General features: G+C 65.7%; 45 protein-coding genes (1 of these 45 running past the window's edge). 28 read left to right on the top strand and 17 right to left on the bottom strand.

Features of this window, described 5'->3' with window-relative positions; all coding sequences use genetic code 11:
* A protein-coding gene (locus tag U1H99_RS21510; RefSeq protein ID WP_323143766.1) for an aldose epimerase family protein crosses the window boundary here: on the bottom strand, positions 1-37 show its start. The gene continues 1031 nt to the left of window position 1, outside the view; 37 of the gene's 1068 nt are visible here — the first part of the coding sequence; the start codon lies at positions 35-37; the stop codon falls past the left edge of the window.
* A gap of 190 nt (positions 38-227) precedes the next feature.
* Between U1H99_RS21510 and U1H99_RS21505 the strand changes: the two genes are divergently transcribed.
* Together U1H99_RS21505 and U1H99_RS21500 are read left to right on the top strand one after the other, a co-directional pair.
* Complete coding sequence (locus U1H99_RS21505; protein ID WP_323143765.1) at positions 228-1016, top strand: hypothetical protein; 789 nt, start codon at positions 228-230, stop codon at positions 1014-1016.
* A 146-nt stretch (positions 1017-1162) separates the two neighbouring features.
* Entirely contained in the window at positions 1163-3217 is a 2055-nt protein-coding gene (locus U1H99_RS21500; RefSeq protein WP_323143764.1) for a putative bifunctional diguanylate cyclase/phosphodiesterase, read from the top strand.
* A gap of 215 nt (positions 3218-3432) precedes the next feature.
* Here U1H99_RS21500 and U1H99_RS21495 read toward each other — a convergent pair whose 3' ends face one another.
* Together U1H99_RS21495 and U1H99_RS21490 are read right to left on the bottom strand one after the other, a co-directional pair.
* On the bottom strand, positions 3433-3882 hold the full coding sequence (locus U1H99_RS21495; protein ID WP_323143763.1) for a MarR family winged helix-turn-helix transcriptional regulator: 450 nt from the start codon (positions 3880-3882) through the stop codon (positions 3433-3435).
* 87 nt (positions 3883-3969) lie between these two features.
* Complete coding sequence (locus tag U1H99_RS21490) at positions 3970-5550, bottom strand: diguanylate cyclase (protein ID WP_323143762.1); 1581 nt, start codon at positions 5548-5550, stop codon at positions 3970-3972.
* Between the two features lie 365 nt (positions 5551-5915).
* On the opposite strand from U1H99_RS21490, the gene U1H99_RS21485 reads away from it, so the two are divergent.
* The 8 genes from U1H99_RS21485 to U1H99_RS21450 all read left to right on the top strand — a co-directional run bounded on the left by U1H99_RS21485 (position 5916) and on the right by U1H99_RS21450 (position 16631).
* A complete protein-coding gene (locus U1H99_RS21485; RefSeq protein WP_323143761.1) occupies positions 5916-6005 on the top strand; it encodes a potassium-transporting ATPase subunit F in 90 nt (29 codons plus the stop codon).
* Positions 6006-7814, top strand: a complete 1809-nt coding sequence (gene kdpA / locus U1H99_RS21480; RefSeq protein WP_323143760.1) for a potassium-transporting ATPase subunit KdpA — start codon at positions 6006-6008, stop codon at positions 7812-7814.
* A 15-nt stretch (positions 7815-7829) separates the two neighbouring features.
* Positions 7830-9911, top strand: a complete 2082-nt coding sequence (gene kdpB / locus U1H99_RS21475) for a potassium-transporting ATPase subunit KdpB (RefSeq protein WP_323143759.1) — start codon at positions 7830-7832, stop codon at positions 9909-9911.
* Between the two features lie 14 nt (positions 9912-9925).
* The gene (gene kdpC, locus U1H99_RS21470; RefSeq protein ID WP_323143758.1) at positions 9926-10507 is read left to right on the top strand and encodes a potassium-transporting ATPase subunit KdpC; all 582 of its coding nucleotides are present in this window, start codon (positions 9926-9928) and stop codon (positions 10505-10507) included.
* Between the two features lie 23 nt (positions 10508-10530).
* The gene (locus U1H99_RS21465) at positions 10531-13317 is read left to right on the top strand and encodes a DUF4118 domain-containing protein (protein ID WP_323143757.1); all 2787 of its coding nucleotides are present in this window, start codon (positions 10531-10533) and stop codon (positions 13315-13317) included.
* Entirely contained in the window at positions 13310-14017 is a 708-nt protein-coding gene (locus tag U1H99_RS21460; protein ID WP_323143756.1) for a response regulator, read from the top strand. The genes U1H99_RS21465 and U1H99_RS21460 overlap by 8 nt, the downstream gene beginning before the upstream one ends.
* Positions 14018-14092: 75 nt before the next feature.
* Positions 14093-14887 carry a TorF family putative porin gene (locus U1H99_RS21455; protein ID WP_323143755.1) on the top strand — a complete coding sequence of 265 codons (795 nt, stop codon included), beginning with the start codon at positions 14093-14095 and terminating at the stop codon, positions 14885-14887.
* 154 nt (positions 14888-15041) lie between these two features.
* Entirely contained in the window at positions 15042-16631 is a 1590-nt protein-coding gene (locus U1H99_RS21450) for a CocE/NonD family hydrolase (protein ID WP_323143754.1), read from the top strand.
* Between the two features lie 18 nt (positions 16632-16649).
* Here U1H99_RS21450 and U1H99_RS21445 read toward each other — a convergent pair whose 3' ends face one another.
* Positions 16650-18548 carry a diguanylate cyclase domain-containing protein gene (locus U1H99_RS21445; RefSeq protein ID WP_323143753.1) on the bottom strand — a complete coding sequence of 633 codons (1899 nt, stop codon included), beginning with the start codon at positions 18546-18548 and terminating at the stop codon, positions 16650-16652.
* Positions 18549-18976: 428 nt separating this feature from the next.
* On the opposite strand from U1H99_RS21445, the gene U1H99_RS21440 reads away from it, so the two are divergent.
* The 8 genes from U1H99_RS21440 to U1H99_RS21405 all read left to right on the top strand — a co-directional run bounded on the left by U1H99_RS21440 (position 18977) and on the right by U1H99_RS21405 (position 27436).
* Positions 18977-19513 (top strand): (2Fe-2S)-binding protein, encoded by a 537-nt coding sequence (locus U1H99_RS21440; RefSeq protein ID WP_323143752.1) that lies wholly within the window; start codon positions 18977-18979, stop codon positions 19511-19513.
* Complete coding sequence (locus U1H99_RS21435; protein ID WP_323143751.1) at positions 19510-20529, top strand: FAD binding domain-containing protein; 1020 nt, start codon at positions 19510-19512, stop codon at positions 20527-20529. The genes U1H99_RS21440 and U1H99_RS21435 overlap by 4 nt, the downstream gene beginning before the upstream one ends.
* Positions 20526-22838 (top strand): xanthine dehydrogenase family protein molybdopterin-binding subunit, encoded by a 2313-nt coding sequence (locus U1H99_RS21430; protein ID WP_323143750.1) that lies wholly within the window; start codon positions 20526-20528, stop codon positions 22836-22838. Before U1H99_RS21435 ends, U1H99_RS21430 begins: the two co-directional genes overlap by 4 nt.
* A 204-nt stretch (positions 22839-23042) precedes the next feature.
* On the top strand, positions 23043-23978 hold the full coding sequence (locus U1H99_RS21425; RefSeq protein ID WP_323143749.1) for a hypothetical protein: 936 nt from the start codon (positions 23043-23045) through the stop codon (positions 23976-23978).
* Between the two features lie 60 nt (positions 23979-24038).
* A complete protein-coding gene (locus U1H99_RS21420) occupies positions 24039-24863 on the top strand; it encodes an alpha/beta hydrolase (protein WP_323143748.1) in 825 nt (274 codons plus the stop codon).
* 111 nt (positions 24864-24974) lie between these two features.
* Positions 24975-26474 carry a PhoX family protein gene (locus U1H99_RS21415; protein ID WP_323143747.1) on the top strand — a complete coding sequence of 500 codons (1500 nt, stop codon included), beginning with the start codon at positions 24975-24977 and terminating at the stop codon, positions 26472-26474.
* An 18-nt stretch (positions 26475-26492) separates the two neighbouring features.
* Entirely contained in the window at positions 26493-27083 is a 591-nt protein-coding gene (locus tag U1H99_RS21410; protein ID WP_323143746.1) for a PEP-CTERM sorting domain-containing protein, read from the top strand.
* Between the two features lie 191 nt (positions 27084-27274).
* Positions 27275-27436, top strand: a complete 162-nt coding sequence (locus U1H99_RS21405; RefSeq protein ID WP_323143745.1) for a hypothetical protein — start codon at positions 27275-27277, stop codon at positions 27434-27436.
* On the opposite strand, the gene U1H99_RS21400 is transcribed toward U1H99_RS21405, so the two are convergent.
* The 4 genes from U1H99_RS21400 to U1H99_RS21385 all read right to left on the bottom strand — a co-directional run bounded on the left by U1H99_RS21400 (position 27433) and on the right by U1H99_RS21385 (position 33988).
* Positions 27433-28767, bottom strand: a complete 1335-nt coding sequence (locus U1H99_RS21400; RefSeq protein WP_323143744.1) for a PepSY-associated TM helix domain-containing protein — start codon at positions 28765-28767, stop codon at positions 27433-27435. The two genes, U1H99_RS21405 and U1H99_RS21400, sit on opposite strands and share 4 nt — an antisense overlap.
* A gap of 8 nt (positions 28768-28775) precedes the next feature.
* A complete protein-coding gene (locus tag U1H99_RS21395) occupies positions 28776-31070 on the bottom strand; it encodes a TonB-dependent receptor (RefSeq protein WP_323143743.1) in 2295 nt (764 codons plus the stop codon).
* A 110-nt stretch (positions 31071-31180) separates the two neighbouring features.
* The gene (locus U1H99_RS21390) at positions 31181-31579 is read right to left on the bottom strand and encodes a DUF2946 domain-containing protein (protein WP_323143742.1); all 399 of its coding nucleotides are present in this window, start codon (positions 31577-31579) and stop codon (positions 31181-31183) included.
* A gap of 207 nt (positions 31580-31786) precedes the next feature.
* Positions 31787-33988, bottom strand: a complete 2202-nt coding sequence (locus U1H99_RS21385) for an NADP-dependent malic enzyme (RefSeq protein ID WP_323143741.1) — start codon at positions 33986-33988, stop codon at positions 31787-31789.
* Positions 33989-34341: 353 nt separating this feature from the next.
* Here U1H99_RS21385 and U1H99_RS21380 point away from each other — a divergent pair, with 353 nt between their 5' ends.
* Positions 34342-36894 carry a TonB-dependent receptor domain-containing protein gene (locus U1H99_RS21380; protein ID WP_323143740.1) on the top strand — a complete coding sequence of 851 codons (2553 nt, stop codon included), beginning with the start codon at positions 34342-34344 and terminating at the stop codon, positions 36892-36894.
* Between the two features lie 28 nt (positions 36895-36922).
* On the opposite strand, the gene U1H99_RS21375 is transcribed toward U1H99_RS21380, so the two are convergent.
* Positions 36923-38092 carry an MFS transporter gene (locus tag U1H99_RS21375; RefSeq protein ID WP_323143739.1) on the bottom strand — a complete coding sequence of 390 codons (1170 nt, stop codon included), beginning with the start codon at positions 38090-38092 and terminating at the stop codon, positions 36923-36925.
* 171 nt (positions 38093-38263) lie between these two features.
* Here U1H99_RS21375 and U1H99_RS21370 point away from each other — a divergent pair, with 171 nt between their 5' ends.
* The gene (locus U1H99_RS21370; RefSeq protein ID WP_323143738.1) at positions 38264-39262 is read left to right on the top strand and encodes an aldo/keto reductase; all 999 of its coding nucleotides are present in this window, start codon (positions 38264-38266) and stop codon (positions 39260-39262) included.
* A 152-nt stretch (positions 39263-39414) separates the two neighbouring features.
* Here the strand turns inward: U1H99_RS21370 and U1H99_RS21365 are convergent, their stop codons facing one another.
* Together U1H99_RS21365 and U1H99_RS21360 are read right to left on the bottom strand one after the other, a co-directional pair.
* Complete coding sequence (locus U1H99_RS21365) at positions 39415-39657, bottom strand: hypothetical protein (protein WP_323143737.1); 243 nt, start codon at positions 39655-39657, stop codon at positions 39415-39417.
* Positions 39658-39720: 63 nt separating this feature from the next.
* Positions 39721-39966 carry a hypothetical protein gene (locus U1H99_RS21360; RefSeq protein ID WP_323143736.1) on the bottom strand — a complete coding sequence of 82 codons (246 nt, stop codon included), beginning with the start codon at positions 39964-39966 and terminating at the stop codon, positions 39721-39723.
* A 226-nt stretch (positions 39967-40192) separates the two neighbouring features.
* Between U1H99_RS21360 and U1H99_RS21355 the strand changes: the two genes are divergently transcribed.
* Positions 40193-41809 (top strand): outer membrane protein assembly factor BamB family protein, encoded by a 1617-nt coding sequence (locus tag U1H99_RS21355; RefSeq protein WP_323143735.1) that lies wholly within the window; start codon positions 40193-40195, stop codon positions 41807-41809.
* Between the two features lie 15 nt (positions 41810-41824).
* Here U1H99_RS21355 and U1H99_RS21350 read toward each other — a convergent pair whose 3' ends face one another.
* Together U1H99_RS21350 and U1H99_RS21345 are read right to left on the bottom strand one after the other, a co-directional pair.
* Complete coding sequence (locus tag U1H99_RS21350) at positions 41825-43027, bottom strand: cation:dicarboxylate symporter family transporter (RefSeq protein WP_323143734.1); 1203 nt, start codon at positions 43025-43027, stop codon at positions 41825-41827.
* On the bottom strand, positions 43028-43939 hold the full coding sequence (locus U1H99_RS21345; RefSeq protein WP_323143733.1) for a LysR family transcriptional regulator: 912 nt from the start codon (positions 43937-43939) through the stop codon (positions 43028-43030).
* Between the two features lie 190 nt (positions 43940-44129).
* Between U1H99_RS21345 and U1H99_RS21340 the strand changes: the two genes are divergently transcribed.
* The 7 genes from U1H99_RS21340 to U1H99_RS21310 all read left to right on the top strand — a co-directional run bounded on the left by U1H99_RS21340 (position 44130) and on the right by U1H99_RS21310 (position 52204).
* On the top strand, positions 44130-45230 hold the full coding sequence (locus U1H99_RS21340; protein ID WP_323143732.1) for a porin: 1101 nt from the start codon (positions 44130-44132) through the stop codon (positions 45228-45230).
* A 10-nt stretch (positions 45231-45240) separates the two neighbouring features.
* Entirely contained in the window at positions 45241-46758 is a 1518-nt protein-coding gene (locus tag U1H99_RS21335; RefSeq protein ID WP_323143731.1) for an argininosuccinate lyase, read from the top strand.
* A 37-nt stretch (positions 46759-46795) separates the two neighbouring features.
* On the top strand, positions 46796-47764 hold the full coding sequence (locus U1H99_RS21330) for an alpha/beta hydrolase (protein ID WP_323143730.1): 969 nt from the start codon (positions 46796-46798) through the stop codon (positions 47762-47764).
* A gap of 103 nt (positions 47765-47867) precedes the next feature.
* Positions 47868-48935 carry a catalase family peroxidase gene (locus U1H99_RS21325; protein WP_323143729.1) on the top strand — a complete coding sequence of 356 codons (1068 nt, stop codon included), beginning with the start codon at positions 47868-47870 and terminating at the stop codon, positions 48933-48935.
* Positions 48932-49462 carry a cytochrome b gene (locus U1H99_RS21320; RefSeq protein WP_323143728.1) on the top strand — a complete coding sequence of 177 codons (531 nt, stop codon included), beginning with the start codon at positions 48932-48934 and terminating at the stop codon, positions 49460-49462. Before U1H99_RS21325 ends, U1H99_RS21320 begins: the two co-directional genes overlap by 4 nt.
* 163 nt (positions 49463-49625) lie before the next feature.
* Complete coding sequence (locus U1H99_RS21315; protein WP_323143727.1) at positions 49626-50168, top strand: heme NO-binding domain-containing protein; 543 nt, start codon at positions 49626-49628, stop codon at positions 50166-50168.
* Positions 50165-52204 carry a putative bifunctional diguanylate cyclase/phosphodiesterase gene (locus U1H99_RS21310; protein WP_323143726.1) on the top strand — a complete coding sequence of 680 codons (2040 nt, stop codon included), beginning with the start codon at positions 50165-50167 and terminating at the stop codon, positions 52202-52204. The genes U1H99_RS21315 and U1H99_RS21310 overlap by 4 nt, the downstream gene beginning before the upstream one ends.
* Positions 52205-52425: 221 nt before the next feature.
* Here U1H99_RS21310 and U1H99_RS21305 read toward each other — a convergent pair whose 3' ends face one another.
* The 4 genes from U1H99_RS21305 to U1H99_RS21290 all read right to left on the bottom strand — a co-directional run.
* Entirely contained in the window at positions 52426-53526 is a 1101-nt protein-coding gene (locus tag U1H99_RS21305) for a sensor histidine kinase (protein ID WP_323143725.1), read from the bottom strand.
* 1006 nt (positions 53527-54532) lie between these two features.
* Entirely contained in the window at positions 54533-54739 is a 207-nt protein-coding gene (locus tag U1H99_RS21300) for an Arm DNA-binding domain-containing protein (RefSeq protein ID WP_323143724.1), read from the bottom strand.
* Between the two features lie 244 nt (positions 54740-54983).
* On the bottom strand, positions 54984-56462 hold the full coding sequence (locus U1H99_RS21295) for a PepSY domain-containing protein (RefSeq protein ID WP_323143723.1): 1479 nt from the start codon (positions 56460-56462) through the stop codon (positions 54984-54986).
* 6 nt (positions 56463-56468) lie between these two features.
* Positions 56469-57671 (bottom strand): TonB-dependent receptor (locus tag U1H99_RS21290; protein ID WP_323143722.1); only part of this gene is annotated, 1203 nt, incomplete at its 5' end.

Raw genomic sequence — 57671 nt, 5'->3', positions numbered from 1 at the left:
AGGTCCCGAACGGCGCCCGCGTGATGTCGGTGTGCACGTTGTCCTATCCTCAAAAATGAATTGATGGTGATCCTAGCACGGGCTGCACCGATGGCCGCGTCACGCTGGTGATCACATTCGTTAAGAATATTCCTAATCAGCTTAAGACTGCTCCTAATACCAGTAGGATAGTTCCGTGCAAGACACAATCCTTACTCCTCTTTTCACCACGCAAGCGTCGAGGCATCATGGCATCAGCATGTATTACAAACTTCATCGAACCCATCCTTGGCACCGACGTCGACACGATCGCCGACCCGCTCCAGATTCCCGCCGCCTTCGAGGTGGCGCGCGCCAACCTGCTGTCCGCCCATTACACGCCCTTCGATTACGTGAATGCCCAGGCACGCGTGGTCGTGGTCGGGATCACGCCCGGTTTCGCACAATGGAAAAACGCGGTGCGCGAAGCCCGGCGCCAGCTAATGGCGGACGCGCCGCTGGCGGAGGTGCTGCGCGCGGCCAAGTACACCGGCGCCTTCAGCGGCGCGATCCGGCCCAACCTGGTGGCGCTGCTGGACCACGTCGGCCTGCAGCGCTGGCTCGGCATCGCCAGCTGCGCCACCCTGTGGCACGCCGACGCGCGCCTGATGCACGTGACCGCGGTGCTGCGCCATGCAATCTTTGTGGACGGCAAAAACTACAACGGCGCCAATCCGAACATGATCGCCACGCCCCTGCTGCAGGGCCAGATGCTCGATCACTTCGCGCACGAGGCGGCGCTGCTGCCGGACACGGTCTACGTGCCGCTCGGGCCCAAGGTCGGCCAGGCGCTGTCGTGGCTGGCGGCGCGGGGGGTGCTCGATGAGGCGCGCATCCTGCATGGCATCCCGCATCCGTCCGGCGCCAACGCCGAGCGTATCGCCTACTTCCTCGGCCGCAAGGAAAAAGCCGCGCTCTCGAGCCGCACCAACGGCGACCAGATCGATCGCGACCGCCTCCAGCTGGCTGCGAAAATGGCGGCCCTCGGCCTGCATTGATAGCGTTATCGCCCGTTTGACCAGCCTGCCTGTCGTGCTACGCGCCGGGCCGTGCCGGATTACACTGGAACTGTCCCGCAATGACTAGGTCGATCATGCCCATTCCTGCGCCCCTGGGAAGTCACCCCGCCTGGTTTTACCAGAGAATGATCGTCGCCAGTAGCAATGGCATCCTGGTCACCGACCCGCACCAGCCGGACAATCCCATCGTCTACGTCAACCCCGCCTTCGAGGCGTATTCGGGCTATGCCCACGACGAAGTCGTCGGCCGCAACTGCCGTTTCCTGCAGGGCGAAGACCGCCGCCAGCCGGGCCTGGACCAGCTGCGCGCCTGCATCGCCGACCAGCGCCCCTGCACCACCACCCTGCGCAACTACCGCAAGGACGGCACCATGATGTGGGTGCGCATGCACATCTTCCCGCTGCACGACGAGTTCGGGCGGCTTATGAATTTCGCCGGCTTCCTGCAGGACGTGACCGACGCCATCGAAGGCCAGCGCGCCGCCGAGGAGGCGCGCCGGCGCCTCAGCACTGTCCTGGAGAGCATCGCCGACGGCTGCTTCTCGCTCGACCGCGAATGGCGCTTTACCTACATCAACGCGCGCGGCGCGGCCTGGCTGGAGCGCCATGCGCACGACCTGATCGGCAAGCACATCTGGGACGAATTTCCGGAAGCGGTCGGCAGCGACTTCCACCTGGCTTACCGGCGCGCGGCGGCCTCGCGCGAATTCACCTCCGTCGAAAGCTACTATGCCCCGCTCGGCATCTGGCTCGAGGCGCGCGCCTACCCGACCCAGGAAGGCCTGAGCGTGTTCTTTGCCGACGTCACGATGCGCAAGGAAGCCGAGGCCAAGCTGATCCACCTGGTCACGCACGACAGCCTGACCGGCCTGCACAACCGCTTCAGCTGCATGCGCGCGCTCGACGCCGCGCTCACGCGCTCGGTGGACAACGGCGCCAAGGTCGGTGTGCTGTTCATCGACCTGGACCGCTTCAAGGAAGTCAACGACGCCTACGGCCACCAGGCCGGCGACACCGCCTTGCAGGAAATCGGACGCCGCCTGTCGACGTTTTCCGCGGCCGGCACCACCGTCACCCGCATCAGCGGCGACGAATTCGTGATCGTGCTGGAATCGACCGACGCCGGCGCCGCCCGCATGCTCGCGGACAGCGTACTGCGGCGCCTGGCGAAGCCGATCGTGGTGGGCGGCTACCAGGTGATGGTCGGCGCCAGCATCGGCGTGGCGATCGGCAGCGGCGACGAGGTCACGCCCGACGAGCTGCTGAACAACGCCGACGCCGCGATGTACGAAGCCAAGGCCAACGGCCGCCACACCTGCAGCGTGTTCTCGGAAACCGGCACGCGCCTGCTCAAGCAGCGCCTGCAGCTGCGCCAGGAAGTCTTCAACGCGCTCGAGCTGGGCCAGTTCGTGCTGCATTACCAGCCGCAGATCAACGCGGTCAACGGCGCCGTGGTGGGGGCCGAGGCGCTGCTGCGCTGGAACCATCCGCGCCTGGGCCTCCTCAGTCCGCAGATCTTCCTGGGCATGCTCGAGGATTCGCCGGCCATCAACCTGGTCGGCGCCTGGGTGTGCGAGGAAGCCTGCCGCCAGGCGCGTGAGTGGCAAGACATCGGCTTCCAGCTGCAGATGGCGGTGAACGTGTCGCCGCGCCAGCTGACCGACGAGAGCCTGCCGGTCATGCTGAAGGAAGTGGTCGAACGCTACGGGTTGCACCCTGAATGCATCAAGCTGGAAGTCACGGAAAGCATGTTGATGCAGGACATCGACAAGGCCGCGGACGTGCTGCGCATGCTCAAGCTGGAAGGCTTCCGCATCGCGCTTGACGACTTCGGCACCGGCTATTCGAACCTGTCCTACCTGCGCCAGTTCCCGATCACGACGATCAAGATCGACCGTTCCTTCGTGCAGGAAATCGAGCAGGACCGGCGCTGCCTGGACATCGTCAACGGCGTGATCGCGTTTGCCAAGTCGCTCAAGCTGGCGGTGATTTGCGAAGGCATCGAGACCGAGGGCCAGCGCAGCGCGATCCGCTCGACCGGCTGCGACGTGCTGCAGGGTTATTTGATCGGCAAGCCGATGGCGGAGGCGGATTTCAGGAAGCTGCTGCTGGACCAGAGCGCGGCGCAACAGCAGGCCGATCCGGGATGCTGGCAGCAGGGGATGGATGCGGCCGGCTAGGTGCGGCCGGCTAGGTGCGGCCGGCTAGGTGCGGCCGGCTAGGTGCGGCCGGCTAGGTGCGGCCGGCTAGGTGCCGCCGGCTAGGTGCTGTGATACCGTCGTCCCCGCGAAGGCGGGGACCCAAGTTGCACGCGTTTCGGTAACGCCGGCAGCACTTGGGCTCCCGCCTTCGCGGGGACGACGTGCCGAGTGTGACCTAGTGAACAGCAATCGCGTCATGCGCCACTCGCCAGTTTCGCCCGCAGCCCCTCCAGCTGGCGCTTGATCGCCCCCAGCTCATCCGGCGAGCACGCCGTCGCGCACAGCACCTGTTCCTGGATCGCCCCGGCCTCGCGCGCCATCGCGCGGCCGCCATCGGTCAGGGCCACCACCACCTGGCGCTCGTCGGCGGCCGCGCGGGTGCGCGTCACCAGCCTGGCCGCTTCCAAGCGCTTGAGCAGCGGCGTCAGCGTGGCCGAGTCGAGGAACAGGCGGGCGCCGATGTCGGAGACGGTGACCGCGTCGCGCTCCCACAGCACCATCATTACCAGGTATTGCGGGTAGGTGAGATCGAGCTTGCGCAACAGCTTGCGGTAGACCTTGTTCATGGCCAGGCCGGTCGAGTACAGCGCAAAGCAAAGCTGGTTGTCGAGCAGCGGCACGGCGGGGGCATCGGGGGTATCCATGCCGATCATGTTAGATCGCACACTATTCAATTGCAAGCAAGCGGCGGCAAATGATTTATATGAGGGCGATTGGCTGACGCTATGAGTTCAGGCGGCCATGCGCTCGCTGCCGTTCCGGCCCACGGCGCGGTCGCGCCCGGACGCCTTGGCATCGTAGAGCGCGGTGTCGGCCGCCTCCACCCAGGCGCTGCTGGCCTGTTCCGCTTCCTGGGCCGGATAGCCGGCCACCACGCCCAGGCTCAGCGTGACCAGGCCGTTCGGGCTGTCGGCATGCTCGAGCTGCAGCTCGGCCACGGCTTCTCGGATCAGCTCGGCCACCGCCATCGCGCCCTCGAGGTCGGTGTCCGGCAGGATCAGCGCGAATTCCTCGCCACCGTAGCGCGCCGCCAGGTCGGCCGGACGGCGCGCGCCGGACGCGATCGCCAGCGCGACCTGGCGCAGGCAGGCGTCGCCGGCCACGTGGCCGTAGCGGTCGTTGTACTTCTTGAAGAAATCGACGTCGGTCAGGATCAGCGCAAACGGCAGGCCGCTGCGGCGCGCGCGTCCGACTTCGCGTTCCAGCGCTTCCTCGAACAGGCGGCGGTTGCCCAGTCCGGTCAAGCCGTCGCTGTCGGCCAGCGCGCGTAGCGAAATATTGTGCAGTTCGAGCGAGGCGCGCGCGTTGCGCAGCTCGCCGTCCAGCGCTTCGCGCACCTGGATCTGGATGATCATGCGGCGACCGCCCCAGGCCAGCACGGCAACGGCGAAGATCACCACGCAGCTCATCTTGATCACCGTGACTTCCCAGCCGGCCAGGATTTCATGCCTGGATTGGGCGCTGGCGACCAGCAGCGGGAAACCGTCGAGGTGGCGGTAGCTGTACATGCGCTCGATGTGATCGATATTCGAGGTCAACATCGCCGTGCCAACCGGGCCGTTGCGCCGATATAGCTGAAAGACCGGACCATCGCCGATGTCGGTACCGACCATCGACACCTTGAAGGGCCGGCGGTACAGCAGTGTGCCGTCGTCGAGGGCCAGGATGATGGTGCCGGTGTGGCCGACTTCGAAGCGATCGTAGAAGCGGCCGAAGAACTGGAGCCGCAGCGATGCCATCGCCACGCCGCCGAAACTGCCGTCCGGAAGGTTGATCCGGCGCGACAGCGGAATCGCCAGCACGCCGCTGGAGCGGCTGCGGATCGGCTTGCCGACCCGCAGCCCGAGGTCGGTGTGGCTCTTGTGATAAATAAAATAGTCGCGGTCGGCGTTGTTGCCCGGGTATAGCTTTGACAGCGAACTGGCCAGCCGGGCACCGTCGGGACCATAGACGAATGCTTCCTGCAGTTCGGGTGTGTGGTCGACGATCTGGTACAGGCGCGCATTCAGGCGCACCCCGGCCTCGCCCTCTAGCCCATCGTGCTGGTAACGCTCCACGATCTCGACCAGTGCGGCATCGCCCAGCTTGATCGAACTTTCCGCCTGCGACGCCAGCGCACGCGCCATGTTGGCGGTATTCACGCCGGTCTGCTCGATCTGGTGCTGGCGCGCCGTCCACAGACTCCAGCCGTGCAGGCCGACCAGGAACAGGCAAAACCCGACCAGCAGCACGATCGAACGCGTGACCAGCGGCTTGCGCATCTGGTCAAGGCGCTTCAGGCGGCGGTCGACATGATCGTTGGAATGGGGCATCAGGCAGGCACGGCGAAACGAAGTGTGAACGCAGCATAGCCGCGACTCCACAATAAGTCCACACCGCAACATCCCTTTGTTGATCGGTAGCGCCGCGTTGCTGACTGTTTGTCAATGGAAGGTTGCCGTACAACAACAAGCATGGGTTTTTCTACCATCATCGTCCGGCGGAGTACGTTTACACGGCATATATGGCGCCGACCTCACCTTTTACACCCCGTTTCGCAACGGCCTCCTAAGCTGCTTGCGTCGTCAACTACATCCTGGAAGAACAAAATGGACGTCCTGTATATCTGCGCGACGGTGGTGCTGACCGCCCTCGCGTGCGGCCTGGCCCAAGCCTGCGCCAAGCTGGGGGGCAAGCAATGAACCTGACTTATTGGGCCGCCGGCATTGCCGCGGCCGGCGTGCTGCTGTACCTGGTGGTGGCCCAGCTGAATGCGGAGGAGCTGTAAATGAACACCGATGCCATCGTATTGCTCGCGGTCTTCCTGGCCGTGGTCACGCTGCTGGCGCTGCCGCTGGGGCGCCTGCTGGCCGCCGTCGGCGGCGCCGGCAAGGTGCCCGGCCTCGGCTGGCTGGCGCCGCTCGAACGCCTGTGCTACCGCGCGGCCGGCGTCGACCCGGCACAGGGCATGGGCTGGAAATCGTATGCGCTCGGGCTGCTGCTGTTCAACGGCTTCGGCGCGCTGCTGGTCTATGCCGTGCAGCGCCTGCAAGGCGTGCTGCCGCTGAACCCGCAGGGCCTCGGTGCCGTCTCGCCCGACTCCGCCTTCAATACCGCCGTGAGCTTCGTCGCCAACACCAACTGGCAAGGCTACAGCGGCGAGCAGACCATGAGCTATCTCACCCAGATGGTGGTGCTGGCCGGCCAGAACTTCTTCTCGGCCGCCACCGGCATCGCCGTGGTCTATGCCCTGATCCGCGGCCTGGCTGCGCGCTCCTCCAAGTCAGTCGGCAACTTCTGGGCCGACCTGGTACGCGTCACGCTGTACGTGCTGCTGCCGCTGTCGCTGGTGCTGGCCGTGTTCCTGGTCGGCCGCGGCGTGATCCAGAACTTCGCACCCTATCAGCAAGCCACGCTGGTCGAGCCGGTCACCTACTCGCAGCCGAAACTCGACGCCGCAGGCCAGCCGCTCAAGGACCAGGCCGGCGCGCCGCTGATGGAAGACATCACCGCAACCACCCAGACCATCGCCATGGGCCCGGTCGCGTCCCAGGAAGCGATCAAGATGCTGGGCACGAACGGCGGCGGCTTCTTCAACGCCAACTCGGCCCATCCCTACGAAAACCCGGACGCGCTGACCAATTTCGCGCAGATGGTGGCGATCTTCCTGATCCCGGCCGCGCTGTGCTTCGCTTTCGGGCGTATGGTCGGCGACACCCGCCAGGGCTGGGCCGTGTTCACGGCCATGGCGATCCTGTTCGTGGCCATGACCCTGCTCGTGATGTGGGCCGAACCGCAGGCGCATCCGGCGCTGCAGGCGCTCGGCGTCGACCAGGGCGCAAGCGCGCTGCAGGCCGGCGGCAACATGGAAGGCAAGGAAACCCGCTTCGGCATGGCCGCCTCCAGCCTGTTCGTGGCCGTCACCACCGCCGCCTCCTGCGGCGCCGTCAACGCCATGCACGATTCCCTGATGCCTCTCGGCGGCCTGGCGCCGCTGGCGCTGATGCAATTCGGCGAAGTCGTGTTCGGCGGCGTCGGCTCCGGCCTGTACGGCATGCTGGTGTTCGCCGTGCTGGGCGTGTTCATTGCCGGCCTGATGATCGGCCGCACCCCGGAATACCTGGGCAAGAAGATCCAGTCATTCGACATGAAGATGGTGTCGATCGCGATCCTGGTGACGCCGATCCTGGTCCTGGGCGGCACCGCCATTGCCGTCGCCACCAGCGCCGGCACCGCGGGCGTGGCCAACCCGGGCGCGCACGGCTTCTCGGAGATCCTGTACGCCTTCACCTCGGCCGCCAACAACAACGGCAGCGCCTTCGCGGGACTGTCGGCCAACACGCCCTTCTACAACGTGATGCTGGCGATCGCCATGTGGTTCGGCCGCTTCGCGATGATCGTGCCGGTGCTGGCGCTGGCCGGTTCGCTGGCGGCCAAGCCGCGCCTGGCGGTCACTGCCGGCACCATGCCGACCCATGGCCCGCTGTTCGTCGGTCTCCTGATCGGCGCGGTGCTGCTCGTCGGCGTCCTGAACTACGTCCCGGCGCTGGCGCTCGGCCCGGTGGCCGAACACCTGCAACTGTTTTCAGCAAAATAAGAAGGAGCTGCGCACATGTCGCATGCCAATAAAGTCAGCATGTTCGATCCGAAACTGGCCGGCCCGGCCGTGATCGACTCGTTCCGCAAACTCGACCCGCGCAAGCAGTGGCGCAGCCCGGTGATGTTCGTGGTGTACGTCGGTTCCATCATCACCACGCTGCTGTGGCTGGACGCCCTGCGCGGCAACGGCGAAGCGTCGGCAGGTTTCGTTTTTTCAATCAGCCTGTGGCTGTGGTTCACGGTGCTGTTCGCGAACTTCGCCGAAAGCCTGGCCGAAGGCCGCAGCAAGGCCCAGGCGGCCGCGCTGCGCGCCCTCAAGCAGACCGTGATGGCCAAGAAGCTGAGCGCCCCCCAGCACGGCACCACGTGGCTGCCCTGCCCCGCCACCGACCTGCGCAAGGGCATGTTCGTGCTGGTCGAAGCCGGCGACATCATCCCCGCCGACGCCGACGTGGTGCAGGGCGTGGCCTCGGTAGACGAATCGGCCATCACCGGCGAATCGGCGCCGGTGATCCGCGAATCCGGCGGCGACTTCTCGGCCGTCACCGGCGGCACCCGCGTGCTGTCGGACTGGCTGGTGCTGAAGATCGCCGTGAATCCGGGCGAAGCCTTCATCGACCGCATGATCGCCATGGTCGAAGGCGCCAACCGCAAGAAGACGCCGAACGAGATCGCGCTGACCATCCTGCTGGTGGCGCTGACCATCGTGTTCCTGGTGGTCACGGCGACGCTGCTGCCGTTCTCGCTGTTCGCGGTGGATGCGGCCAAGGCGGCCGGCGTCGCCAGCCTGCCGATCACGGTGACGGTGCTGGTGGCGCTGCTGGTGTGCCTGATCCCGACCACCATCGGCGGCCTGCTGTCCGCCATCGGCGTGGCCGGCATGAGCCGCATGATGGGCGCCAACGTGATCGCGACCTCGGGCCGCGCGGTGGAAGCCGCCGGCGACGTCGACGTGCTGCTGCTGGACAAGACCGGCACCATCACCCTCGGCAACCGCCAGGCCTCCACCTTCCTGCCGGCGCCGGGCGTCACCGAGCGCGAACTGGCCGAAGCCGCGCAACTGGCCTCGCTGGCCGACGAGACCCCGGAAGGCCGCAGCATCGTGGTGCTGGCCAAGCAGAAGTTCAATCTGCGTGCCCGCGAGATGGCGGAACTGAACGCGGAGTTCGTGCCGTTCACCGCGCAGACCCGCATGAGCGGCGTCGATCTCGACGAGCGCCCGCTGCGCAAGGGCGCGGCCGACACCATGCGCAAGTACGTGCTGGGCCTCGGCTACGACTACCCGGCCGCGGTCGGCCATGCGGTGGACGACGTGTCGCGCCGCGGCAGCACGCCACTGGTGGTGGTCGACGGCGGCCGCGTGATGGGCGTGGTGGAACTGAAGGACATCGTCAAGGGCGGCATCAAGGAGCGCTTCGCCGAACTGCGGCGCATGGGCATCAAGACCGTGATGATCACCGGCGACAACCGCCTGACGGCGGCGGCGATCGCGGCCGAAGCCGGGGTCGACGACTTCCTGGCCGAAGCCACGCCCGAGGACAAGCTGAAGCTGATCCGCCAGTACCAGTCCGACGGCCGCCTGGTGGCAATGACCGGCGACGGTACCAACGACGCCCCGGCGCTGGCCCAGGCCGACGTCGCGGTGGCGATGAACAGCGGCACCCAGGCGGCCAAGGAAGCCGGCAACATGGTCGACCTCGATTCGAACCCGACCAAGCTGCTCGAGATCGTCGAGATCGGGAAGCAGATGCTGATGACGCGCGGCGCCCTGACCACCTTCTCGATCGCCAACGACATCGCCAAGTACTTCGCGATCATCCCGGCGGCCTTTGTCGCCACCTACCCGCAGCTGAAGGCGCTCGACGTGATGCACCTCGCCAGTCCGGGCTCGGCGATCATGTCGGCGGTGATCTTCAATGCGCTGATCATCGTGTTCCTGATCCCGCTGGCGCTGAAGGGCATCGCCTACCGCGCGATCGGCGCCGCAGCCCTCCTGCGCCGCAACATGCTGGTGTACGGCCTGGGCGGCATCCTTCTGCCGTTCGCCGGCATCAAACTGATCGACATGGCGCTGGCCGCCATGAATATGGCTTAATTTAGGAACGCATCATGACATCCCAATTCCGTCCCGCCCTCGTGCTGCTGCTGGCGCTGACCCTGCTGTGCGGCGGCGTCTATCCGCTGCTGGTGACCGGTGCCGGCAAGCTCGTCTTCCCGGCGCAGGCGGCCGGCAGCCTGATCGCCGAAGGCGGCAAGCTGCGCGGCTCCAGCCTGATCGGCCAGCCGTTCTCGTCCCCGCGCTACTTCTGGGGCCGCCCGTCGGCCACCGCGCCGATGCCCTACAATGCGGCCGGCTCCTCGGGTTCCAACCAGGGTCCGCTGAACCCGGCGCTGGTGGAGGCGGTGAAAGGCCGCATCGACGCCCTCCATGCGGCCGACCCGGCCAACAAGGCGCCGGTGCCGGTCGACCTGGTGACCGCCTCCGCCAGCGGCCTCGATCCGGAGATCAGCCCGGCGGCCATCCTGTACCAGCTCGGGCGCGTGGCGCGCGCCCGCGGCATCGCCCCGGCGTCCCTGCAGGAACTGGTGGGACGCCACACGCGGCAGCCGCTGCTGGGCATGTTCGGCGAAGCGCGCGTGAATGTGCTGGAATTGAACCTGGCACTGGACCGCTATTTCCCGGTACGCTGAGCACACGGTAACGACTTGCGGACATGACGATGGCAAACGAAGCACATAGGCCCGACCCCGACCAGCTGCTGGCACGGATGCGCGAACAGGAAGCGCGCGCCCGGCGCGGGCGCCTGCGCATCTACTTCGGCGCCTCGGCCGGGGTCGGCAAGACCTGGGCCATGCTGTCGGCGGCGCGCACGCTGCCGGCGCAAGCCGTGCTGGCCGGCGTGGTCGAGACCCATGGCCGGCGCGAGACCGCCGCCCTGCTCGACGGCTTGCCGCAACTGCCGCTCAAGCAGGTCGGCTACCGCGGCAAGAACCTGCCCGAGTTCGACATCGACGGCGCCCTGGCCGCCGGCGCGCCCTTGGTACTCGTGGACGAACTGGCGCATTCCAACGTGCCCGGTTCGCGCCACCGCAAGCGCTGGCAGGACGTCGAGGACCTGCTGGCCGCCGGCATCGACGTCTGGACCACGGTCAACGTGCAGCACCTAGAAAGCCTGAACGACGTGGTCGGCGGCATCACCGGCATCCGCGTCGCCGAAACCGTGCCGGACACGGTGTTCGACCGCGCCGACGAAGTGGTGCTGGTCGATTTGCCGGCCGACGAGCTGCTGGCGCGCCTGAAATCGGGCCGGGTCTACCAGGGACCGCAGGCCGACCGCGCCGCCGGCAACTTCTTCCGCAAGGGGAACCTGATCGCGCTGCGCGAGCTGGCGCTGCGTCGTACCGCCGACCGCGTCGAGGGCGACGTGCGCGCCTGGCGCGTGGAACAGTCGGTCGACACGCTGTGGAAGACCGGCGCCGCGCTGCTGGCCTGCGTCGGCCCGGGTGCGGACGCCGAACAGGTGGTGCGCAGCAGCGCGCGCCTGGCCGGCCAGCTGGGGGCGCGCTGGCATGCGGTGTATGTGGAAACCCCGCCGCTGCAGCGCCTGCCGGCGGCACGCCGCCAACAGATCCTCGACAACCTGCGCCTGGCCGAAAAGCTGGGCGCCGCCACCGCGGTCCTGCCCGGCACCGACGTGGCGGCCGAGCTGGCGCGCTATGCCGGCAGCCGCAACCTGTCGCGCCTGGTGCTGGGGCGGCCGGCGCCTGCCGCTGCCTGGAAGCCGTGGCAGGCCTGGCGTCCCGCACTGGCGCAGCGCCTGGCGCAATTGGCGCCGGGGGCCGACCTGCTCGAGATCGCGGCCGCCGCGGTGCCGGCGCGCGCCTTGCGGGAGCGGGGTGCCGCCCGCCCCGCCGGCGCGGAACCGGCCCAGGCGCGGGCACAGCTGCTGCACTACCTGCTCGGGGCCGGCGCCAGCCTGGCTGCCGGCCTGCTCGGCTGGCTGCTCGACGACTGGCTCGACCTGGCCAACATCGCCATGCTGTTCATGCTGGTGGTGCTGGGCGTGGCCTACCGCTGCGGACGCGGGCCCTCGGTGCTAGCCACCTGCATCAGCGTGGCCACGCTCGACTTCGTGTTCGTGGCGCCGCGCTTCTCGTTCGCGGTGTCCGATTTCCAGTACGTGGTGACCTTCGGCGTGATGCTGGCGGTGGGCCTGATCACCGGCCACCTGACCGCGCTGCTGCGCTTCCAGGCCCAGGCGGCGCGCCAGCGCGAGCGGCGCTGGCATGCGCTGTACGAGTTCGCCAGCCGGCTGTCGGGCGCGCTGCAGCCGGAGCAGGTGCTGGACGCCACCCGCGAATTCGTGGCGCAGGCATTCCGCGCGCGCGCCACGCTGCTGTTGCCGGACGCCGAGGGCCGCCTGCAGCCGCCGTCGGATACGGTTTCCGACGGTCCCCTGCCCGAAGCCGGCACCGCGCAATGGGCCTTCGACCATGCGCAGCCGGCCGGCCTGGGCACCGACACCCTGCCGGCCAGCCCGCTGTTCTACCTGCCGCTGGTGGCCCCGATGCGCACCCGCGGCGTGCTGGCCCTGCTGCCACCGGCGGCGTCCGCCGGCGACTGGATGGCGGTGCCGGAACAGCGCCAGCAGCTCGACACCTTCGCCACGCTGACCGCGATCGCCCTCGAGCGCGTGCACTACATCGAGGTGGCCCAGGGCGCGCTGGTCGACATGGAATCCGAGCGCCTGCGCAACTCGCTGCTGGCGGCGCTCGGGCACGACCTGCGCACGCCGCTGACGCTGCTGGTCGGGCTGTCGGAAACGCTGGCCGCCTCGCGCCCGCCGCTGTCCAGCCAGCAGGCCGACCTGGCCGCCACCCTCAAGAGCGAAGCGCTGCGCATGAACACGCTGGTCACCAACCTGCTCGACATGGCGCGCATCCAGAGCGGCGGCGTGCACCTGCACCTGGAGTGGCAGTCGATCGAGGAAGTGGTCGGCAGCGCGCTGCGCGCCAGCGGCGCCGTGCTGGCCGGGCACACGATCGAGACGCATATTCCGCCCGACCTGCCGCTGGTGCGCTTCGACGCCCCGCTGCTGGAACGCGTGCTGTGCAACGTGCTGGAAAACGCCGCCAAGTACACGCCGCCCGGCAGCCGGGTGGTGCTCGACGCGCGCGTGCGCGGCGACGCGCTGCAGCTGCGCGTGACCGACAACGGACCGGGCCTGCCGCCGGGGCGCGAGGAAGCGATCTTCGACAAGTTCACGCGCGGCCAGCCGGAATCCAGCACCCCGGGCGTGGGCCTGGGACTGGCGATCTGCCGCGCGATCGTGAACGCGCACGGCGGCACCATCCACGCCGAGCAGGCCCCGGAAGGCGGCGCCCGCATCGTGATCGCGCTGCCGCGCGCTGAACCCCCGCCGCCGCCGCCGGCCCTGCCCGACCTCGACGCCGACCATGACGCAGACACTGATACCCGCGCGGAGCCGCACCATGAATGAACAACAGAAGCCGGTCGCCCTGCTGGTCGAGGACGAAGCCCAGATCCGCCGTTTCGTGCGCGAAGCGCTGGAAGACGAAGGCTGGCAGGTGATCGAGGCCGGCAACTGCCGCCAGGGCCTGATGGCCGCCGGCACCCGCCAGCCCGACCTGGTGGTGCTCGACCTCGGCCTGCCCGACGGCGACGGCGTCGCCCTCATCACCGACCTGCGCCAGTGGTCGCGCGCCGCCGTCATCGTGCTGTCGGCGCGCACGCTGGAATCGGAAAAGGTGCGGGCGCTCGATGCCGGCGCCGACGACTACCTGACCAAGCCCTTCGGCGTGGCCGAGCTGATGGCGCGCGTGCGCTCGGCCCTGCGCCGCCAGCGGCGCGTGCAGGCCCCCGAGGACAATGGCAGCGTGGTGCGCTTCGGCACGGTCGCGATCGACCTGCAGGGCCATGGCGTCACCCGCGACGGCCACGGCGTGCGCCTGGCGCCGACTGAGTTCAAGCTGCTGGCCGCACTGGCGCGCAATGCCGGACGCGTGGTCAGCAACCCGCAACTGCTGCGCGAAGTGTGGGGCCAGCAGTCCGTCAACAGTCCCCACTATCTGCGCATCTACATGGGCCACCTGCGGCGCAAGCTGGAGGACGACCCGGCGCAGCCGAAGTACCTGATCACCGAGACCGGCGTAGGTTACCGGCTGGCGATCCCCGTCTAGATTTTCCCCAAGCAGTCAAAAACCGGTTGCGCCGCGAGGCGCGGGACCGGCTCATCCCGAAGAAAGAGAAAACACATGAAACACCTCATCGCCACCACCCTGTTCGTCCTTGCCTGCCCCGCTTTTGCGCAGGAAGCCAGCCCGGCACCGACCGGCGCCGGCGCCGACGCCACGCCAGCCGCCGAAGCCGCCCCGGCAGCCGCCTCGGTCAGCTACAACCTGGGCCTGATCTCGGATTACCGCTACCGCGGCATCTCGCAGACCCGCCTGCACCCGGCCCTGCAGGGCGGCGCCGACTGGACCGACCCGGCCAGCGGCTGGTACGCCGGCACCTGGCTGTCGAGCATTACCTGGGCCAAGGATGCCGGCGGCGGCGGCCACGTCGAAGTCGACGTGTATGGCGGCAAGCGCGGCACCCTGGACAACGGCGTCAGCTACGACGTCGGCGTGCTCGGCTACGTCTACCCGGGCAACGGCCTGGGCGACGTGCCGGGCTACGTCAACGGCAATACCGGCGAGGTGTACGGCCAGCTCGGCTACGGTCCCTACTATATCAAGTACTCGAATGCGCTGACCAACCTGTTCGGCTTCGTCGACAGCCGCTACAGCAGCTACGTGGACCTGGGCGCCAACCTGGATGCCGGCAACGGCTTCACCGTGATCCTGCACGCCGGCCGCCAGCACGTGCAGCACAGCCTGAACGCCAGCTACACCGACTGGAAGCTCGGCGTCAGCAAGGCCTGGGGTCCGACCACGGTGACCCTGGCGGCGGTCGGCACCAACGCCGCCGAAGCGGCCTACACCTCGGCCGCGAACGGCAAGTTCCTGGGCCGCAAGGCGCTGGTGCTGGGCGTAGCGCGGACGTTCTGAACGGCCTGTCCGCGCTGTCCGTGGTCACCGCGAGCGGACAGTGCGGACACCGTGCGCGCCGATCGCAAAGTCTTGTGAATCAATGACTTGGAAGATGGCACAGGTCTTGCAATAACTGTTTGCAAACACCTGCCCTCAACCGAGACCATCGACCATGCCACTTCCAACACGCGTCATCGCCTGCCTGATCCTGAGCGCCGCCGGCGCCGCCCACGCCGCCGACGGCTTCACCTTCTCCGTCCCGCCCGGCCCGCATGCGGTCGGGCTCAAGGTCGTCCAGCAGTACGACCGCGCGCGCAGCTACAAGGCCGAGATCGACCTGGCCACCGGCGAACCTGTGAAGGGCGAGCGCGCGCGCCCGGTGCAGACGCTGGTCTGGTACCCGGCGGCGCGCGGCGGCAAGCCGGTCACCTACCGCGACTACCTGGACACGGTGCCGAGCGAAGACGAGTTCACGCGCAGCCCGGCGGACATCCAGCGCATGACCGCCGAACGCATCGACGGCAACGCCGCCGGCCACCGCGAGGCGCTGCTGCGCGACATCGCCCGGCCGCAACTGGCGGTGCGCGATGCGCGTCCTGAAGGTGGCAAGTTCCCGGTCGTGATCTATGCGCCCAGCTACTCATCCTACGCCATCGAAAACACCGATTTGTGCGAGCTGCTGGCCAGCCACGGCTACATCGTGCTGTCCAGCCCTTCGCTGGGTGCGCACACGCGCGCGATGACAACCGACATCGAAGGCGTGGAAGCGCAAGCCGCCGACATCTCCTTCCTGATCGGCTACGCGGCGACGCTGCTGCAGGCCGATAGCGCCAAGGTGGCCGCGGTCGGCTTCAGCTGGGGCGGCCTCGCGAATGTGTTCGCCGCGGCCAAGGATGCGCGCATCAAGGCGCTGGTCAGCCTGGATGGGTCGATCCGCAGCTTTCCGAAGCTGGTCGACGGCGGCAAGGAGGCGGCGCCTTACGTGACGCCGGCGCGGGTGGCGCTGCCGATGCTGTTCGTCGGCTCGCGGCCGAGGACGATGGAAGCCCTGAACCGCTCGGAGAACATGCGCACCGATTATTCGTTCATGAACCAGATGAAGTATTCGGACGTGTACATCGTATCGATGCTGCCGATGAAGCATCCGGACTTTGCCTCGTATGCCTTGCGCATGATGGCGGATAAGGAGTTCAGCGATTTCGGCGACTACAGCCGCGACGAGGTCAACCTGCAGCACAGCTGGGCCGCACGCTATACCCTGCGCTTCCTGGACGCCTACCTGAAGGGCGACAGCAGTGGCCTCGCCTTCCTGAACAACACCCCGGCCGCCAACCAGGTGCCGGCGCATACGATGCTCACCGATATCCGGCGCCACAAGGGCAGCGTACCGCCGACGCAGGAAAGCTTCGTCCGCAGCCTGGCCGCCGCCGGCTTCGACAAGGCGATTCCGGAATACGATCGCTTCGTCGCCCAGAACCCGGCGTTCAAGCTGGACGAGAATGCGCTGATCGGCTGGGGCGTGCAGCTGTCCCAGGTCGGGCGTCCGGCGCAGGCGCGCGAGATATTCCGCCTCGGCGCCCGCCTGTATCCGAACCAGAGCATCATGCATGACGGCCTGGGCGAGATGCAGGCCAAGACCAGCCAGGCACAGGAAGCGCTGGCCAGCTACCGCCGCGTGCTCGAACTCGATCCCAAGAACGCCGATGCCATCCGGTATGTGAAGGAACACGGCACGGCCGCCCCGGGCGCCTCGGCACCCTGAGCGTGACTGCAGCCGGGATCAGTGCCCGGCCACCTGCACCGACGCGGTGTTGCGGCCGGCGTGCTTGGATGCGTACAGGGCCGCGTCGGCGCCCTGCGCCAGCGTGGCCTGCTCCGGGTGGGCGCTCCAGGCGAAGCCGATGCTGGCCGTGACCGGCAGCTGCTTGCCGTCGATCTCGAACGGCGCCTGCATCGCTTCCAGCAGCTTGTCGCCGATGCGGCGGCATTCGAGCGGCGAGCCGACCTGCTCGAGCACGATCACGAATTCGTCGCCGGCCAGGCGCGCCACGGTGTCGGTGACGCGCACGGCGGCATTCAGGCGGCGGCCGAATTCGCGCAGCACGGCGTCGCCGCCGGCGTGGCCGAGACTGTCGTTGATCTGCTTGAAATGGTCGACGTCGAGGTAGGCCAGGGCCAGCGGCATGGCGCCGCGGCGCGCGCGCGCGATCGCCTGCACCAGGCGCTCTTCGTAGCTGCGGCGGTTGGGCAGGCCGGTCAGGTGGTCGGAATGGGCCAGCGCATGCAGCTGGCGCTCGTATTCGCGCGACGAGGTCGCGTCGGTCGAGAGCACGTAGATGCCCTGCACCTTGCCGTCGCGCAGGTGCGGCAGGTAGGTGGTGCTGATCACGCGCTTGCGGCCGCGCCGCTCTTCCTCGATCTCGAGATAGGAGCCGTGGCCGGACAGGCAGCGCTCCAGCGCCGCCCGGCGCGGCGCATAGAAAGCCTCGCCCATCGCTTCGGGGATGGTCTTGCCGATCATGGTCTCGCTGCGCACGCCGAACCATTCGCGGTAGCGGTCGTTGGCGAAGCGGTAGCGCAGGCCGGTGTCGAGGTAGGCGATCAGGGCCGGCACGTTGTCGGCGATGGTGCGCAGGCGTTCCTCGCTTTCGAGCGCCAGCGTGCGCGAGGCATACAGCTCGCTGACGTCCTTCAGGGCGACCACGGCGCCCAGCGTTTCGCCGCCGCCGCCCTTCAACGGGCGGCCGCTGACCAGCACGCGGCGCGGCACGTTACCGCCACAGCCCACCACCATCGGCTGGTCCTGCACCCGTTCCCCGCGCAGTGCGCGCACCAGCGGCAGTTCGTCGACCTTCATCGGGGTCACGCCGTCTTCGCAGAACACTTCGTAATGGGCGACCCAGTCGTTCATGGGCACGCCGTCGAGGCCATTGAATTCCCGTGCTTCGCGGTTGCACACGCTCAGCTTGCCGTCGGCGTCGCAGGCGATCACGCCGACGTCCACCGATTCCAGCACCGCATCCAGCAGGGCCTGCTTCTGGCGCAGCGCCTGCTTGGTCGCCTGGCGCTGCTGCATTTCCTGCTCGAGCGCATGGTTCTTCTCGTGCAGCTCGCGCGTGCGCTCTTCGACGCGGCGTTCCAGCCGCGCATTCAGTTCGATCAGCTCATGGCGGGCGGCGTCGCGCGCGGCCACCAGCACGCTGCGGTTCAGTTCATCCTGCACCAGCTGGGCCAGGTCGCGAAGCATGCGGCGGCCGGCGTCGTCCAGCATGCGCGGGCGGGTATCGACGATGCACAGGGTGCCGAGCGGCTGGCCGTCCAGGCTTCGCACCGGCTGGCCGGCGTAGAACCGCACGTGGGGGGCGCCCGTCACCAGCGGGTTGGCCGCAAAGCGCTCGTCGAGCCGGGTATCCGGCACCACCAGCATGTCGTCCAGCGCTACCGCGTGGCTGCAAAAGGCGATCGAGCGCGCCGTCCCGGGCGCGTCCATGCCGATGCAGGACTTGAACCACTGGCGGTCGGTGTCGACCAGCGAGACAAGCGCGATCGGCACGCCGAAGGCGGCCGCCGCCAGGCGTGTGAAACGGTCGAAACGTTCTTCCCCTGGGCTATCGAGGATGTTCAGGCGGTGCAATGCCGAGATACGTTCTTGTTCTGCGAGTTCTTGTTGGCTGAGCATTAACAATCCTTGCCGCGGTGGGCTAAGAAAGAACCGGCAGCGTTGTGGCCGGATGAAGCTGGGTAGCGAGAGCGCGGTGGTATCGGCGCGAAGCACAGCTGGATGTGCCGATTCTAGCCGAACTGGAGTAAATAGTGCATTACAACCACAATCATTGCATTATAGAAATATTTTATTACCAGTAAAAACGTTTGTGCGTCAACAACCGGATTATCCGGCTGCATCCAGTCTGTATGCGGCCTTCCGCTGTGCCGGATGTCCGGACTCCATTGTGACGCCAATACATTACCTGGCTGTAAAAGAGTGAAGCGTGTGTCGCGCTGGTACCACAGCATTCGAGTTTCAGTTGTCTTTTCATTATGTGTGTCATTTAACCGTCCAGTGCGCGTCCGCCTCGTAAGGTAGAGGCTTCTCATGAAAGGACGGCCATGGACCTCTACCAGCAGTACCCCATCCGGCTGCGCATCAACGACCAGGACCGGGATTTCGAAGTCGAATCCTGGGTCACCCTGCTCGACCTGCTGCGCGAACGGGCCGGATTGACCGGCACCAAGAAAGGCTGCGACCACGGACAGTGTGGCGCCTGCACCGTGCTGGTCGACGGCAAGCGCGTGAATTCCTGCCTGACCTTGGCCGTCATGCAGAACGGACATGAAGTAACCACGATCGAAGGCATGGCGAAAGGCAACGAGCTGCATCCGCTGCAGCAGGCCTTCATCGAACAGGATGCTTTCCAGTGCGGTTACTGTACGCCGGGGCAGATCTGTTCGGCCGCTGGCCTGATCGCCGAAGGCCAGGCGAAAACCGTCGACGACGTGCGCGAACTGATGAGCGGCAACCTGTGCCGCTGCGGCGCCTATCCGCAGATCCGCCAGGCGGTGTGCAAGGTGATTGGTATCAAGGAAGAGAAGCCGGGCGCAGCCTCCGGTGCCGATGGATTCACAACCGGACCGGTGCTCGTATGAATCCATTCACCTTTGCCCAAGCCCAGAACATCGATGCTGCCCTGCCCCTGCTCGCGCCCGACGGCGCGCGCCCGGTGGCCGGCGGCACCAACCTGCTCGACCTGATGAAGGAAGGGGTGATGACGCCTTCCAGCCTGGTCGACATCAACCCGCTCGAACATGCAGGCCTCGACGTCATCGAAGAACACGAAGGCGGCCTGCGCCTCGGCGCGCTGGCGCGCAATGCCGCCACGGCCTACCACGACACGGTGCGCAGCCGCTACCCGCTGCTGTCGGCCGCCATGCTGGCCGCCGCCTCGCCGCAGCTGCGCAACATGGCGAGCAACGGCGGCAACCTGCTGCAGCGTACCCGCTGCGTCTATTTCTACGACGTCGGCACGCCCTGCAACAAGCGCGAACCCGGCACCGGCTGCCCGGCCAAGAACGGCATCAACCGCCAGTTGGCCATCCTCGGCACCAGCGAGCAATGCATCGCCACCCACCCGTCCGACATGTGCGTTGCGCTGCGCGCGCTCGATGCCACGGTGCACGTAAAGTCGAGCAACGGCGGCGAGCGCGCGATCCCGTTCGCCGAGTTCCACCGCCTGCCCGGCGACACGCCGCACATCGACACCAACCTGCAGCCGGGTGAGCTGATCACCTACATCACGCTGCCCGATGCGGCGCGCTTCGTCGATCATTCGGCCTACGTCAAGGTACGCGACCGCTTGTCGTATGCGTTCGCGCTGGTGTCGGTGGCCGCCGCGCTCGACCTGGACGGCGGCACCATCCGCGCCGCCCGCATCGCCCTCGGCGGCGTCGCCCACAAACCGTGGCGCGTGGAGGAAGCGGAACAGCAGTTGGTCGGCAAGACCGCCGGCGAGGCCGTCTTCGAAGCGGCCGCCGACCGCATCCTGGAGGGTGCGCGCGGCTATGGCCAGAACGCGTTCAAGCTGACGCTGGCGAAGAACGCCATCGTGCAGGCCCTGAACACCGCCGTGCGCGGCACCGAGTTTGCAAAGAGAGGTACAGAATGACCGACCTGATTCCCGAACTGCGCACCCCGGTCGCGCCCGAGGGCACCGGCCGCGTACGCACCGGCATGGCCGTGTCGCGCGTGGACGGCCACGCCAAGGTGACCGGCGCCGCCCAGTATGCGGCCGAACACGCGGCGCCCGACCTGGCCTACGGCGTGGTCGTCAGCGGCACCGCGACGAAGGGCCGCATCAAGAGCATCGACACCGGCGCGGCCCTGGCCGCCCCCGGCGTGATCGACGTGATCACGCACGAGAACCGGCCCAAGATGCGCTCCAACGACCTGGCCTTCAAGGACATGACGGCGCCGGCCGGCTCGCCCTTCCGCCCGCTGTTCAGCGACCGCATCTTCTACAGCGGCCAGCCGATCGCGCTGGTGATCGGCGAGACCTTCGAAGCGGCGCGCCATGCCGCCGCGCTGGTGAAAGCCACCTACGACATCGAAGAGCACGACACCAACCTGCTGGACAGCCTGCACAAGGCCTACAAACCGCGCCCGCTGAAGGCCGGCTTCACGCCCCCAAGCTCGAAGGGCGACGGCGAAAAGGCCTGGGATGCGGCGCCGGTCAAGATCGAATCCGAGTTCTACCACGGCGTCGAGCACCACAACCCGATGGAGATGTTCGCCTCCACAGTGGTCTACGGCGAAGACGGCCACCTGACCATCTACGACAAGAACCAGAGTTCGCAGAACTGCCGCTGGTACGTTTCGCATGCCTTCGGCCTGTCCAAGGACAAGGTCACGGTACGCAACCCCTACGTGGGCGGCGCCTTCGGCTCCGGCCTGCGTCCGCAATACCAGCTGCCGCTGGCGGTAATGGCGGCGCTCAAGCTGAAGCGCTCGGTGCGGGTGGTCCTGACGCGCCAGCAGATGTTCAGCTTCGGCCACCGTCCCGAGACCTGGCAGAAGATCAAGCTGGGCGCCACGCCGGACGGCAAGCTGCAGGCCATCTGGCACGAAGCGTTGCAGGAAACCTCGCGCCTCGAGGATTACGTCGAAGTGATCGTCAACTGGTCCGGCCAGCTGTACGCCTGCGACAACATCAAGCTGGACTACAAGGTGATCGGCCAGGACCGCCACAGCCCGATCGACATGCGCGCCCCGGGCGCCGCCCACGGCGTGCACGCGCTCGAAGTGGCGATGGACGAGATGGCGTATCAACTCAAGATGGACCCGCTCGAGCTGCGCCTGAAGAACTACGCCGAGGTGAATCCGCTCGACGACAAGCCCTACTCGACCAAGGAACTGCGCCAGTGCTACCTGCAGGGTGCGGAACGCTTCGGCTGGAAAGACCGCCCGCTCGAGCCGCGCTCGATGCGCGACGGCGAAGAGCTGATCGGCTGGGGCATGGCGACCGGCATCTGGGATTCGCTGGTGATGGTGGCGCGCGTTTCGGCGGTGCTGCATGCCGACGGACGCCTGGTGGTGTCCAGCGCGGCATCGGACATCGGCACCGGTACCTATACCGTGATGGCGATGGTCGCCGCCGAACAGCTCGGCCTGCCGCTCGAGCGCGTGACCTTCCAGCTGGGTGACTCGACCCTCCCGCTGGCGCCGATCGAAGGCGGTTCCTCGCACATGGCAACCGTCGGTGGCGGCGTGCACGGCGCCTGCGACAAGCTCAAGACCACGCTGCTGAAGATGGCGCAGTCGCAGAAGGATTCGATCTTCAAGGGCATGAAGGCCAAGGACGTCGAGTTCAACGACGGCAAGATCCACCTGCGCGGCCAGCCGGACAACGGCATCGAGCTGTCCGCCCTGCTGGCCCAGGCCGGCAAGGACAAGGTCGAGGAAAAATTCCTGATGACGCCGCAGATGCTGAAGCAGCGCAAGTACGTGCGCGCGGTGCACTCGGCAGTGTTCGTCGAGGTGCGCGTCAACGAAAAGCTCGGCATCGTGCGCGTCACGCGCGTGGTCGACGCGGTGGCGGCCGGCCGCATCATCAACGCCAAGACCGCTACCAGCCAGATCATCGGCGGCGTGGTCTGGGGCATCAGCCAGGCGCTGCACGAGGAAAGCTTCACCGACCACCGCCTGGGCCGCTTCATGAACCACAACTTTGCGGAATATCATGTGGCAGTCAATGCGGACATCCACGACATCGATGTGATCTTCGTCGACGAGGATGACCGCGTGGTCAGCAAGCAGCTCGGCGCCAAGGGCGTCGGCGAGATCGGCATCGTCGGCACCGCGGCGGCGGTGGCGAATGCGATCTTCCATGCGACCGGCAAGCGGCTGCGCAGCACGCCGATCACGCCGGACAAGATCCTGCTGGGGGATCATGAAGTGCCGGTGGGCCAGCGTAGTTGACAGGCCTTCGTCGTCCCTGCGCAGGCAGGGATCCAAGTTCGTAGCTGAACCGCAAGCTTGGGCCCCTGCCTCCGCAGGGGCGACGTGCATGTGCCAGCGACCACCTGCAGCGCATGGCTTTTACCTGAATTTACACCAACCCCGATTCCCTCCGACGCGCACTCTGGCGACAATAAGCCATCCAGCAACCGCCGCGTCGACACCATGCTCGTCACGTCCGATCCCCTGCTCTGGGAAACCCTGCTGCGCTACCCGCTCGCCGAGCGCCGCGGCGTCGCCCCGCGCGAGCTGATCGACTTCATCGCACGCCATCACGCGGTCACCGGCAAGGCCGCCGTGGCGCGCCCCGCCCGCCCGGATGCCGCCTTGGACCAAGACCTCGACGCCGCCCTGGCCGGCCTGCCCGGCGCCGTGCTGCGCCACCTCGCACCCTGCCTGCTGGGCGTGTTCGTGATGGAAGGCACCGGCGCCTCGGCGGTCAGCAGCGTGGTCGCCGGGCCCGAAGGCGAGCTGATCGGCGCCTTCGTGGCCATCGATGCCGGCGCGTTTGCCGACGTCACCGCCAACGGCTGGTTCGAGCGGCGCGAGAACATGCCGTTCGAGGCAGCCGACGGCCTGCGCCTGGAAGCGCGCATCGCCGACGCCGCCGGCGACGACCGCGTCGCCGCCCTGCAGTTCGTGCTGCTGCACGAGTTCGGCCACGTGCTGGCCGCCATCAAGGCACTGGCGCCGATGTGGTGGCGCCCCGGCCCCGGCGCACCTTCCTACCCGCTGCTCGACCTGTGCTGGCAGGCGGCGCCGGACGGCCGCTTTACGCCGCGCGCCGGCCACGATTTTTCGCTGCGCGGCGAACTGGTCTACTACGGCGCGCCACGCCTGTCGCTGCTCGACGCCGAAGCGGCCTACGCCGCACTCGGCCGCACCGGCTTTCCGACCGTGTACGCGGCCACCAGCGTGCACGAAGACATTGCCGACAGCTTCGCCGGCTACGTTCACGTACGCCTGATGGGAAGGCCGCTGGAACACCGCCTGCTGCGCGACGGCGTGCCCGCCTCCACGGCGGCCTCGTACTGGCGCAGTCCGCACGGCGAGGCCCGCGCCGCTCTGTTCGACGCCATGCTGGAGGCGCCGCCCTACTGAGGCGTTGCACTGACGCCGCGATGCGCTAAGATGGGGCATCGTGTCTTCCAGGGCATCGCCATGCCGAAACTCGAAATCCTCGTGCGCACACCCGCGCGTCCGCGCTCGGACAGCCCGCGCCTGCTGCTAGTGCACGGCATCTGCGTCGGCGCCTGGGTCTGGGAAGAACACTTCATGCCCTACCTGGCCGATGCCGGCTTCGAAGTGCACGCCCTGAGCCTGCGCGGCCATGGCGGCAGCGAGGGGCGCGAACGCCTCAACGACTGGCGCCTGGCCGACTACACCGAAGACCTGCGCCGGACCGCGGCCGGCCTGGCCGACAGGCCGCTGGTGGTGATCGGCCACTCGCTCGGCGGCGCCGTGTTGCAGGACTGGATCCGCACCGGCGGCAACAGCGGCGGCAAGCTCGCCGGCGCGGCGCTGCTGGCATCGGTGCCGCCCTGGGGCCTGGCGTATTCCGCCTGGCGCATGCTGCTGTCCGCGCCCGACCTGTTCCAGCAATTGCTGCGCCTGGACGGCAAGAGCGCCGCCGGTCTCGATCCCGCCATCATGCGCCGTAACCTGTTTTCCGACGACCTGCCCGACGCCACCTATGCGCGCTTCATAGCGCGCGTGCATGGCGAATCGCGCCATGTCGGCGTCGAGCTGCAGGGCTGGCGCCCATTCGCGCCGGCGCCGTGGCAGGCGCCGCCGATGTTCGTGCTGGGCGGTGGGTCCGACCGCTTCATCGGTGAAAATGCGGTACGCGGCACCGCCGCCTACTACGGCGTGCTGCCGACGCTGGTGCCGCGCCTGGCCCATGCGCTGATGCTCGAACCGCGCTGGGAAGATGCGGCGCAGCCGCTGTGCGACTGGCTGCTGCGGCTGGGCGAACGGCGCGGCTAAAGGCTGGGCAACGCATAAAACTTGTCATTTTACTGTCATTACACTGTAGTTTTCTTTTGTTTTAATGCATGAGCCCGTGCCAGCCCGGCACGCCACTGGAGAGCGCTCAGCATGACAAACAAGGATATCTCGCCCTCGCGGCGCAGCCTGCTCAAGGGCATGGCCGGCGCATCGACCCTGCCCTTCGTCGGTGCCTTCGCCGCCCTGCAAGCGAGGGAAGCCGCGGCCGTCACCAACGGCGCCAGCGCCCTGGTCGCCAGCCCCTATGGCCCGATCGCGCCGGTCAACGACCTGACGACCGGCCTGCCGCTGCTGCAGCTGCCGGCCGGCTTCACCTATAAAAGCTTCGGCTGGACCGGCGACCTGATGAGCAACGGCAAGCCCTGCCCGGCGGCCCACGACGGCATGGGCGTGGTGGTATCGCGCAAGGTCGGGCGCAGCAGCGAGCTGGTGCTGATCCGGAACCATGAAGTGCACGCCGTTAGCCCGGCCAGCTTCATCGATGCCCATGGCGTGTACGACAGCAGCTACAACAGCAGCGGCACCACCCAGCTGGGCGGCGGCACCACGAACCTGCTGTTCCGCGACGGCAACTGGGTCAGCGTCACGCCGAGCCTGGGCGGCACCGACGGCAACTGCGCCGGCGGCATCACGCCCTGGGGCACCTGGCTGAGCTGCGAGGAAGTCGGTTCCGACGCCGTCAGCAGCGCCGGCAAGAAGCACGGCTACGTGTTCGAAGTCTCGCCCGAGCCCAGCCAGACCACCGGCCTGCCGATCGTGGGCATGGGCCGCTTCGCCCACGAAGCCGCCGCCGTCGATCCGGCCACCGGCATCGTCTACATGACCGAGGACCAGTCGGGCAAATCGGGCTTCTACCGCTACGTGCCGGACGTGCGCGGCGGCTACGGCACGCTGGCCATGGGCGGCGTGCTGCAGATGGCGCGCGCCAGGACCCGGGTCAATGCCAACATCGCCGGCGCGCTGGTGGGCGACACCTATGCACTCGACTGGGTGAACGTCGCCAATCCGGACCAGAACCGCGGCGACGCCACCGGCCCGTCGGGCACCACCATCACCAATGCCGCCGGCCCCTTCGTGCAGGGCTGGGTGCAGGGTGCGCTGCGCATGAACCGCGGCGAAGGCATCTGGCATGCGCAGGGCAAGATGTTCGTGATGGACACCGCCGGCGGCCCGATCTCGCGCGGCGCGATCTGGGAACTCGACTTGGCGGCCCAGGTCATGCGCTGCATCTACGCCAGCCCCAACACGACCGTCGGCAACATGGGCGACAACCTCACCATCAGCCCGCGCAACGCCATCCTGATCTGCGAGGACGCGTCCAGCGCCACCACCGACAGCTTCGGCTTCGGCCAGCGCCTGATGGGCATCACCGGCGGCGGCGACGCCTACATCTTCGCCAAGAACAACGTGGTGCTGAGCGCGGGCCAGCTGCAGGCGGCCGGCAAGCGCAGCTCGCTGTCGGGCGACCACCGCGGCAACGAATTCGCCGGCTGCTGCTTCGACCCGACCGGCCGCTACCTGTTCGTGAACATCCAGACCCCGGGCATCACCTTCGCCATCGCGGGGCCGTGGGCGCTCGGCCCTATGTAATCCTTCCAGGAGACCCTCATGCAAGCAAACCCCCTGTGCGCCCTCGCCTGCGCCCTTGCCTTCACCCTCACGCTGTCGTCGGCTGGCCACGCCGCCGTGCTGACCGGCAGCAGCGTCCACGGCGGCAATGCCGTCGCCGACTACAGCACGCCCGGCGCGGTCTCGTTCGACCTCGACCTCGACCACTTCGCGCCGACCCACCTCGACTTCATGCTTGAAGCGGACGACTTGCTCGGCCCGCTGAGCCTGGACGCCATCGTGCGTAACCTGAGCGGCGCCGCACTGACCAATGTCGACTTCCGCCTGGAAGGCATCCGCTTTGCCCAGGCCGGCAGCGTCACACCGACCTTCGGCACGCTGGGCCGCATCGCCTACGGCAGCGACTACGCCAGCATCGACTTCAGGGCGCCGGAATGGGCCGAGTTCCACTTCGGCGATCCGCTCGGCGAAGCCGGCGCCACCGACTGGCTGCTGAGCACGGCTGGCCTGCGCGCCGGCGACACCTTCTCGATCACGGCCGAGGTGCCGGAACCATCGACGGCGGCGCTGATGCTGTCGGCCTTGTGCATGTCCGGCCTGCTGACCATGCGCCGCCGACCGCGCGGCTGATAGCACGACTGTTCTAAAAATACGGCTGTGGACCCGCCGCCACGGCCGTAACAATTGTTAACATAATCATTCCGTCCCCTCGTTCGGTAAATATAGAATAGCAACATGGCAATGCCACTTCGTGGTGTTGGCATTTGCATTTACTGACAGGCGGAACCATGTCCCAACGAAGAGTCGACGAAGAAACTGGAATGACTGTCGAATACGCGCTATTCCTGGCGGAGACGCGTGGGCTCAAGTTCGCACTCGGCTACCTGGAAAGCTGCCACGTACCCACCGACATCCTGTTGCGCACCGTCCACAACCCGCAGGCACGGCGCCACCACGAACGGCGCCAGCAATCGCGTAATTAAGCGGGCTGCGCGCGCAGGCGCGCACGTCCCAGCACGATTTCCACCGCCAGCAGCACCAGCGTGCTCAACGCCAGCAGCGGCATCAGCACGCACAGTCCGATTCCCAGCACCACCGCCCACAGCGGCGCCGCGCGCCAGGCACCCGGCAACAGCTTCGGCAAGCCCAGCTGCCCGGCGCGGCGGCGCTTGAAGAACATCACCCAGCCCGACACCGTCGAAAACAGCACCCCGGCCGCAAACACCAACAGCAGCGCCTGGTTCCACAGGCCCAGCTCGCCGCGGTGGAAGGGAATGCCGACCGCGGTGGCCTTGCCGAAGGCGGTCTGGCGTTCCCAGCCCGCCCGGTACAGCACGCTGCCGTCGTAGGCGTTCAGCACCAGGTCGAAACGATTACCGGGATGCCGACGATCGGCGGACGCGGCGCGCCACAAGCCGTGCGGGCCGCGCGGCGGGGTCAAGGCCACCGGCACGCCGGGCACCAACCCCTGCACCCGCTGCCAGGCCTGCTGGTAATTCAGCTGCGGGCCGCCGGTCGGCATCGAATGCAGGTGCGGCGGCACCTGCGGCGATGCCTGCCCGGCCCAGTCGCGCACGGCGCGGACCTGGTTGCCGGCGTACTTGCTCCAGGTGATACCGGTCAGGACCATCGCCAGGCTCAGCACGCCCAGCGCGACGCCGAGGAAGGCGTGCCACTGGCGCCAGCCCTGCCGTCCGCGCACGCCGGCGCGCGGCAGCGCCGGCTGGTTCGATTGCGGCCACCATAAATAGACGCCGGTCAGCAGCATCACCAGCATCCAGCTGGCTGCCAGCTCGATCATCCAGCGCAGCGTTTCGCCCTGCAGCAGGCGCGAATGCAGGCGCCGCGCCCATTCGCTGAAACGGTCCTGGTCGATCTGGGTGCCGAGCACGCGGGCGCTGTAGGGATCGACGAAGACGGTGCGCTTGGCCAGGTCGGCTGCGGGCCGTGCCGCCGCTGGCCCCGCCGGCACATGGCTCGCATGCTCGCCGGCGGCGCGCGACGGCGGCCCGAAGCTCACCTTCAACGCATCCCGCGGCGCGGCCGGCGGCAGCACGGACTGGATCTCGAGGCCGGCCGGCACAGCGCTGCGCGCTGCGAGCACCATGCCGTCGAGCGGCAGCATGGCGGCGCCCACCGGCGGCGTTACCCGTTCCAGGTGGCCGTACAGGCCGGCCTCGATCTGCGGCGTGAAGATGTACAGCAGCCCGGTCAGCGTGGCGACCAGGACGAAGGGCGAGGCGATCAGCGCCGCCCAGAAGTGGATGCGCCAGAACAGGCTGCGGCGCCTTGCGGCCAGGGTCGAAGTGTTCATCGTCATGCTCACAGGTCGAACTTCAGCTCGGCGACATAGGTGCGCTGCGGATAGGGGTGGAAGTTCCAGTACTTGTAGTTGTTCAGGTTATCGATGCCGACCGCCATGCTCCAGCTGCGGTCGATCCTGTAGGTCACCCGCAGGTCGGTGGTGAAGTACTTGCTGGCGCCCTGGTAGGCGAAGCCGTTCGGGTCCGAGTTGTCGAGCGTCGAGTACTGGCGCCCGCTGTAGCGCGCCGCCAGCGTCGCCGCCAGCCGGTCGTTCATCCGGTACGTCGCCTGGCCGGTGGCGCGCCATTCGGGAATGCGCGGCTGCCACTTGCCGACGCTGGCCGGGAATTTGTCGTTCCGCTCGATCTTCGAATCGGTCCAGGTGGCGCTGGTATTCAGGTCCAGGCCGGCGACGCCGACGTCGGTGGCGGCATAGGCCAGCTCCAGCCCCTTGGTGGCAATGCGGTCGACGTTCTGCACATAAGTGACGTTGGGCGTGACCAGCACGTTGGTCTGCGAGTACAGCGCGTCGCGGGTGCGCTCGCCGAAGGCGGTCAGGCGCAGCAGGCCCGTCTCGAGTTTGCGTTCGGCCGTCAGTTCGCCAGTCCAGGACCGCTCCGGCTTCAAGTTCGGATCGTTGTTGATCAGGACCCCGGCGCCGTTGATGCCGCCCTGGTACAGCTCGGACACGGTCGGCATCCGCACCGCGCGCCCCAGCGAGGCCTTCAGCACCCAGTCGTCGTTGGCCTGGAAGGCCAGTGCCGCCTTGGGCGAAAAATAATCGTCGTGGCGGCTGCCCTGGGCCACCGTGCTGGTGGCGTTCGAGGTGCGGCCATCGCGTGCGTGCCAGCGCTCGTAGCGCAGGCCGAGCACCGTCTTCCAGCTAGGGGCAAACTTCCAGGTATCCTGGGCGTACAGCGCGTCGATGCCGGTGCGGCCGCTGAAGGCCTGGTTGCGCAGGCCCGGCGCGCCGGCTATCCAGTCGGTGGTGCGGTTCTCGATGCTGCGCAATCGATAGGATTCGCGCTGGTAGCCGAATTCGGCGACGTGGGCGCCGTTCACGCCTTCCGGGCGCCAGATGCCCTTGGCCGCGAAGGTGTTCCAGCCGGTGCCGCTCCCGTTCACGATGCGCCCGGCGCCGCCGCCCGCCGCGGCCGGCAAAGCGATCGTCGGTGCGCGCAGGGTGTCCTTGTCGTAGTCGTACAGGCTGGCCGCCACTTCCCAGTCGAATACGCCTTTGGTGTGGCTCTTGACCGTCAGGCCGTGCATGTAGTGCTCCAGGGCCTCGTTGGACTGGTTGAAGTCGGTCTGCGCCAGCGTGTAGTTATTTCCACCGATATTGATGCTGCCGCTGTAGACCGGCTGGCCGGCGCCGTCGCGCAGGTAGGATTGCGGGCGGCCTTCCGAGTCGTTCTTCCACCAGCCGAACACGTAGGTGGCACGCAGCGTCGGCGAGAAATCGTAGGCCAGCTTGGCCTTCACGTGGTCCTGTTTCGTGTGGTACTGGGTCGCGGCGCCGAGGATCAGCCAGTCGCGGTAGGTGCGGTCCTGTCCCGCCACCGCACCGGTGACCGGGGCACCGGCGGTGGAGGCCGCGGCGTTCGGGTAGCGCGTCGGGAAGGTCAGCGGCTGGCCTTCGCTGTCGACGCGGCTGACGTCCAGGTACCAGGACCAGCGTCCAACCCGGTCGCCCAGCGCGATGCTGCCCTGGCGCCCGCTGTAGGTGGTGTCGGTGCCGTACAGTTCGAAAGGCTGGCGCGAATAGGAGAATTTGGCGTGGGCCTCGAAGCGGGTCGGCATGCGCGTGACGTAGTCGACCACGGCGCCGACCGAGTTGCCGCCGTAGGCCGCCGAGAACGGTCCGTACAGCACGTCGACGCGTTCGATCTCTTCCGGGCTGACCATGCCCCAGCGCGGCGCGAAGGTGGCGCCGTTGCCGAGGTAGTTCGAGAGCAGGATGCCGTCCGCGTACACGGCCGAACGCGCGCTGTTGCCGGTGCCCGAGGCGCGCGTCGACAGCACCGCGTGGTTGTAGTCGCCGATGTAGCGCTTGCGCACCAGCAGGCTCGGGAGGTATTTCAAGGCGTCTTCGGCATCGAAGGCGTTGATGCTGCGTGCGATCTCTTCGCGGCTGATACCTTCGATCGTGGTCGGGATCTGGGTCGGCAGCGAGGTCGGGTTGCTGCCGGTGACGACGACGGTGCCGAGCTTGCGCACTGGAGACATGTCTTCGGGGGTGGCGTCTTCTGCGAAGGCCGACGCGACGGCAGTGGCGAGCGCGGTCAGCGCCAGCGTTGTGCGGATTGTTTTCATGGTGGTTCCTGTGACTCTGACGAACGAGCTCGCGCCGGCGTGCGCATGCGCAAATGCTTGCGCACGGCGAACCGTCGATGCTCGGGGGATGCGGCGCAGGCCGCGGTCGATCAGAGGGTCACAGGCGGCGCGCGCGACTGCGCCGGCGACCAGGTCGGCAGCGTGCGCGGTGCGGTGTAGTACAGCGGCGGAAACACGTCGTGCCCGCCAATGACGGCGAACACGGCCGGCGGCTGCGGCGGCAGGCCGAACGAAGCGGCGTGGGTGGCGCAATAGCCGCAGTGCGTCAGGCTCTTGAGGAGCTTGTCGGAAGCTTGCTTGCCGTCGTCGTCGGGCAGCGCCATCGGCAGCATTTCGATGCCCATGGCGGTACAGACTTCCATCTTGATGCTCGACGCCGGCGAGGAGGCGTTGAGGGCGTGCGAGACGACAGGGACGAAGGCATTGAACAGGATGGCCAGGCAGGCGATCCAGGCGTACTTTGCCCAATGTCTTGTCGTCTTGTACATATTTCGATTATAGATCACGCCTTGACGAGGGGGCGTGACGGTTGAAACCACACGTCGTTCCCGGCATTGCCGGAAACGACTTCCCGCGAAAGCGGGAACCCATATTAAGCATCGGGACTCGGCGGCTTCAGCGGCGCCGCAAAGTCTCCGAATTCTGCGCCTCAGTATGGATCCCCGCTTTCGCGGGGACGACGAGGCGGTTAGTTCTCAGCGCACGTCCGCCACGGCCAGCGCCGTCATGTTGACGATACGGCGCACGGTCGCGCTCGGGCTCAGGATGTGCACCGGCTTGGCCGCGCCCAGCAGGATCGGGCCCACGGTCACGCCCTTGCCGGCCGCGACCTTCAGCACGTTGAACAGGATGTTGGCCGCGTCCAGCGACGGCATCACCAGCAGGTTGGCGCTGCCGTTGAAGCCGCCTTCCGGCAGGTACAGGCGGCGGATGTCTTCCGACAGCGCGGCGTCGCCGTGCACTTCGCCGATCACGTCCAGCTCGGGCGCGTCCTTGGCCAGCAGTGCGACCGCTTCGCGCATGCGGCGGGCCGACGGGCGCTCGGACGAGCCGTTGATCGAGTGCGACAGCAGCGCGGCCTTCGGCTCGATGCCGAAGTGGCGCATGTGCTCGGCCGCCAGGCGGGTGATCGACGCCAGTTCCTCGCTTGAGGGCGCATCGTTGACGTAGGTGTCGGTAATGAACAGGGTGTGCTTGTCCAGAACCAGCGCGTTCATCGCGGCCAGCACGCCGGCGTCCGGGGCGGTGCCGATCTCGTTCTGCACGTGCACCAGGTGGCTGTCGTAGTTGCCCTTCATGCCGCAGATCAGGGCGTGGACGGTGCCGTCCTTGAGCAGGCGCGTGCCCTGCAGGGTGGTGTCGGCCTCGGCCTCGACCAGGGTGTAGTCAACGTCGCGCTTCAGGCGCAAGCCCGACTGCTTGATCGCCTTTTCGACGTCCGCCGCGGCGCCGATCAGCACCGGCTGGGCGATGCCTTCGTCGACCACGGTCTGCACCGCGCGCAGTACGCGCTGGTCGGTGCCTTCGGCATAGGCGACGCGGCGCGGGTTGGCCTTGGCCTTGGCGAACACGGGCTTCATGAAGAAACCGGTGTGGTAGATCATCTGGCCCAGCTTGTCGCGGTAGGCGTCCATGTCCTCGATCGGACGGGTGGCCACGCCCGACTCGGCTGCGGCTTTGGCCACGGCCGGTGCGATCACGCCCATCAGGCGCGGGTCGAACGGTTTCGGGATGATGTAGTCGGGACCGAAGCTCAGGTCTTCGCCGGCATAGGCGGCGGCGACGGCATCGTTGGCTTCGGCTTCGGCCAGGTCGGCGATCGCGGTGACGCAGGCCAGCTTCATCTCGGTGGTGATGCGGGTGGCGCCGCAATCGAGCGCGCCGCGGAAGATGTACGGGAAGCACAGCACGTTGTTGACCTGGTTCGGGTAGTCCGAACGGCCGGTGGCGATGATGACGTCCGGACGCGCGGCCTTGGCCACTTCCGGACGGATCTCCGGTTCCGGATTGGCCAGGGCCAGGATCACGGGCTTGTCGGCCATGGTCTTGACCATGTCGGCGGTGAGCACGCCGGCGGTCGAGCAGCCCAGGAACACGTCGGCCCCGGTCACGATGTCGGCCAGGGTGCGCGCCGACGTATCCTGCGCGTAGCGCGCCTTGTTGGCTTCCATGTTGGCTTCGCGGCCCTGCCAGATCACGCCCTTGGAGTCGGTGACGTAGATGTTGGCTTGGTCGACGCCCAGGCTGACCATCATGTCGAGGCAGGCGATGGCGGCGGCGCCGGCGCCGGAAGCCACCAGCTTGACCTTGCCGATCTCCTTGCCGACCACCTTCAGGGCGTTCAGCAGCGCAGCACTCGAGATGATCGCGGTGCCGTGCTGGTCGTCGTGGAAGACTGGGATGTTCATGCGCTCGCTCAGCTTCTTCTCGATGTAGAAGCATTCCGGCGCCTTGATGTCTTCGAGGTTGATGCCGCCGACGGTCGGCTCGAGCATCGCGATCGCTTCGATCAATTTATCAGGGTCGTTCTCCGCCAGTTCCAGGTCGAACACGTCGACGCCGGCGAATTTCTTGAACAGGCAGCCCTTGCCTTCCATCACCGGCTTCGAAGCCAGCGGGCCGATGTTACCGAGACCGAGGACGGCGGTGCCGTTCGAGATCACGGCGACCAGGTTGCCGCGCGAGGTGTATTCGGCGGCCATGGCCGGGTCGGCGGCAATTTCTTCGCAGGCGTAGGCGACGCCCGGCGAATAGGCCAGCGACAGGTCGCGCTGGTTCGACAGCGGCTTGGTCGCCACCACTTCGATCTTGCCGCGCGTCGGGCTGCGGTGGTATTCCAGCGCGTCGGCGCGCAACTGGGTGTCTTTGGTCTCGTTCAAGCTGCTTTCGGTCGTCATATTGTTCTCCTGTGCCGCGTACCAGCTGCTGCTCGAACAGTGGCATGCGCCGCGACGCATCCGGGGGTGCGGTCGCGCTAACTATAAAACCAAGCATATTAGCCTTGAATCATTAATCCTGCTGGGCGCGCCATGAATATCCGCCCCGCCATACCGAATAAAATACGCTTTTCTTTACCCTGCTCCGAAGATCGCCTACGTATTTACCCATCCCGGGCCGTATTTACGCTTGATCAAATGAGTGATTCTTTTTCCCGCCTGTCATCCTGGCGGGCCCATCCGCGTTAAGTTGGAACATCGGCAGTCCCTGCCGGGAATACAAAGCCACAACAACCTTGCGATCGATCTCCCTCATGACTCACAACCGTTCCGCCGCCGCCAGACCTGCCGCCGGCCCAGGTGCCCTGACGCGCAAAGTCCTGCCTGCACTGCTGCTGGGCTGTTTCGTTGCGCGACCGCTGTTTGCCCAGACCGCCGCGCCGCAGACGCCGCCGCCGAAGCGCCCTGCTGCGCAAGCCCAGGGCGGCACGCCGGCGGCGGCCCAGCCGGCGGGAAGCAGTGCCACGCCCGCCGCGACAGGCGGCACGGCCAGCACCGGCACCGCCCCGGCGACGAGCGCGGACAAACCGGCACCGGCGGCCGGCGCCGACGACGATATGGCAACCGTCGAGGTGGTTGCAGCGCGCCCGACCAACAAGGTCGACCGCGACGTGTATGAGCTGAAGAACGACATCAGCGTCAGCAATGCCTCGGCCTCCGACGTCCTGAACAACGTGCCGTCGGTCACCGTCGACCAGGACGGCACGGTGGCGCTGCGCGGCAACCAGAACGTGCAGATCATGGTCAACGGCAAGCGCGACGCCCAGTTCCAGGGCCAGAACCGCGGCGACGCACTGAACGCGTTCCCGGCCGAGAACATCGAATCGATCGAAGTGATCAACGTGCCCGGCGCCGAATTCGGCAACGAAGGCGGTAGCGGTCCGATCATCAACCTGGTTCTGAAGCGCAACCGCAAACCGGGGTCGCGCGCCAACCTGAACCTGAACAAGGGCACCGAAGACCGCTACAACGCCGGCATGAACGGCGAGTACGCGGCCGGCCCTTATTCCATCAGCGGCAACCTGTACGTGCGCAAGCAGCAAGGCAGCAGCCGGCGCGAATCGCAGCGCGAAGACCTCGATCCGGCCAGCGGCAACGTCATCGGTGCCAACAACTCGGCCACCGAGCGCAGGAATGCATCGAAAGCGGTCGGCTTCGCCTCGACCTTCACCTACAACGTCGGCCAGCGCGACCAGGCCGGCGCCACGGTCAGCTATTCGAAGCGCCAGGCCGACACCGACAGCGCCGGCAACACCCAGCTGTTCGGCCCCGGCATGGTCCCGACCGCCGACTACGGCAACCGTGCGCACAGCGCATCGCCGTCGCAGAACTTCGGCCTCGGCGCCTCCTACAGCCACAAGAGCGGCGAACCAGGCGAAGAACTGAAGTTCGACTTGCGCTACACCGGACAAAGCAACGACCAAGAAACCGACAGGTTCTACGACTACCGCCTGCTCCCGGCGCGCTACGTCACCGACAACCACAGCGAGACCGCGCGCAACAACCACATCCTCGACATCTCGGTCGACTACACCAACCGGATCTGGGACAGCTGGTCGCTGGCGGCCGGCGGCAAGATCGCGGACAGCCGGAACGACAACGGCACCGATTACCTTGCCGTCAATCCGGCGAGCGGCGCGTACGAGCCGGTGCCGAGCCGGATCAGCCAGTTCCGCTCGGACGACCGCAACGCCGCCCTCTACGCCACCCTGAGCACGACCTTCTTCTCCAAGCTGCAGGTGAAGGCCGGCCTGCGCGGCGAGTACACCGAACTGGACGTGCGCCAGCCGCTGCTGAACGAGGAAGACAAGTACCACTACATGAACTGGCTGCCGAGCTTGTATGCGACCCAGGACCTGAGCGATACCTCCCAGCTACAGCTGCGCCTGGCGCGCCGCATCGCACGCCCCAACGAGCGCGACCTGAACCCGAACCTGGTGTACGTCAGCGATTTCAGCGCGGTGCAGGGCAACCCGAACCTGCAGCCGGTGAACAACGACTTGATCGAGCTGGCCTACAACGAGCGCTTCTTCGATTTCGTGGATGCGCGCTTCACGCTGTTCAAGCGGCGCGAAGCCCCGGTGATCGGCAACCGCAGCTATCCGTTGACCACCGACCCGAACGTGATCGTCACCTCGCCGATCAACTTCGGCGCCAACGATGCGACCGGCATTGACACCTGGTTCAACGTGCGCAAGCTGTTCATCAGCGGCCTGTCGGCCAACCTGGGCATCACCCTGTCCAACCAGAAGCGCCTGCGCATCTCGAACTACGACATCAATGCAACACCGTTCGAGCAAAAGAACCACCAGGAAAACACCAAGCTGCGCCTGGCCTACCAGATCGGCGCCGAATCGCTGCAGCTGAACGTCAACCACCAGGGCCAGTCGCTCAATGGCCAGGGGACCAACGGCGGCTTCACGACCACCAACCTGTCGTGGCGCCACCAGTTCTCCCCGCGCCTGAGCATGAACCTGAACGTGAACAACCTGTTCCGCTCGGGCAGCACCGAGACCTTCATCGAGAACGAACAGCTGCGCTACCACGCGATCTCGACCACCCAGCCGCGCATCGTCTCGCTCGGCTTCGTGTACCGCTGGGGCGGCGTGACCGGCGACGAGCGGATCCGCAATGGCGGGCGCGGCATGTTCCGTGGCGGGCCGGGCGGCCGTGGCGATGCCGGCGGCGGCCGCGGGGATGGCGGGGGTGGCTTCGGGAACGGCGGTGGCGGTGGTGGCTGGGGTGGCGGTGGCGCTGGAGGTGGTGGCGGCGGAGGTGGTGGTGGAGGTGGCGGCTTCGGCGGCTGACGCGCAAACCGCCGGACCGGACGCCCCCTCAGCGGCCGAAGCTGAACACCCGGCGCGACGAGGCCGCGATCGCCACCACACCCAGCAGGCTGAGTGCCAGCGCGATACGCAAGTCAAACCGGTGCGCAATGAAACCGACGATCACCGGACCGATCAGCAAGCCCATGTAGGCCAGGCGCGTCGTCACCGCCAGGCCGTTCGAAGCCGAGCCGCCGCTGGCCAGCGCCATGCGCCCGGCCGACGAGAACATCACCGGGATGATGTTGGCGGTGCCCAGGCCACACAGCAGGAAGCCGGCCAGCGCCGTCCACACGCCCGGCAGCAGCAGCGCCAGGCCGAGCCCGGCGAACGACAGCGCGCAGCTGGCCACGACCAGCGCACCTTCGGAAAAGCGCGCGCGCACCGGATCGCCGCTGAAGCGTCCAACAGCCATGCCGACCGAGAACGCGGCATAGCCGGCGCTGACGAAGCCGCCACCGGCCAGTGCGACCTCGCGCATGTAGACCGCGCTCCAGTCGTACATCGCGCCCTCGACGATCAGCGCCAGGAAGGCCAAACAGCCCAGCACCACCAGCTTGCGCTTGAGAGCCGGCGGCAAGGCGTGATCTTGCCCCGGCGCCGGCGCATCGTCCCCGGCACCCTGCGCACCCGAAGCGGCCTGATGCGCAAGCGCACTCGACTCCGGCAACAGCCAGCCCGACGTCAACAGAATCAGCGCCGCGCAGCAGGCGCACACCACGCCCAGGTGCCACTGGTTCGGCCAGCCCATCGCCTGCCAGCCGCTCGACACGAGCGCGCCGCACATGCCACCCAGGCTGAAACTGCCGTGGAGCGAGCCGATCACCGGCCGCCCGAACGCCGCCTCGATCACCGCGCCCTGCGAATTGGCCGCGACGTCGTTCACCGCCGACATGGCGCCGTACAGCGCCAGCCAGAACAACAGCAGCGCATATTGCGGCATCAACAGGATGCCAAAGGCGGCCAGCGACAGCAAGAGCGCACTTTTGACGGAAGCCGAAGCGCTGCCCACGCGCGCGATCCAGCGTCCGGCCCAGGCCATGATCAGGATGCCGCCCAGCGCCACCGCCAGCATCGACAGCGACAGGTTGGCGTCGGACAGGTCGAACTTGTCCTTGATGGTGGGCACGTGCGTGCCCCAGGATGCGTAGATGACGCCGTTGACGAACAATACCGTCATGGCACCGAGGCGCGCTTTGCTTAACGATGAAGAAGAGAAAGGGGTTACTTGCTGCACGGATGTTGCTCAAGTCGTAATCAATCGACCGCGCAGTGTAATCGATTGAAGCGAACCATGCGTCGCGCTCGGCCGGTGTAGCATGGGTCATCCACGAACAGAAAAGGACCAACCGTGAACCAGCGCTACCAACCGATCACGCGCCTGGGCCTGGGCGGCACCGGGCTTGGCGACATGTACCACACCACCACCGACGAAGCCGGCAAGGCCACCGTCGACGCTGCCTGGGAAGCCGGCATCCGCTACTTCGACACCGCGCCGCACTACGGCGCCGGCATGTCCGAGCACCGCTTCGGCGCCGCCCTGCGCGCGCGCCCGCGCGACCAGTACACGCTGTCGACCAAGGTCGGCCGCCTGCTGCATCCCCAGCATCCGGGCGAGATCGCCGCACCCTTCGTCAACGCCCTCCCCTTCAAGCGCGTGCTCGACTACACCGCCGACGGCGTGCGCCGCTCGGTCGAGGACAGCCTGCAGCGCCTGGCGCTCGGCCATATCGACATCGCCTACGTGCACGACCTGTCGCCGGAAGCGCTGGGCGACCAGTTCGAACATTACTTCCAGATCGCGGCCGGGCCGGGCGGCGCCTTCGAAGGCATGGTCAAGTTGCGCGAGGAAGGCATCATCAAGGGCTGGGGCCTGGGCGTGAACACGATCGAGCCCTGCCTGCGCGCGCTGAAGCTGTCGGATCCCGACATCTTCCTGCTGGCCGGACGCTACACGCTGATGGAGCAGACGCCGCTGCAGGAACTGTTCCCGCTGTGCGCCGCGCGCGGTGCCCATGTGGTGCTGGGCGGTCCGTTCAACTCGGGCTTCCTGGCGGGCGGGTCGCATTACGACTACCTGCCGGCGAAAGAGGAACAGATCCAGAAGCGCGAGCGCCTGCGCCAGATCGCGGCCAACCATGGCGTCGACCTGGCCGCGGCGGCGCTGCAGTTCGGGGTCGCGCATCCGGTCGTGGCGGCGACGATTCCCGGCGCCAGCAGCCCGGAGCACCTGAAGCGCAATGCCACGCTGATGCACATCGAGATCGCGCCCGCGTTCTGGGAAGAACTGCGGATCGAAGGCCTGGTGGCGCAGGAGGCGCCGCTGCCGCCGAAGAAGGCGAATGCCTGAGAGGCGCAGTGCGGACCGCTTCCCTGCGGTTCGCCAGGTCTGCCGGACGTCTGCCGGATAGTTCCGCTAACGGTAAAACCGTCGCACCGGCGCAGGCCGGTGCCCAAGTCTGCCGCGCAGCCGCAACGCGCAAACGCGGCGAGACAGTCCGGTCAGCCCGCTCCGTCCGGCGTCCCGCGCGTACCTGCCTTTTGCCTGTCTTTCCAGGCTCGCACACCCAGCACGACACTCAGCAGGCACAGGCATCCATAAAACGCAGCCCGGCCACTCTCCCCTTGCATGAACAAGGCGACGGCCGCGCATCCGAAAGCGATGGCTGCGATGACGGTCCCGATGACAAGAACGGTATGCCTTTGCCTGGCGCTGGGCGTCGCGCCGACGGTGTTTTGGTCCATGGATGTTCCGAAGCGTAGTGACAACAGGGCCATTGTAGGCGACTCGTTCGCAAGGCGTAAGGATTACGCAGCCACGGCAGGCTGCCCGGCACTGCCCGCACTGTGCCCGGACGCCGCCGTCAGCTTGCCGCCGCCGGAACCGGCAGCATCGCCGCTGCCGCTGCTGCCGATCGGTCCCTTGGGCGCGACAACCGGTCCTTTGATGTCCCTGCCACCGATGCTGGTGCCGCTCCAGTTGCATCCTGCCATGCCCAGCGCGATAGCGCCGACGAATAGTGCGCGTCTTGCGCTTTGATATCTGGCTTTCATCGTCATTTCCCTATTGTCGAGTGTTCGTGTGCAGTTGCCTTTGTACTGTTGCTTTCATGCCGGTGGTGATTGGACGGGGACAGGCACGTGTCGGTTCCGCAGGTGACATTACCACCAATGGCACGCTGTCGTTTTTTTGTATTCTGGGAACGGTTTCTCACTAGAAAGTAATAACAAATATTTACAGGTGTTAATATTTAGCCTATTACAAATACCAATTCCCGCCATGCGTCTACGCTCCCTTCGTGTCCTTTCCTGCCTCGCGCTGTCGCTGCTGTCCGCCTGTGGCGGGGGTGGCGGTGGCGGTTCGTCGACGCCGCCGCAGACGGGCGGCAGTGCGCCGGCCCCGTCGCCATCGGTATCGCTGGCGATGACGACCGCGCCCATCGACCTGAACGTCATCAGCGGCGAATCCGCCGACATGACCGTGCAAGGCACGTGGACGAAGCAGAACCTGGACGCCCCGGTCTACCTGAGCGTGCGCGATGCCGGCGGCCGCTTTACCCTGCCGCAGCCAGCCGTCGCCACCGGTACCGCTTTCAGCATGAAGCTTTCGGCCCCGAGCACGCTTGCAGCGGGCACCTACGACGGCACGCTCGAACTGCGCGCCTGCAAGGACGCGGCCTGCGCCGACACCTGGGCCGGCACGGCCAGCCTGGCCTACACGATGAAAGTCGCTCCCCCAGAGTGGGCAATGTACCAGGGCAATCCTGCCCACACCGGCTACGTCCCGGTCACGCTGGACCCGGCGCGCTTTGCCAAGGCCTGGGAATGGCAGCGCAAGGAAACCAGTCCGCTCGGCGCCGCCATCAACCCGGTCGTCACGCGCAACGGCACGGTCTTCATCACCGGCGACGTCTACTTCGGCCAGGGCATCGTGTACGCGCTGTCGGAACAGGATGGCAGCGAGACCTGGCGCTACCCGATGGGCCAGGTGCCTGCCCTCGGCCCACCGTCGGTCAGCAAGGGCCGGGTCTACGCCGCCGTGACGGGCCAGGGAGAGACCACGCTCTGGGCGTTCGACGCCGCCAAGGGCGACGTGCTGGCCAAGTCGGCGTTCGAAGGCCAGTTGCCGCACGTGATGGCGCCGACCGTGAGCGGCGACATGGTGCTGACCGGCGCCGGCCAATTCGGCGGCAAGACCTATGCGTTCTCGACCTCGACCGGCGCCAGCAACTGGGTGCACGATGCCGGCGGCGTATGGGACATGTGGGCACCGGCGGCCGACGACACCTATGTGTATCACCACAACGGCGCCGCCCTGTTCATGATCGACCGCGCCAGCGGCGCCACGGTGGCCCAGATCGCCGATCCGCTCAGCACCGGCAACACCAGCAACGGTTATTTCGGCGGCCCCGTCCTGGGCAGCAAGCGCGACGCCATCTCGTTCGCCGGTGGCGCCTTCAGCGGCCGTGCATCGTCCAGCCAGGAACACTACGACCAGCGCGTCCTGTCGAGCTTCGACCTGACCCAGCGCCGCTACAACTGGTCCACGGCCAACCCCTACCTGACCGCACCGGCGCTGGCCGACGGCGTGCTGTACGCCGGCCGCAATACGCCGTCCGTGCTGGATGCGATGGACGAAGCGACCGGCAAGGTGCTGTGGAGCTGGTTCCCGCCGGAGTCGGCCGAGACGATACACCGGAATATCATCGTGACGCGCAATCTGCTGTTCGTGAGCACGGACCGGGCGGTGTATGCGATCGATCTGGCGACCCGCAAGAGCGTGTGGCGGTATGCCGAGCCGGGGGCCCTGGCTTTGTCGGCGGATCGTACGCTTTATATTGCGGTTGGGGCGACGAGCAGTACCGGCAAGCTGGTGGCGATCCGGTTGCAGAAGTAAGCTGTCCGGCCTGGATCATGGCGAACGTGCAGGCGATAAGGCGTGCGCGAGCGCCTGGCGATCCAGGCACCCGTCACCGGCGGCGACCACGACGCAAGCGACGCCATGGCCGATCACATTCGTCAGCAGGCGGCACTTCATCGTCCTGTCGATCGCGAACAGGATCGCCATCAGTTCCGGCGGCACCACGTGCAGCAGGGCGACGGTCGCCGCAAGCGTCGCCACACCCGATCCCGCCACGCCGACCGCGCCCTTGCTGCTGATGAGGGCCATGCCCAGCATCCACGCCAGTTCGTGCCAGCCCAGCCGCACCCCTGCAGCCTGGGCAAGGAAGGTCAGGCCCATGGCAATGTAGAGATAGGTCCCGGCCAGGTTCAGCGAATACGAGAACGGCAGCACCACGTCCGTGACCTGGCGCGGACAGCCCAGATGCTGGAGCTTTTCGCTCAGTGGCACGAGGCCGGCCAGCGACGAACTGGTGAAGAATACGAGATAGAGTTCGGCCCTGATGTAGGCGATGAAGCGCAGCAGCGGCATGCCCGCAAGCCAGGCCGCGCCGCCCAGGACGACCAGGACGAACAAGGCGCTGGCAAGATTGATGGCGGCGATGAATTTCAGCAGCGGCAGCAGCGGTGCGAGTCCATGGCGTCCCACCGCAGCCGCCATGGCGCCGAAGGCGGCCAATGGCGCAAACACCAGCAGGCGCTTGATGACGCCGAACAGGCCGAGGCGGCAACGCTCTACCCATGCCAACACGCGTGGGTCCGGAAAGCGGCCGAGCAGCAGGCCGGCTGGCAAGGCCGCGGCCAGCAGGAGCAGGTTGTTCGCTTTGAGTGAAGGCAGCCGGTCGAGCCAGCCGGGCATGGAGGCCGGGGTCTCGGCCGGCGCCGACATGGCCGGCAAGGATGCGCTTGCGAGAACCGCGCCGGCGCCCGGTTCCAGCGCCCAGCCGGCAGCCAGTCCGAACAGCATCGACAACAAGGACAGCAGCGCAAAATACGCACAGGCCAGCACCCCGATCCGTCCGAGCTCGCGCCGGTGGCCGAGCGCCGATGCGCTGGAGACCAGCATACAAAAAATCAGCGGATAAGTGAGCCAGCCCAGCAAATAAATGAACAGTTGGGCCAGGGCTTGCATCCGCACCGCGAGCGCGGGCGCAAGCAAGCCCAGGCCCAGGCCTGCGGCCACCGGTATGGCCAGCGGCAGGAAGCCCTTCACCTATGTCTGCCCCTGGCGTGCGAGTTCGATGAAATGACGCAGCGTGGGCCGCTGCCCGTCGTCGCGCCAGGCCAGCGTCAGGGGCGCGGAGAGCGCCGGTGGCGCATCCTTGATCGCGCAGTACACGACGTTGTCGGCATGGAAGCCTTGCATCGAAGCCGGTACCGCGGAGACGCCGGCGCCCGCGGCAACCAGGCTGATATTCGTGAGCATGCGCTCGACTTCGATCGCCACGTTCGGCACGAAACCGGCCTGCACGCAGGCTTCGACCAGGTTTGCGTACATGCCGGGCGCGCCGCTGCGCCGCACCAGGATGAAGCGCTCGTCGCGTAGGGACGACAGCGGCACCGCCGGACGACCGCGGCCACGCGCGCGCGGCAGCGCCGGATGGCCGACCGGCAGCACCAGCAGCAGTTCTTCCTCGAGCAGGCGTTCGAAGGACAAGCCTTCCGGCTGGCTGACGGGACGCCGCAGGAAGGCCACGTCCAGCTGGTTCCGTACCAGCGCATCGGTCAGCTCGGCCGCGTTCCCTTCCCGGAATTCCAGCTTGACCTGCGGCCAGGCGTCGCGGTAGGCGCGCATCACCTGCGGGATGAAGGCGTGGGCGGCCGCCGAACTCGTGAGGCCGACCGACAGGCGTCCGACGCTGCCACTGCTGGCCCTCGCAGCGCGCACGACGGCCGCGTCCACGTTGTCGAGGATGGCGCGCGCCTCCAGCAGGAAGGCTTCGCCGCCCGCGGTGAGCATCGCCCCTTTCGGATGGCGGCGGAACAGATCGAAGCCGAGCTCCTGCTCGAGCGCCCGGATCTGCTGGCTCAAGGGCGGCTGCTGCATGCCCAGGCGCTCGGCGGCGCGGGTGAAATGGCCTTCTTCGGCGACCACGACGAAATAGCGAAGGTGTCTCAGCTCCATGCGAGGTCCATATTTATTAAGTCTGGAGATTAGCTTTTCGATATATTTTACATTGAAGAAGCTTCTCGGTAGCATCCTTGTACGCAAACAAGCATGTTCTTCGCGACGACGGTGCCCAGCCCAGAACGCTGTCCACGCACGCCGCACTGCGTACACCTTAAAAAACTACAAGCACAATCCGGAGACACCCATGAAACACACTTTGCTGGCGGCCGCCCTGGCCGCCCTGTCCCTGCACGCCCATGCCCAGTCCGAGGAAGGCAGCGCCGATGCGCCGAAGACGGGCGGGAATGCCGGCAGCAGCGCCGTCACCGTCTACGGTTCGATCGATGGCGGACTGCGCCACGAAACCAACGTCGACCCCGAGGGCAACAGCGACACGACCATGAGTTCGAACGGCACCTTCCGCTCCAACCGCCTGGGCTTGCGCGGCAGCGAGGACATCGGTGGCGGCAACAAGGTCAACTTCGTGCTGGAGATGGGCTTCAATTCCGGCACGGGCGCGCTGAACAATACCAACAACGTGATCTTCCAGCGCGAAGCGCACGTCGGCATGTCGGGCGCCTGGGGCGCCCTCGACGCCGGCCGCAACTACACGGTGGCCTACCGCACCATTCTTGCCTTCGATCCGTTCAGGTTCCGCTACCCGAGCATCACCTACGTGCTGTCCTCCACCAATGGCATCCGCAAGGACAACGACGTCCAGTACACCGGCCGCTTCGGCGACTGGACCGCGCGCGCCGAATGGGCGCTCGGCGAAGTCGCCGGCGATGCCGACTACGGCACCACCAAGGCGGTCGGCGTCAACTATGCCCATGGCGGCCTGAAGGCCGGCGCCAGCTATTCGATCGCCAAGCAGAACGTCGGCACCGCCAGCGCGCCGAACTACCGCGACTACGATCACGCGGCGCTCGGCGCTTCCTACGATTTCGGCGACCTGTCGCTGGCGATCGGCCATATCAAACAGACCCAGGAAACGACCACGCGCGACACCACCTCGACCTGGGACTGGTTCGGCGGCAGCTACCAGCTTACGCCCCGCTTCGACCTGACCGCGGCCTGGTACCGTAACAAGGCCTATAACGCCAAGGCGACCGCGGCGGCAGCGATCGGCGATGCAAACAAGACGATGCTGATCACCGGCGTCACCTACCAGATGTCGAAGCGCACCACGCTCTACGCCGAAGTCGACAGCACCAGGCTGAAAGGCGGTTTCGCCAGCGGCGGGACGACCAAGCTGAACCAGACCCGCCAGCGCGGCATGGCGGCCGGCATCATGCACGTGTTTTAAGATGACTACCATGTTCAAACTGAAAATTCTTCCTGTCGCCATCCTGCTCCTTGCCCATGCGGCGCAGGCGCAGCAGCAGAACGAGCGCGACGAGTTCTATTGGCTCGGCGAGATCAATAAGGCCTCGGCGGTTATCAATGCGCAGCAAGGCCTGCTCGATCCATCCAAGGTGGCGGGTATTGCCGCCGGCCTGAACGGGGTGATCGAGGCCGGCAAGCAGCCGGGCGCCAAGCGGCCGTCGACCGTCATCACCTTCGAGCCCTTGATGATCAAGGCCGCGGGTCCGGACGTGACGCTGCTGCATGCCGGCCGCTCGAGCCAGGACATGCATGCGACCTACCGCGCCGCGATCATGCGCGACAACATGCTGAAACTGGCGGCGCAGTTGAACCGGACCGCCGCCACGATCGTGCAGCTGGCCGGGGTGCATGAAAAGACGATCGTCCCCAACTACACCAACGGCGTCGCGGCGCAGCCGAACAGCTATGGTCACTATCTGCTCGGCTATGCCGCCGGCCTCGATCGCGACGCCCAGCGCATCCGCGAGGCGTATGTGCGCATCGACCAGTCCCCGATGGGCACCACGGTGCTGAATGGCAGCAGCTGGCCGCTCGACCGCGGCAGGATGGCCGATTATCTCGGCTTCGCGGCCATCGTCGACAATGCCTACGATGCGCACCAGATCGCGGCGGTCGACTATCCGGTGGAGGTGGGTTCCATCGTCACCGGCATTGCCCTACATGCCGGCAGCTTCATCGAGGACGTGATGGCGCAATATGGCCAGGCCCGTCCCTGGATCCTGCTACGCGAAGGCGGCGGCAATACCTATGTGTCGAGCGCGATGCCGCAGAAGCGCAATCCCGGCCTGCTGAATGCGACCCGCCGCGAGGCATCGATGGCGATCACGCTCGCCATGGGACCGGTCCTCGAAGCGCACAATCTCCCGCCGGGCATGAGCGACGCCAAGGAAGTGAAGCCGAACGCGGAAATGGTGGACAGCGCGATCAAGGTGCTGGCTGGCTGGGACAAGATCCTGAAGTCGCTCGTCATCGACAAGGACCGTGCGCTGGAGGAGCTCAACAGCGATTGGACCGCATCGCAGGAACTCGCCGACCTGTTGATGCGCAACTACAAGCTGCCCTTCCGCGAAGGCCACCATTTCGCGTCCGAGGTCGTCGATTACGCCAAGGCGCACAACCTGCGGCCGAGCGACTTCCCCTATGTGCAGGCGCGCCGCATCTACAAGGAAGCGACCCGGGATTACGCCACCGGCGAGCTGCCGATGAGCGAAAAGGAATTCCGTGCGGCGCTGGACCCGGTTGCCATCGTCAGCCACCGCGCCACCGCCGGTGGACCCCAGCCCGCCGAGATGGCGCGCATGCGCACCGAGGCGCAACAAAGGCTGGCGCGACAGGACACATGGATCAAGGAAAAACGCAACCGGATCGACGCTTCCCTGGCCCGGCTGGACCGCGACTTCGACAAGCTGCTGCCACAGGACCGCAAGGCGCCGCCGCAAGGCAAATAATGCACCTCCCTCATACCATGACTGATTCGGCTCCCCTATGATGAAGCGACGCACCCTGATTCGCCATGCCCTTGCGTATTCGGCCCTGGCCCTCGCGCCACCCTTGCGCTTGGCGGCAGCAGAAACGGCAGCGCAAACGACAGCGCCTGCAAGCCCCAGCGCGACCTTGCCGCTGTGGGACCGGGGCACGCCTGGTAACGAAACGATGGGCGGCGCGTCCCAGCGCTCGGCAAAGGGCGCCCTGAGCCACGTCGTGACGCCGATGCTCGAAGTGTTCATGCCGGCGCGGCCAAATGGCAGTGCGGCCCTGATCGCGGGCGGCGGCGGCTACAAGCGCATCCAGATGGAGTCGGAAGCGTATCCGGCCGCGCGATGGCTGGCACAAAGGGGCGTGACCGCATTCGTGCTCGACTACCGCTTGCCCGGCGACGGTTGGGCCGCCGGGCCGCTGGCGCCCTTACAGGATGCCCAGCGCGCCATCCGTCTCATCCGTGCCAATGCGCACGTGTACGGCCTCGATCCAGCCCGGCTGTTAGCGCTCGGGTTCTCGGCCGGGGGCCACTTGATGGGCATGGCGGCGGCGCGTCCGGATTTCGCCTCCTATCCCCCGCAAGACGACATCGACAAGTTGTCCGCCCAGGTATCCGCGGCGGCATTGATCTACCCGGTCGTGACCTTGCGCGCCCCCTACGACCGCACATCGACGCGGCGCGTACTGATCGGTCCCCACCCGACTGCCAAGGAAAGTGCGGGGTGGTCGGTCGACACCTGGATCGGCAAGCTGATGCCGCCCTTGTTCGCAGTGCAGGCCCAGGACGATCCGATTGCCGATCCCGCGAACATCACGATCCTCTCGCAGGCCGCGGACCAGGCAGGTGTACCGATCGAAACGCATCGGCTGTCGACTGGCGGGCATGGATTCGGCATGGGCAAAGCCGGTTCGCCAAGCGCCGAATGGCCTACGTGGTTCGAACACTGGCTGCGTGAGCACGGACTCGTCGCGTGATGGGAACACTTTTTGATGTGCACGATGCAATGTTGTAAATCGTGCGACAATCGGTATTCATTGCTAGCGCCACGCTAGCCGCACGTTCAAGGACATCTTTCCCATGCCAGCATCCAGACCGCAACGCGGCTCTCTCCTTTTATTGCTCCCGATCGGGCTCCTCCTTGCATTGGTGGCGCTGGGCTTCGCATGGGCCGGCGGCTGGATCGGTGACGATGGCCTGACGCCACAAACCATGGTGGGTACCGCGGAGGCTTCCGGATCGCCGCATCCCGGGTTCCGGCGTGCGCACAGCAAGGGCATTTGCATCATCGGTACCTTTACGCCGGCTCCCGGGGCGGCGCAGTTGTCGACGGCGCGCGTGTTTTCGCAGGCATCCACGCCTGTGCTTGGCCGGTTTTCCAATCCGGGCAACGATCCCTACTCGCCCGACAACAAGGCCGCGGTGCGCGGCATGGCGCTGCAGTTGAAGACCGACGACGGCCAGGAATGGCGCATGGCCATGAACAGCTTTCCATTTTTCGCATCTTCGACGCCCGAGGGATTCCAGGCGATGAATGCAGCCAAGCTGCCGGATCCCGCCACCGGCAAACCCGACCCCGAGAAAATGAAGGCCGTGCTGGCGCGCTATCCAGAAATCATGAAATTCATGGAGTGGTCGAAAAACGCACCGGTTCCGGACAGCTTGGCAAACACCCGCTTCAATGGCGTCAATGCGTTCCGCCTGATCGATGCCCAAGGCACGCAGCGCACGGTGCGGTGGTCGATGCGCCCGCATGCGCCGTTCGCAGCGGCGAATCCCGAGCAGCTGAAATCGGAACCCAGGGACTATCTGGCAAGCGATCTCGATCGGCGCCTGGCGGCCGCGCCTCTGGAATGGGACCTGGTGATGCAATTCGCCGCCCCTGGCGATCCCATCGAGGATCCGTCCAAGCCCTGGCCCGACAGCCGGCAGGAGACCAAGGCCGGCACGCTGACCCTGACACGCGCCGAGCCGCAGGCCGCGGGTCCTTGCCGCGACCTGAATTTCGATCCATTGATCCTGCCAAAGGGTATCGCCGGTACGGACGATCCGGTCCTGCATGCGCGCTCTTCCGTCTACTCGGTATCGTTCAACCGGCGCGAGCGTGAAATAAGCCAGGGCAAGCTTCAGAATGGGAGCACGCGATGAACCAGACTCGCCATTTCAATTTGCTGGCGCGCGTGCTGCACTGGTCGATGGCGCTTGCGATCACGATCATGTTGTTCGTCGGCGCCGCCATGGTCGTCTCGCTGCGCTACCGCGAGCAGCTTCTCGACCTGCACCGGCCACTCGGCCTGGCAATCCTGCTGCTGGCAATCGTACGCCTGGCAAACCGTCTCCGTCATACGCCCCCACCGCTACCGGCCGACCTGCCGCGCATCCAGGTGTGGGCTGCCAAGGCGTCGCATTGGTTGCTGTACGCGCTGATGTTGGCGATGCCTCTGATCGGCTGGGGGATGCTGTCGGCAGGTGCCTACCCCGTTGTTCTGTTCAACGGCGTCAACCTGCCGGCGATCCTGCCGCACAGCCCTGTCCTGTACGGATTTTTACGTCCGCTCCATGGCGTGCTTGCGTATCTGCTGTTCTTCACCGTGCTCGGCCACCTTGGTGCGGCGCTGTTCCACGCATGGGTGCGGCGTGACGGCGTATTTGGACAAATGGCCAAGGGCGGCTGAACCAGGCCTGCCGCCTCGATCCAGCACTCCTCGTTTATTGGCGCCAGACAGTCAAAATCGTCATTTATATGACAAATTCGAAAGGTTTTACATAACAATTTGATTAAATTGTTTATTTCATGCAATCTCTCGTAAAATAGCGTAAATATTGGCGAGGGTGGGCATGAAGGGCATTGTATTCAATCTGCTGGAGGAAGTGGTCTCGACAGCCTATGGCGATGCCGCTTGGGATCAGATGCTCGACGCGGCCGACCTGGACGGCGCGTACACCTCACTGGGCAGTTACAGCGACGAGGAAATCTTCGCCTTGGTAAAGGTGGCATCGCAGACTTTGTCGCTGCCCGAGGCGGATGTGCTGCGCTGGTTCGGTCGCCAGGCAATGCCGCTGCTGGCCAAGCGCTATCCGGCGTTCTTCGCCACGCACGCCGATGCGCGCAGCTTCCTGCTCACCCTGAACAACATCATCCACCCCGAAGTGCGCAAATTGTATCCAGGCGCGCGGCCTCCGGTGTTCGATTTCGACACCAGCAGCACAGGCCTGCTGGCAATCGGCTACAACTCGTCGCGCCGTTTATGCGCGTTGGCGGAAGGTTTCATGCACGGTGTCTCCGATTACTACAGCCAGCCGCTGAACATCGTGCAAGTACAGTGCATGCACCACGGTGCGGACCGGTGCATCTTCCATGTGCATCCCCCCTTGCCATGACTACCGACACGCACCCGGCCGCCAGCAGCGACATCGCACGACTCGAGCGCCGTCTCAAGCGTGAGGTCGCGGCGCGCCACGAAGCCGAGGCCATCGCTGAACGCGGCTTGCGCGACCTGTTCCAGCGCCAGCAGGAAATCGCGCTGTTGGAGAGCATCGCCGTGGCTGCGAACGAGGCCAAGTGCGTCAACGATGCGATGGTGCGCGCACTTGAAGCAGTATGCCGCTACATGCACTGGCCGCTCGGCCACCTGTGGCTGATCGGCGAGCGCCGGCAGGAACGGTGTTTTGAATCCACCAAGATCTGGTTCGACATCGTGGCACGCGACCCGGGTTGCCCCATCCAGCATTTGCGCGCGGTCACCGAAGCGAGCGAGTTTGCGCTCGGCACCGGGCTGCCTGGACAGGTCGTCGCAAGCGCCGCCCCAGTGTGGATCGACGTTGCCGGCACCACCAAGGCCATCCTGCTGCGTCTGGACGAAATCGTGCGCGCCGGCTTTGCGTCGCTGTTCGCGTTCCCGGTCATGATCGGCAGCGAAGTCGTCGCCGTGCTCGAGTTTTTCAGCGTCGAACGGCAGCAACCCAATGAATCGCTGCTCCGATTGATGGCGCAGATCGGCACCCAGCTTGGACGCGTGATCGAACGGCGCCGGGCGCAGGACCAGCTGGTGCACGATGCCTTGCACGACCCGCTGACCCAGCTGGGTAACCGCAAGCTGTTCCTGGACCGTCTTCAGCGCCTGTTATTGCGCGCAATGGACGGGCCCGACAACGATTTCGCGGTGCTGTTTGTCGACCTCGACCGGTTCAAGTCGATCAATGACGGACTCGGTCACCAGAGTGGCGACCAATTGATCATTGGCGCCGCGCGGCGCTTGTGGGATTGCCTGCGCGAGGCCGACACGATCGCGCGCGACCCGGCATTGGCCGACGAGCGCCTGGTCGCACGCCTGGGCGGCGACGAATTCGTGATCCTGCTGGACAGCATCGGCAGTGCCGAACGTGCCGTCATGGTCGCGGAACGCATCATGGCCACACTGGCCGAACCTTTCGAGGTAGCCGGGCAGCGCGTGTTCGTTACCGCCAGCGTAGGTATCGCGCTCAGCGCCACCGGCTATGCCGACGTCGAGGACATCCTGCGCGATGCCGACATCGCCATGTACCAAGCCAAGAAGTCAGGGCGCGCGCGCTGGGTCATATTCGACCGGGCGATGCAGCTTACGGCGCTGCGCCGCCTGCAGATGGAAGCCGACTTGCGCGACGCGCTGGCGCAGTCCCAGCTGGTGTTGTACTACCAGCCCATCGTATCGCTCCATGCCGATCGGATCAGCGGTTTCGAGGCGCTGCTGCGTTGGCAGCATCCAGTGCGCGGCCTGGTGCCGCCGAACGAATTCATCCCGGTGGCCGAGGAAATCGGCCTGATCGGGCAGATCGGCGCCTGGGTACTGGCGCAAGCCTGCCGCCAGCTGCGCGAATGGCAGCACCGTTTCGACATGCGGCTCGACATGAGCGTGAACGTGTCAGCCGTCCAATTCAACGGCGACGAGCTCGCAGCAACAGTGCGCCAGGTCCTGCGCGACACCGGCATCGCGCCCTCCACCCTCAAGCTTGAACTGACTGAAAGCGCCGTCATGGCCGACGCCGAGCACGCGCTCGTGGTGCTGGCACATTTGAAGGCGTTGGGCGTGCGCATCAGCCTGGACGATTTCGGTACCGGCTATTCCTCGCTCAGCTACCTGCGCCGCCTGCCGATCGACACGCTGAAGATCGATCGTTCCTTCGTCAGCCAGTTGGACCGGCTGGACGACAAGCGGCAGATCGTCGACGTGGTGCTGATGCTGGCGCACGCGCTCGGCCTGGACGTGGTTGCCGAGGGCGTCGAGACCGATGCCGAGCAGCGTTTGCTACGCGACATGGGCAGCGATTTCGTGCAGGGCTATTTCTACTATAAGCCGCTCACGTCCGACGCTGCGGCATTGGCGCTGGCGGCGCAAGGTGACTTGCTCGCTGTAGCAGGAGCGCATGCGATAGGCTGATTATCCAGGCTTGGCATGCCGTACTTGCAACTGCGTGAGGAGTGCGACGTACTTTCAACGCTGCTCCTAACCATGGCGACAGGGAGCTTTTTGACATAGCTGAACATGTCAGGACAATGTTCCTGACGGTGACAGGCGGAGTTCTACTCCGCTATGAAACAAACTAGATTTTTCACAAATGCCCGAAAACTGCCCATAACGAAATGCTCCCACCTGCACTTTCAATGACTTGGGCGTTTGCTTACAGGCATGCATACTGTGAAGGTACTGCCTAGGCCTGGGCCTGCGCTATAGACCTCAATCGTTCCTCCGTGCAGTTCAATCAGTCCTTTTGCAATAGCCAATCCCATACCTACACCTGCCGCTTTGCGATCCGCAGTCTGTTGGCCTTGTGAATACATTTCAAATAGTCTAGGCATCAGTTCACTTGAGATACCCTGCCCTTTGTCTGTGACTGTCATAGAAGCACACCCGTTCCTAACTACCAGACAGACATCGATTACTGAATCGGAAGGTGAATAACGTGATGCATTTCCAATCAGATTACCAAGGACCTGAGTCAACCTTGTACGGTCACCCTGTACGATTACTGACTCAGACGGGAACGATTGAGAAAGAGTCTGATTTTTTGACAGCACTGTCGAAGCAAGCTGTTCTGCAGCGCAATGGACAGTGTCACGTAAATCAAACGGTTCTGTCTGTAGATAAACATCTCCTCGCGTGATACGCGATAAATCAAGCAGGCCTTCTACGAGACGGCTCATGTGTCCAACTTGCCTGGCAATTGTTTGGCTTATCTTGGACACTTGATCCGGATCGTTTCGCACGCTCTCAAGTAGCTTGCCCGCCATAGTAAGCGTCGACAAAGGATTACGGAGTTCGTGAGACAGAACCGTCAAAAATTCATTTTTCCGTTCGTTCGCATCGGACAGCGCCTCACGAGCCTCCACGAGTTCTGTAACGTCCCTCGAAACCACAAGCATCCCGTTCGTGCCCGGAGTTGACGCTTGCAAAGGTGTGACAACGACATCCCACCAACGCGGTGAGTTTTTTGAGGTTGGGCAAAATGCCAGGAATTGGCTACGCTGCCCCTTGCGGGCATCTTCGATTGCCTGTTCAACCCGAACGCGTTCACTTCCAGGCCACAGACTTGGCCAACTGGCTCCATCCAGCTGGTCCTGACGATCGAGCTCTAAAGCGATCTTTCCGCCTGGGCTCAGACGCCTGATAGTGCCATCATCCGACAGGACCTTGATGCAATCTGGACTACTCTCATAGAGTTCGGCATTGACGAAGGCATCAAGTTGTTGTAATTCAAGCATGGCGGCGTAGAAAGATATGGGGTAACCGAAAAAATGGCCAGGTGTCGATCATGTTGTGAGCCTTCAAAAAATGCTTAGTTAGAAAGCTACTTTTGTAGGCAAACTCCTACATCATCTCATAAAAATGATAGATTTGCCGAAATGAAGCGATTTTCTTACAAATTTTGTTGCAAATATTTAAATTTGGTATCTGCGACCGTCAATTACGAGCAAGTTGCTTAAGGCGAGAGGTCATGCTCTCTAAACTATTGTTATGGTGAGCCAATGGCGCCCAGTCCTGGAACCAAATATGGTGTAGTGCCTGCAACGCCGCTGAACGAACGGCTTCGTGATTACTAGCACAACACAAGATCAGCGCTGTCCGCCGGCCGACCTTTAAGTACGAAAATCTACCATTCATGCGGCAAAGAGAACTCCTTTTAAAACGATCCTGTTAGTGGCGGTTGTGACTAAAAACGTAACCAGCATTCTTTGATGATCTTGCGCACAGCGCAGATTTTGTCAAGCTGGTCGTATAGCGCACTCAAGTAAACTCCTCTAGCGAACTTAAGGGCTATTTATTCAAGGGAATTTGAAGAACTCATGTAGCGGAACAAGGCTAGATATTCAAACATTCAGCCCACATGAAATAAAAATAGGTCTAACAATCTGTTTACTATCAAACTCCAATTATTAGCGCATCGGTAGGATAAAGCGTTATTCTAAAGTGTAGAACTATTCATGAACCAAGTACTCGCCATGGATAAGATGCCGAATTTCTGATTGCCTTATAAGAATCTATGAGGCGCTTCATATTTACGGGGTATCACGTAGCACTCTCTATGAAGCTATCCAAAAGTGACAGTTTTCCAGCCAAAGTAAAGTTATCCAAAAATCTTTCGCCGAGTGGTTCAAGCAAGCGATGATGGTTGAACCAGTAAACTCATCTCAGCGTGCCCAGTTTGAAGGCCTCGCGTGTTTTACAAAGAGAGAGGGAGGTTGATCGGCTCGGCCTTGTAGAGCCAGACTATCTGGGCGCTGATGACTTAATTTTAGACTGCGTCCCGTAGAAGATGTCGCCGGGCCTACGCCGGAACTTCATGCGCCAGGGATTTCCGCCCTTTGGTGTAACCTCGAGATACAAACCGCCGCCATTGGCGAGCTGGCAAGCCTTTTTCCTAGGCTTGGCGTTCCGTACTTGTAGCTGCGTGAGAGGCGCGACGGTCTTTGGCATTTGGGGGCATCCAGTCTGGCGGAAGCGCGGAGTGCCTCCAACGCTGCCCCAAACATCCTGGCTGTGCGAGACATGCGCGGAAGGCAGAGGATAAAAAAAGCCCGCTGTCTCCATGAGGACAGCGGGCTTTTTGACGTACCTGAACAAATCAGGACAATGTTCTGGCGGAGAGAGGGGAAGTCATACTGTCCTATGAAGCTATGGCCATTTTCTCGCCATATGCCCCCAAAAATGCCCCCAAAATTTAAAGTCGGTTACTTGCGCGGCGCGCTGGCACAAACACGCGCCAGGCCAGCACGCATGCAGTAACGCACAGCGCCAGTCCCAGTAAGCTCAGCCCTACCACCAGTATGCCGCGTAGCAGTGGGCGCGCCAGCAATGGCGCGAAGTCTAGGCTGTGCAAGCCGTTGTATAGAACCCGTTGCCACGGCGTACCCGGATCAGTGCGCACTAGCAGGCGCCCCGAAACAGGATCGGCATACAGCGTCACCCCATCGGACCAGCTTGCACGCCACACGGGCAGTGGCCGGCTGAAGCTGCCTCCCTGCCCAGCAGGCTCACGAGAATAATATAGCGAGTCGTAGTTCGTTAGCAGTTCTACCACCGGGACGCCCGTGGCGACACCACGCAAACCGAGCAAGGCTCCGGTAATCGCTTCAGTGGGAAGAGAACGCAGAACGATGCCATCGTCTCGCCCGGCAGCGACCAGCACCTGGTCCGCAGGACCTGCCGCGCCGCGTACGCGATACCAAGCTTGGCCCTGCAGTTGTACAAGGTCGATCTCGCGCGCTGCATTCGCAGTCGGCGCCAAGGCAAGCGCACGTGGCGGATTTACTACGACCGCAGGCGCCGTCCCAGTCCAAGCGTCAAGCTCCTGTGGCGCAGCGCCACGCGGCGAGAACACGCCGAAGGGATTCATCGACAGCAGTCCCGAAAGGATCCAGGTGATGCTGATCACGCTGGCCGCCAAGCCGATGATATGGTGCCAGCGCATCCAGAACTTGCGATACGGGATCCATCTACTGCGGTTCAGGTACAGCTGCCAAATGCCAAGCGCGAGGCCGCTCATGGCCAGCACCACGCCGGGCAACGATAAGCACACCACCACGTTGTGCCACAGTTCCGGCCAGCGCCGCAACTGAGTAAAGTAGATCCAATGCGGTACCGCGCCCACCCAGTTCCAGGCGCGCTCGGCGCGGCGCGTATCGAGTACCACTTCGGCGGCCCCGGGCGACACGTACAACGCCAGCCCGTCCGTGCCGTCCATCTCGACGCGCACCAGCGGACGGTGCGGGTTGTAGCCCTGTGCGACGGTCCATTGATCGCGCTCCAGCCGCTCCACGTGCAGCGCGCGGCGGCCGCTGAAGCGCTGCGCCACGGCGGCCGCCTCGGCGTCCGTCAGCGGCGCCAGCGCAGCGCCGCTGGCCGCGTCGACGCCGACCCAGCGCTTGTCGGCGCCGAGCAAGCGCCACACGGGCCGGTCGCCAAGCATCCCCAGCCGCGCTTCGGAAAAGCGCACGCCAGCACGGGCCGACGCATCCTGCGCCGTCAGGCAGCACGGGGCTTGCGCCCGGAGCGGTTGCATGCCCGCCAGGCGCTCGCCTTGGGTCAGGGACGGGAAAGGCACGTAGTACATCACGATGCCGCTGGCAAACCACATCGCGAACAGCAGCGCCAGGCCGACGCCGAGCCACTTGTGCAGGAAGATCAGGGTCTTCTTCATCGCGGATCAGAAGCTGGTACGCGCCGTCAGCTGCAGGGTGCGGGGCGCTCCAAGCAGCCAGCGCACGCCACCGCTGCCCGACAGGGCGTAGTCGCGGTCGGCCAGGTTCTTGACGGCCAGGACCAGGGTCAACGCCGACGACTGGCGCCACGCCAGCGAGGCGTCGAGGACCGTGTAGGCCGGCAAGTTGGCGGTGTTCGCTGAATTAGACTGGCGCAGGCCCACGTAGCGTGCGCCCAGGCCCGCATCCCATTGCGGCAGGAAGCGGTAGCGGGTCCACAAGCTGGCCGTGCGCTCGGGCACGCCGGCCGGGGTATTGCCGTCGCGCGCCACAGGGACGCCGCCCACGATCTCCTTGAAATCGTCGTAGCGCGCGCGCAGCACGGCGGCGTTGGCGTCGATGGTCCAGCCGCGCAGCGGCTCGGCTACAAAGGCCAGTTCGAGGCCGGTCGACGACTGCTGGCCGACTTGCTGGGCCACGGAAGGATTGTCCGGATCGCGCGACAGCAGGTTGCGCTTCTCGATGCGGTAGGCGGCAACGGTCCACTCGCCCTTTACCGCCGGCATCCCACCCTTGGCGCCGAATTCCAGCTGCCGGCCACGCGTCAGGTCGTAGCTGACTGAGCCGTTCGGCAGCGACAGCGCGCCGCTCAGCGGATCGGTGGCGGTGCCGAACTGGCCATACAGCGACAACTGCGCGGCCGGCTTCCATACGGCACCCACGCGCCCCGTGACAGGATGATAGTCCTTGCCCAGTGCGACCCCTGTACGCAGGTCCAGGTTGTCGAAATTCATGGCGTCGCGGCGCAGGCCTGCCACCAGTTTCCAGTCCGCCGCGATGTCCAGCACATCCTCGGCAAAGAAGGCGCCGGTTGTCATCTCCGCGCGGCGGCTCGCGACGGTGGGGACCGGGCTGACGAAATAGCCGGGCATGAAATCGTGGGGATCGACCACGCTGGCGCCGCCGTAGGGCGAATTGTTGCTGTGGATGAGGCGCGTGCGATACCACTCGAGGCCGACCACCAGCCGGTTGGCGCGGCCGGCGATGCGGCCGTCGACAACTGCGTCGAAGCGATTGCCCGCCTGCTCCTGGTCATGCAGGATTTCCAGGTAGTCGCTCCGGTTGACGCGCGTGCCGGCGGCATTCAAGGCGTAGCTTTCTGCATTGCGCCAGTGGCGCTTGCTGGTGATGTAGTAGCTCTCGTTGCG

The organism is Massilia phyllosphaerae (genome assembly GCF_034659755.1).
Lineage (GTDB): Bacteria > Pseudomonadota > Gammaproteobacteria > Burkholderiales > Burkholderiaceae_D > Telluria > Telluria phyllosphaerae.
This window is presented reverse-complemented; position numbering and strand designations above follow the sequence as displayed.

Coding starts and splice junctions, on each gene's coding strand:
- U1H99_RS21505 (WP_323143765.1), top strand. CDS start 228: ATGGCATCAGCATGTATTACAAACTTCATCGAACCCATCCTTGGCACC.
- U1H99_RS21500 (WP_323143764.1), top strand. CDS start 1,163: ATGATCGTCGCCAGTAGCAATGGCATCCTGGTCACCGACCCGCACCAG.
- U1H99_RS21495 (WP_323143763.1), bottom strand. CDS start 3,882: ATGGATACCCCCGATGCCCCCGCCGTGCCGCTGCTCGACAACCAGCTT.
- U1H99_RS21490 (WP_323143762.1), bottom strand. CDS start 5,550: ATGCCCCATTCCAACGATCATGTCGACCGCCGCCTGAAGCGCCTTGAC.
- U1H99_RS21485 (WP_323143761.1), top strand. CDS start 5,916: ATGAACCTGACTTATTGGGCCGCCGGCATTGCCGCGGCCGGCGTGCTG.
- kdpA (WP_323143760.1), top strand. CDS start 6,006: ATGAACACCGATGCCATCGTATTGCTCGCGGTCTTCCTGGCCGTGGTC.
- kdpB (WP_323143759.1), top strand. CDS start 7,830: ATGTCGCATGCCAATAAAGTCAGCATGTTCGATCCGAAACTGGCCGGC.
- kdpC (WP_323143758.1), top strand. CDS start 9,926: ATGACATCCCAATTCCGTCCCGCCCTCGTGCTGCTGCTGGCGCTGACC.
- U1H99_RS21465 (WP_323143757.1), top strand. CDS start 10,531: ATGACGATGGCAAACGAAGCACATAGGCCCGACCCCGACCAGCTGCTG.
- U1H99_RS21460 (WP_323143756.1), top strand. CDS start 13,310: ATGAATGAACAACAGAAGCCGGTCGCCCTGCTGGTCGAGGACGAAGCC.
- U1H99_RS21455 (WP_323143755.1), top strand. CDS start 14,093: ATGAAACACCTCATCGCCACCACCCTGTTCGTCCTTGCCTGCCCCGCT.
- U1H99_RS21450 (WP_323143754.1), top strand. CDS start 15,042: ATGCCACTTCCAACACGCGTCATCGCCTGCCTGATCCTGAGCGCCGCC.
- U1H99_RS21445 (WP_323143753.1), bottom strand. CDS start 18,548: ATGCTCAGCCAACAAGAACTCGCAGAACAAGAACGTATCTCGGCATTG.
- U1H99_RS21440 (WP_323143752.1), top strand. CDS start 18,977: ATGGACCTCTACCAGCAGTACCCCATCCGGCTGCGCATCAACGACCAG.
- U1H99_RS21435 (WP_323143751.1), top strand. CDS start 19,510: ATGAATCCATTCACCTTTGCCCAAGCCCAGAACATCGATGCTGCCCTG.
- U1H99_RS21430 (WP_323143750.1), top strand. CDS start 20,526: ATGACCGACCTGATTCCCGAACTGCGCACCCCGGTCGCGCCCGAGGGC.
- U1H99_RS21425 (WP_323143749.1), top strand. CDS start 23,043: ATGCTCGTCACGTCCGATCCCCTGCTCTGGGAAACCCTGCTGCGCTAC.
- U1H99_RS21420 (WP_323143748.1), top strand. CDS start 24,039: ATGCCGAAACTCGAAATCCTCGTGCGCACACCCGCGCGTCCGCGCTCG.
- U1H99_RS21415 (WP_323143747.1), top strand. CDS start 24,975: ATGACAAACAAGGATATCTCGCCCTCGCGGCGCAGCCTGCTCAAGGGC.
- U1H99_RS21410 (WP_323143746.1), top strand. CDS start 26,493: ATGCAAGCAAACCCCCTGTGCGCCCTCGCCTGCGCCCTTGCCTTCACC.
- U1H99_RS21405 (WP_323143745.1), top strand. CDS start 27,275: ATGACTGTCGAATACGCGCTATTCCTGGCGGAGACGCGTGGGCTCAAG.
- U1H99_RS21400 (WP_323143744.1), bottom strand. CDS start 28,767: ATGAACACTTCGACCCTGGCCGCAAGGCGCCGCAGCCTGTTCTGGCGC.
- U1H99_RS21395 (WP_323143743.1), bottom strand. CDS start 31,070: ATGAAAACAATCCGCACAACGCTGGCGCTGACCGCGCTCGCCACTGCC.
- U1H99_RS21390 (WP_323143742.1), bottom strand. CDS start 31,579: ATGTACAAGACGACAAGACATTGGGCAAAGTACGCCTGGATCGCCTGC.
- U1H99_RS21385 (WP_323143741.1), bottom strand. CDS start 33,988: ATGACGACCGAAAGCAGCTTGAACGAGACCAAAGACACCCAGTTGCGC.
- U1H99_RS21380 (WP_323143740.1), top strand. CDS start 34,342: ATGACTCACAACCGTTCCGCCGCCGCCAGACCTGCCGCCGGCCCAGGT.
- U1H99_RS21375 (WP_323143739.1), bottom strand. CDS start 38,092: ATGACGGTATTGTTCGTCAACGGCGTCATCTACGCATCCTGGGGCACG.
- U1H99_RS21365 (WP_323143737.1), bottom strand. CDS start 39,657: ATGGACCAAAACACCGTCGGCGCGACGCCCAGCGCCAGGCAAAGGCAT.
- U1H99_RS21360 (WP_323143736.1), bottom strand. CDS start 39,966: ATGAAAGCCAGATATCAAAGCGCAAGACGCGCACTATTCGTCGGCGCT.
- U1H99_RS21355 (WP_323143735.1), top strand. CDS start 40,193: ATGCGTCTACGCTCCCTTCGTGTCCTTTCCTGCCTCGCGCTGTCGCTG.
- U1H99_RS21345 (WP_323143733.1), bottom strand. CDS start 43,939: ATGGAGCTGAGACACCTTCGCTATTTCGTCGTGGTCGCCGAAGAAGGC.
- U1H99_RS21340 (WP_323143732.1), top strand. CDS start 44,130: ATGAAACACACTTTGCTGGCGGCCGCCCTGGCCGCCCTGTCCCTGCAC.
- U1H99_RS21335 (WP_323143731.1), top strand. CDS start 45,241: ATGTTCAAACTGAAAATTCTTCCTGTCGCCATCCTGCTCCTTGCCCAT.
- U1H99_RS21330 (WP_323143730.1), top strand. CDS start 46,796: ATGATGAAGCGACGCACCCTGATTCGCCATGCCCTTGCGTATTCGGCC.
- U1H99_RS21325 (WP_323143729.1), top strand. CDS start 47,868: ATGCCAGCATCCAGACCGCAACGCGGCTCTCTCCTTTTATTGCTCCCG.
- U1H99_RS21320 (WP_323143728.1), top strand. CDS start 48,932: ATGAACCAGACTCGCCATTTCAATTTGCTGGCGCGCGTGCTGCACTGG.
- U1H99_RS21315 (WP_323143727.1), top strand. CDS start 49,626: ATGAAGGGCATTGTATTCAATCTGCTGGAGGAAGTGGTCTCGACAGCC.
- U1H99_RS21310 (WP_323143726.1), top strand. CDS start 50,165: ATGACTACCGACACGCACCCGGCCGCCAGCAGCGACATCGCACGACTC.
- U1H99_RS21305 (WP_323143725.1), bottom strand. CDS start 53,526: ATGCTTGAATTACAACAACTTGATGCCTTCGTCAATGCCGAACTCTAT.
- U1H99_RS21300 (WP_323143724.1), bottom strand. CDS start 54,739: ATGCCAAAGACCGTCGCGCCTCTCACGCAGCTACAAGTACGGAACGCC.
- U1H99_RS21295 (WP_323143723.1), bottom strand. CDS start 56,462: ATGAAGAAGACCCTGATCTTCCTGCACAAGTGGCTCGGCGTCGGCCTG.